Below are 57,671 nucleotides of genomic sequence, written 5' to 3' on the forward strand. Positions count from 1 at the left end.
ATCTTTCCATTGAATCCACCACCGATCCCGGAATTGGGTAACGCAACGGGCTTCACTTTCCGCTTACAAGACCGCGCTGGTTTAGGGCACGCCGCGTTGATCGCGGCCCGTAATCAATTGCTGGGTATGGCTGGGAAAAGTAAAATTCTGGCTGGTATTCGCCCTGAAGGTTTGGAAGATGCGCCACAGTTACAACTTGATATTGACCGCGACAAAGCGAATGCGCTGGGCGTGACATTCGATGCCATTAACAGCACGCTATCGGTGGCGCTAGGTTCGGCCTACGTGAACGACTTCCCAAATCAGGGACGCCAACAACGTGTGATCGTACAAGCTGATGCACCGCAACGTCTGCACCCCGAAGATCTGGCTAAACTGTACGTCAAAAATACAACTGGATCGATGGTGCCAATGTCAGCCTTTACCACCTCGCATTGGATCAGTGGACCGGTGCAACTGACGCGCTATAACGGCTATCCTGCAATGAAAATTTCGGGCGGCGCAGCACCAGGCCATAGTACTGGTGAAGCAATGGACGAAATGGAAGCGCTGACGGCCAAATTGCCCCCGGGCTTTGGCTTTGAGTGGACCGGGCAATCGTTGGAAGAAAAAACCTCCGGATCACAAGCGCCGATGCTGTATCTGTTGTCCCTGATTGCGGTATTCCTGGTATTGGCTGCGTTGTACGAAAGCACGTCTATTCCATTCGCCGTGATGTTAGTGGTGCCGTTGGGTATTTTGGGCGCATTGCTGGGTGTGACGTTGCGCGGCATGCCGAACGATGTGTACTTTAAAGTCGGGATGATTACCGTCATCGGTTTGTCTGCGAAAAATGCGATTCTGATTATTGAGTTTGCAAAAGACTTGCAGGCACAAGGCAAGGGATTGATCGAAGCAACACTCGAAGCAGTACATTTGCGGTTCCGACCGATTTTGATGACATCCATGGCGTTTATCCTCGGTGTATTGCCGTTAGCCATCAAGACCGGCGCGGGTTCAGGCAGTCAGCGTGCGATTGGTACCGGCGTGATGGGCGGGATGATTACGGCGACCGTTTTGGCGGTATTCCTGGTGCCAGTCTTCTTCGTTGTGGTCCGTAAATTCTTCAAGGGCAGCGAGCGTCAGAACAAAATGTATGCGGCCAACAAAAAAATTGATGTGGAGGACCAGCATGTTTAATTCTTTACCAAAACACCTGACCAGCGTTCTGCTGCTGGCAGGCGTGCTATCGGGTTGCAGCATGGCCCCAACTTACGAGCGACCAACAGCGCCAGTGGCGGGGACTTTCCCTGCCGAGGAGTTTGCAACAACGCAATCAAACGCTGATGCGGTTGCACTGGGCTGGCGTCAGTTCTTCCCCGACCAGCGCCTTCAAACGCTGATTGCGGCAGCACTCGTCAACAACCGTGATTTGCGAACGGCAGCGCTGAATATCGAAGCGGCAAGTGCGCAGTACAACATTACCGCTGCTGATGCATTGCCAAATTTTGAGGGCAATCTCAGCAAGACCCGCAGTCGCTCTGCCGCTAATCAATTGCTTCCCGGTCAAGCGCCGGTCGGCAATGCTTATTCAGTCGGATTAAATATGACTGCGTTTGAGCTGGATTTTTTTGGGCGTGTACGTAGCCTGAAAGATGCGGCACTGGCAAGTTATCTATCTACTGAAGAAGCGCGCCGATCAGTACAAATTACCCTCGTTGCGCAAGTCGCTCAAGCGTATCTGGCGGAACGGTCCTATGCGGAACAGCAAGAACTGGCGCAACAAACGTTGAACAGCCGATTGCAGGACTATAAGCTAGCAAAAATGCGATTTGAAGTAGGCGCATCATCAGCACTCGACTTACGCGTATCCGAAACACTAGTGCAGTCTGCTCGTGTTTCATTTGCCACATTGGCCCGTCAACGCGGTCAGGCAACCAACGCGCTGACATTATTGGTAGGCAAACCAATGACTGATCTTCCAGCGCCACAAACGCTGGAGTCTCAGCAAATCGTGACGGATATTCCTGCCGGTTTGCCGTCCGACTTACTGATCCGGCGTCCTGATATTCGCTCTGCCGAACAACAACTGCGTGCTGCCAACGCAAACATCGGCGCTGCCCGCGCTGCGTTCTTCCCACAAATATCTCTGACTGCTGGGATCGGTAATGCCAGTTCGTCACTCGGTAGTCTGTTTGAAGCGGGTAGTCGTACCTGGTCATTTATCCCGCAACTGACGCTGCCGATTTTTGAGGGCGGACGTAATCGCGCTAATCTGACGTTGTCGGAAGTACGTAAAAACATTGCCGTCGCCAACTACGAAAAAACCATCCAGACCGCGTTCAGTGAAGTCGCTGATGCCTTGGTTGCACGTGGTGCACTTGATGAGCAATTGGATGCACAACAAGCCTTTTTAGTCGCGCAGCAAGAGCGCGTTAAATTGACCGACCTGCGCTTTAAGAACGGCATTGCCAGCTCTAATGAAATGTTGGACGCAGACCGCGATCTGTTTTCTGCTCAGCAAGCATTGATCCAGACGCGTCAATTGCGCTTGAACAACGCGATTGACTTGTATCGATCATTGGGTGGCGGCTTGAACGAAACGACACAAGCGCCCATAGCGGTGGTCACGTCGAAGCAGACAGTAAAATAAAATCGTAAAGATATACATCTGTAAAGGGAAGAAATTCACTTAGAACAAAGCCCGCAACGGATTAATCCTTGCGGGCTTTTTTAATGACTCTATGGAATATCACTCGCGATAGATGACATCAATAGCGTAACCTGTACCACACGATACCGATCCATTCATGCAACGCATAATAACTGCGGCGAAGCCCTTCTCCGGTCGGCATAAAATCCAACAATGACTGTTGGCTACGACTAAAAAATACCGTCGGCGCAGGTATTCCGTCCAAACCACTTTGCTTGAAAATCATCCGCGCACGTGGCATATGAATCGCATCCGTCACTAACAAAATATGCTTCACTTTGTCCCGAGAGAGAATTGCGTAGGACAGAGAAGCATTTTGCGCCGTGTTATCGGAAGCGTCCTCGATCCATTTCACTGGCGTACCAAAATCCTGCTCCAGAGAGCGCGCCATCACCGCCGCCTCCGACTCTCCACCACCTTCTGGTTGTCCGCCAGTGACTAATATTGGCAAGCCAGTTTCTCGATGCAGTTTGGCCGCATAGCGCAGTCGGGCTAACGTCACGTAACTGGGACTATCAACATCGCCATATTCCGGAGAATTGGCTAACCGACCGCCACCAAGAACGACGATAGCTTGCGCGTCCCCGATTGATTTCATATTGAGAACAGGCGCCTGATTTTCTAACGGCGCGACAAACAATAAAGAACCTGCTTTAGTGCTGATCACTAGCAAAATAATCAGTGCACCAACACTGAGCGATAACCCGCAACGAGAGTAGCGGCGACGTAAAGCCAAGCCCAGAAAACAGACCAACATCAAACTCGTAGGTGGAAGCAAAAATGTACTGACAAGATTATTGATAATAAGAGCAATGTGCATTTTGTATTCTTCAATTCGCTCGAGATAGTTATGGCTTGCATGGATGCGCAAATGTGCGAGTTTGCGGGAAAGTCATTCGTGACTATTTCCCGAATCTGGCGAAAACCGACTAGTGCAGATTCTATCTATTGTAGCGACGACAGTAACAAAGCCAACAGCGCCAAAGTCCTGGCCGTCGCGCCACGATGCAGTCGCGCGAACTCGCTGCCGTGCCGCCCCATCGTCTCACGCTCTTGATCAGCGAGCAATAATCGACTCGCTACATCGAGCATGTCGCCCGCATCCGTTACCCGCACAGTCGCACCGGCAGCGATCGCTTGCTCCGTCACTGCGGCAAAATTAAAAGTATGAGGACCAATCAGGACGGGCCTACCAACCGCACATGCTTCGATCAAATTTTGTCCGCCTAACGGCATCAGACTTCCACCAATAAATGCGATATCCGAGGCGCCATAATATGCAAACATTTCCCCCATCGAGTCGCCGAGCAGCACCTTGATTTCCGGCTTAAGTTGGTCGTTTCCCAAGGCTGATCGTCTTGCCATTAGTAATTTATTCGCCGTGATCAAATTGGCAACCTCATCGAATCGCTGTGGATGACGTGGAACGATGATCAGCAACAGGTTTTCGATCGAAAGCGCCCTCTCCGCTTTGCACAACTCCGCAAGGATGAGTGCTTCCTCGCCCTCCCGCGTGCTAGCGCACAACAGCACTGGGCGTAACCCTATTTGATGACGCAGAGCAATACCGATGCGTACTAAATCCTCTGACGGTTCGACATCAAATTTAAGATTACCGGTAATCGTCACGCTGCTGGCACCGAGTTGCTGCAACCGCTGCGCATCTTCTTTCGTTTGCGCACCAACGCAAGAAATTCCATGCGCGGCTTCAGTCATCAGCGTCTCAAATTTTTTCCCGCGTCGCAATGACCGCTCCGATAACCGCGCATTGACCAACGCTACCGGAACCTTATAACGGGCGCATTGTGCAATCATGTTCGGCCAGACTTCGGTTTCCATCAGGACGCACAAGCGCGGCGAAAAATGACGTAAAAATCGACCCACCATCCAACCCGTGTCATAAGGCAGAAAACTTTGTACTACACGCGCTGAGGTACCAAACAGCGCCTGTCCGGTTGCACGACCGGTCGCGGTCATGTGCGTCAACAAGATCGTGTGTTGCGGGTAATCGGCGAGTAGCATATTCACCAGTGGTTCAGCCGCCCGTGTTTCTCCGACGGATACCGCATGCACCCATATATAGGAGGGCGTCGGGTATACAGCACCATTATTTAGCTTCGGATAAAATCCCAGGCGTTCCGGAATATACTGCCGATATCCCGGCTCCTTGCGACCACGCCACCAAAGGCGACACAGCGCCAGCGGAATGATTAACCACCACACAAAAGAATAAAGCAGGCGATACCAATGCGCCCGCATCAAATCAGACTGTGGCCGGTTAGCCGCGTCAAAATAGCTAATGGACTAGCGTTGGAATCATATTGATTTGCTGCGGGCAAGTGCAAGGTCTGCTCCATCATATATTGCCCAGACATCACCGCATGCGGCGTCTGATCAGAAAAACACACCCACACCGAACTGGCTGCAAAAGGCATCGTCACTTGCGGTCCACTGCGCTGATATTCCATATCCGACTTCATGCTGTCATGCAATTGCAGCATCAGATGATCATATTCACTGCGCAGAGATTTGGTCACATGGGCCGCTTTAAGCACACGCGCTTGCCAGCGAGAATAAGCCTTCACCTGCGGTAAAAATCGTTTTGCGACATCCTCAAACGGCTCGCCCACACGCCATACGCGTGGTACTCCGTCAGGATTCAGATTGGCAAATACACGCAAAATACGTTCGCCATAATTAGGGCGGGAAGGAAACGCATCAACATGCATCCGCTTGTCATCGGCACGCCACGACTGCGCACGTGTCTCGACTTGCATCGGTCGATAACTGGTCGGTGCTAATCGCACGATAGCGCTATACGCGGGTAATAAAGATTCAATTAACTGCCGCGCCTGAACTCGAAAACGTCCCACCATCGCAGCCATTGCTGCCTGATCAGCGGCATCCCCAAGAACGCCTTTGATAACACCATCAGCATTGAGACTGATATTGCGGCTTTTAGGATCAAGGATAGTTGGCGACAAAAATCGCCGTTCATCCTGCATCAAATCGAACGCAAGCCGAGGAAAATACAATACTTTCCCCGCTTCAAGTGCCGCGATCCAAGCGTTGTCGGGGGTGGCGACGTGCCAGTCTGCGCAGTCGATTTCGAGAATTTGTTGTTCCATCGCCGTATTATGCCGTGTTGTGTTAGCTGGGTGAACTGTTAAGGTCAATAATCGATGTGTGGTTTAGGCCAAAAGTCCAGAGGGTGCGTCCAAGTCATCCACCGACTTCAGTAGAGTGTCCAGGGCGGATATGACCTCATCAACCGTCGGCGATCGGCCCTCATCCCCTAAATTAACAATATTCTGGGACCAATTACCTTCCGTTTTCCAGCGTGGCGAATCACAGTACAACTCAATAGTCGGACGGTTAAAAGCCGCCGCAACATGCGTTAGTCCGGTGTCGACACCGATCACTAAAGATGCTCGCTGGGCCAGCATGACCGCTTCCATCAACGGTAATTTAGGAAGTACGTAGGCGTTAGGCATTTGTGCGGCCATCTTCTCAGCCGTTTGTTTTTCAGCCTCGCTGCCCCAAGGCAACAATATTGTCATCTTGTATTCTGATAATTTTTTAGCGATGCGTACCCAATTGGCAAACGCCCACTGTTTTTCGGCGCGTGCAGTGCCGTGAAAAAAAACAGCATAAGGAGCACCCGCCAACCACGTTGGCGACTGTTCAAGTGGGATGTCTGGCATCTTCAGATTGAAATCTGCCAGGCCGTCAACGCTATAACCCAACGCTTGGGCTGCAACCTGACGCGCACGCAAAACTGCATGCGTACGCAAATCAACCTTAACACTCATCGTATGAAAAATACGCGATATCGGTTCGTAGCCAGAACCCTCCGTCGCGTTTGCCAATCCAACCCGTTTGCCATTTTCTGCGATACGCGCCATTCGCATAACGATACTTGTTTTCAACAATCCCTGCGTATCAAAAACAACGTCATAAGCATCTTGCTTAAGCAAACGTCTAAAGTCGGACATTTCTCCCCGCGTCGCCACTGTTAGCAGGCTTTTGCGCCAGCGTCGCAACGCAAACGGAATGACTCTACGCACGTCTGAGTTAAGCCGTACCAAACTAGCGTAACCTTCCTCCACGACCCAATCAATATTGGCATCAGGAAAATGGCGTCGGATGTCAGACACCATGGGCATGTTATGCACTACGTCGCCTAGCGAGGAAACACGAACGATGAGGATGTTCAAGCAAATTTCAGTACAAAAATGTTAAAAAGGTAATATTGCATCGGGTTTAACTACTAGAATCACCCGCTTAAATTCTGCTTGTATGCGCGCTAGTGCATCTTCCGATTCGGCCTCAAAACGCATGACTGCCACCGGTGTGGTATTCGATGCCCGCACCAATCCAAAGCCATCCGGATATTCCACGCGTAAGCCATCAATCTTGATAATGTCATCCGCACCGGGAAACTCCGCTTGCTGCTGTAAAGCGGCAATCAGCGTAAAGTTCTCGCCCTCGGCCAAGGTCAATTGTAATTCCGGCGTGCTAGTCGATTGCGGTAGTGCGTTCAGCACCGCTGAAGGATCACTCTCCCGACTCAACAATTCCAGCAAGCGGACACCGGCATACAAGCCGTCGTCAAAACCATACCAACGGTCTTTGAAGAACACATGTCCACTCATCTCACCGCCCAACGGCGCACCGGTCTCGCGCATCTTCGCTTTCACCAGTGAATGGCCGGTTTTCCACATCAGCGGCTTGCCACCGTGCTGCGTAATCCATGGCGCCAGATGGCGCGTACATTTAACGTCGTACAAAATTTCCTGACCCGGATGACGGGTCAGCACATCAGCGGCAAACAGCATCAACTGGCGATCCGGATAAATGATCTGACCATCTTTGGTGACAACGCCCAGACGATCGCCATCGCCGTCGAACGCCAGGCCAATTTCTGCGTCAGAGGTTTGCAGCGCCCGAATGACATCCTGCAAATTCTCCGGATGCGCCGGATCGGGATGATGGTTCGGAAATGTTCCGTCCACCTCACAAAACAATTCTTGTACTTCGCAGCCGAGGGCGCGATACAGTTCACCAGCAAACGCACCCGCCACGCCATTGCCGCAATCGACAACGATCTTCATCGGCTTTGCCAACGTCACGTCGCTGAGGATGCGTTGCAGATAGGTGTCCTTGATATCGTGCGTGCTGTAATGCCCCACATTCTGCGTCTGCTCGACCGTGCGGCTAACCGCATCCGTCGCAATCGACTGATACAGTGCCTGAATGGTTTCGCCATAAATCGCCTCGCCCGCCAAAACCATTTTGAAGCCGTTGTAATCGGGAGGATTGTGGCTGCCAGTCACCATGACGCCGGATTGTGTGTCCAGCACATGGGTCGCAAAATACACCATGGGCGTGACGACGACACCGAGATCAATCACGTCGACGCCAACATCCTGTAACCCTGACGCCAGGGCCGCGGTCATTTCGGCGCCAGATAAACGGCCATCACGACCGATCACAACTGTCTTTTGCCCCTTAGCGATGGCCGCTAGGCCAAAAGCCTGACCGATATGACGCGCGATGCCAGCGTCAAGCGTTTTGCCAATAACACCGCGGATGTCGTAGGCTTTGAATATCGAATTTTGGAGTGGGAGCATAGATTTACTACGAAGGAATTAAAGTGAACGATGAGGAACAAACGATCGCAAGGAAGTTATTTCCAAGCTGCTGAAAGTTTTTTGCACTTGTAGTACGACAGCTCTCATCAATCTCCTTAAAAAGACACAACGGATTCTTGTCTATTCACATTTACAGAATAGATTCGCCATCTCAGACAAAGAAACAAAGACGGTAAAACTTTGAGCGTTAGTACTAATGAAGTGAGGTTGTACAAAGAATTAAATACAGCACATCTCAGGTCTTGATATCTGACGCTGGCACGCAGCATAGGCGATAGGACCCACCAGCCAGCTTACATGTACATCAATCTTTTAATACCGTCTTCTTAAGTTCATCAACTCAATAGGCAACCTATACCACCAGAATTTGGCTATCTGTTATTAACTCAAAAAGCGTGACTCTTAGAAGTACTTACCAATAAGGACTATACGTGCAGCGCATCCAGCGATTTGCCCGATGAAACCCACTCTTGTATCCACTTCGGTTGACGACCACGACCAGTCCATTGCAGGGATGCATCAGAAGGATTGCGGTAACGCACAGCGACTTTATTTTTCGTTGCCGTATTTTTGTTACGTGGCGGGGTACTTAGCAAATCCTTCAAGGAAATACCCGCACTTTGAGCGATTGCTAGAATTTGCTCACGCGCTTTCGTCATTTCTTCGTGCTCACGATCCTTCAAGCTCTGCTTAACCTGCTCTTGCAATACCCGTAACTGGGCAACCGTTAGGCCTGATAAATCCATAATTACTCCGTAATTTGAGGTTCATTGAAAACTGCACATGCGGTTAACTTATATAGTTTCGCAAAAATTCAACCAATCATTATATTGAAAATTACTGCGAATTTACTGATATCGAATGATGTACTATCAACGGATTGTAAAGGCTGAACACCAAAGTCGATTATGCTGAAAATACTAAAAATAATTTAGTAGTTTTCGATGCAAATAGCGAATCATGCAATAAATGTCGTTTTCGCCAATACGATATTCTATAAAAAAACCAAATTATCTATTCATTTCAAAATGTATATACTGGTTTATTAATACAATTTGAAGTCAGGCAGCGCGATCATTAGTTTCATGAATGCGCCAAATGAAATCTGCGATATCACATTGCGGCGTATATTCTGCTACCGTACGCAACAGTATAGTACGAACTTCTTCAAAATTAAACTGATCGCATGCAATATCCAACTTGGCTAATAACTCCTGCAATACGACCCAAGGAATCTCTAGTTCTTGAGCACGCATTATAAGTGGATGCTCGGTTCCCTCGACATTCTCCCCAATCAACAATTCTTCATATAACTTTTCACCGGGACGCAGGCCAACATGATTAATTTCGATAGTGCCGTCCGGCGTAGAGTCAGATAAAACCTCAAGCCCACTCAAATGCACCATGCGTTTAGCCAAATCAACAATCTTTACGGGGTCGCCCATATCCAAAACAAATACATCTCCCCCCTCACCCATTGCGCCAGCTTGTAAAACCAATTGTGCTGCTTCAGGCGTTGTCATGAAATAACGCATAATCTCTGGATGCGTTAATGTAATAGGCCCACCAGCAATAATTTGCTTGCGAAACAGAGGCACTACCGAGCCGGAAGAGCCCAAGACATTGCCAAAACGCACCATGCAAAAACGTGTACGTGACGGTGATTTAGCCTGGAGCCTTGAAAAGGCCTGCAATATCAATTCGGCGAAGCGCTTGGTAGAACCCATAACATTCGTAGGTCGCACCGCCTTGTCAGTAGAAATCAAAACAAACGATTTGACTCCCGCTGCCATCGCCGCCTTAGCCAAACTTAACGTTCCAAAAACATTGTTCCGGATACCCTCTATAGGGTTATGTTCGACCAACGGAACGTGCTTATAAGCGGCAGCATGATAAACCGTTTCAACAGAGAATGTACGCATAATACGCTCGCATTTTTGCGTATCAAGTACCGAACCAAGAAAAGGCAATAACTCCAGCTCAATTCCAAGATTCTGCTTTAGCTCCACCAACTCCTGCTCAATTGAATATAATCCAAACTCAGACATTTCAAGCAAAATCAAATGCGATGGGCGTTGGCGAATAATCTGGCGGCATAGTTCAGAACCAATTGATCCGCCCGCTCCGGTCACCATGACCGATTTATTCACTATACAAGCGGAAATCAGATCAGGGTCAGGATCAACCTGGTCGCGACCAAGCAAATCCTCAATCTCAATTTCGCGAATATCCTGCACGCGTAACTCGCCATTGATTAAACTCTTAATCGGCGGTGCTACTTTAATTTTTACTTTGAGTGGTTCCAGATGATCTAGGATACGCTTTTGCTGCGCCTTGGTCTGTGAAGGAATAGCGACTAATACTTCCTTGATGTCGTAACGCACAATCAGGTCACGCAGTTCACCAGCCGAAAATACCCTAATACCCGCAATAGTGGCGTTATGCAGCTCTTTGTTATCATCAACAAATGCCACTGGCAAATATTCATTACCGGTGCGCAAAGCGATCGCCAATTGCGAACCAGCCTGCCCTGCGCCATAAATAGCCACTCGCACCGCTCCACTATTTCTAATGAAACCGCTCAGTTGTAACAAATAAGCGCGTGCAATAAATCGACTCGCAGCCAGATACAAAATCGTACTTATCCAGTAGGTGCCAAATACCGCGCGTGAATATCCGCCTGTTTGTGTAAATGTCGCCAATGCTGCCAGCGTGATCACGGAAAGAGACACTCCGAACACCACAACGTAAACAATCTTGTGATCTATAAACCGAATGACCGCCCGATATAAACCCAATCGGATAAAAACAGGAATAGATATTATTGGCGTTGCGACGAGCAATAATTTATATTGAAGAAGCAAGGGAAGATTGAGATAATCATAACGCAGCCAAATTGCCAGACAGAATGTCAATGGCAGAAAGATAACATCTAATATTACCGCTATAAATTGCTTGTAAATTCGTGACAAATTTAGAAACCAAATCATATAAATAATTCAATCAAAGTATATAACATCAATAATAATCGGAGCTAACGTTCATCGAATCATTTTAATGTGTAACATTATCCCTACGCACAACTTTTAATAAAGTGAGAAAAATTATTCTAACATCAAAAAATATTGAACAATTTTGCATATATTCAATATCTAATTTCACTTTTTCTGGAATCGGCAATTCATCACGGCCATTAACCTGAGCCCAACCAGTTAAACCTGGTCTCATCTTATCAACATCATACTCAGTACGCAATGTAATCAGATCCTCTTGGTTAAATAATGCTGGACGAGGCCCGACAAAACTCATATCTCCAAGAAAAATACTCCACAATTGCGGCAATTCATCCAGACTGGACTTTCTTAGAAAAGAGCCGTTCGGTGTTAAATATTTATTTGCATCAATCAGTAAATGCGTAGCTACAGCTGGCGTATTTATTTTCATGGTACGAAATTTAGGCATGCGAAAAATTTTATTATTACGACCAATACGGTCTGACCAATACACAATCGGCCCTTTCGACGTGATAAAAATCCATAAAGCAATCAAAACTATAGGAATGCACAAAAGAATAGATGCCACTATAGCCAGAAATAGATCAAAAAGACGCTTCATAAAATGACCATATTTAAAATATACGCCTTACTGTTTCCTTTAAGCCATCATTTACAGATATCGGTGGTATCCATCCTAACCGCTCTTTGGATTTGCTTATATCAACCTGCAAGGAGCCTAAAAGACGTTGCGCCGTTGCACGCTTTCCAAACATACTAGCAAGTAACATTAATACAACAGGAGGTACAGAGAATAAAAGAGAGCGCTTACCAAGCGCTTTTGCGCAGGCGTTAAGTAATTCGGAAATTGATAAATCATCTCCATCGGATACAAAAAATATCTCGTTGGCCGCATCTGGATGTTCAATACAGCAGATAATTAAACTTATCAGGTTTCCAAGGTAGACAAAACTTCGTTTATTTTTCACTGCCCCAAATGGCAAAGGAACCCACGAGTAAACCCAACGCAGCATACTCGCGAAATTTGCCTTTACATCTGGGCCATATACTAAGGGCGGACGAATAATAATAACTTCTAATCCTGTGTCTTTGGCTATTTGAAATAGCCCTAATTCCGCCTCATATTTAGAGACTCCATAAGCATCTTGGGGGTTTGGAATATCTTTCTCTGTGAGTTTTACGCCGTTGATCGTTTCCTCTCCATTAACTTTGATCGAACTGAGAAATATAAATCGCTTTACGCCGGATTCCACAGCCTGCTTAGCAAGATTTAATGTGCCAGCACCGTTCACTCGTCTAAATTCAGCAAGAGGATCGCCGGAGACTTCTTGCATCACGTGAACGCGCGCTGCCACATGTATGACCGTATCAATTCCAGCCAGGCATCGCGACCAATCGGTTTTCTCGTTAATGTCTAGAATGACTTCCATTTGAGCGTCTGGCAAAGAAAAAGGCTCCCTGACAGCACAAATCAATTTTACTCCAAGCTCAATCAATCTTAAAGATAACGCGCGCCCAACAAATCCACTGGCGCCAGTGAGTAGAATCGCATGATCGATTTTTTTATTTTGCAATTCCAGACCGTGCTCCATAGATATGTATGGCTATTCGTTATAAAAATCTCGTTAGCCTATGTGACGTTTCCTTCTTACAGCGGAATTTTTCAAAGTTTAGATGACTTATCTACGATACGGTTCCAACTAATTTTCAAATAAGCGCTTGATAAAAAAAATTTAAAAGCACTGCTTAAATGCCATAACAAGTAGCGTATTTTGCGATGACTATCATGCTGCGCATCGTGAACAACCTTGGCATGTTTACTAACTAAAATTTTATACCCAGCCAAACGAGCCCTAGCACAAAAGTCTACATCTTCGTAGTACATATGATACTTTTCGTTTAATCCATGCAAACTAGCATAGATTTCGCGCGGAATTACCATAAACATTCCTGCCACCCAATCAGGCATGATTACATCTTCTGTATCAACGAGCGCCTCAGGTTTTAATGAAAAATGACAAAGTCGACTTAACAATTTTTTGCACAACAAAAAGGGGCTTGGAAAATGTCGAGCACTTGGCTCAACTTCATTTTTTTCATTAAGGACCAACGGTGCGCAGATGCTATTAGGTGATTCTTTAAGAAGAGCCAACAATATGTCGAAAGGATCTCGGAGCAATTTTATATCTGGATTGAGAATGACGAAGTTCTCCGCATTGCTAAAGTTAAAGGCAAAATTATGATTCTCGGCAAAGCCCTTTGGCGTGCTATTTTCGATCAATCGTAAAGGAAATGAAAGTCCATCATAATCAACATCAAATTTCTCATGTATATTACTAATCAGAATAATTTCGACATCATCCCTATTAATTTTTCTTATATTTTGAATCAGTTCTTCAATATATTTTTTATGACCATGACTCACTATTGATATTGAAAATATTTTTTGCATGAGGGTTGATGTAAACAATTAAATGGAACACGGCGCTCCTAAATATCAAGTGAAATTCTTGCTACTATAAGTTGACGCCATGGCGATAATTTACGAATACTTAACGATTCAGGCAGCTTTAATTTTGAGCATAAGGGATGACCGTTGCCCCCTTCGTCTGTTGCCAAACTTATTTCCTAATCTCAGCGAGTACGATTAGCAGCGAAACCTCTCTGCTCATCACAGCAAATTCACGCACCTTCGGCCGCAACAATTTGAAAAAACTGTGTCTGAAGAGACTGTCTGTAACATTATCTATTTGGCTCCGCGCGGTGAACCCAAGCACATAATCGCCCATGACATGGCAATCAGACGCGCATACAGCAAAGTCCTGATACTAGTCTCCGTAGCTAAGTTCTAGCATGCCAAGCACATTTATCCAATTTTTGAAAGTATCGGCGGACCGTGTCTCCCCACCCATTGGAAGACTGACCTTAACAAGGCCGCTGGTAAAGCTCTCCCATTAGAACATTAGTCAAACACCCATATGCTGTCCAACAAGGAACACGTCACCGCCAAGGCCGTTGTCGACAGCTTTTTCCGCATAACCCGATCCCGAGCCATCAGATAGCAGCAAGATTATGCCGTCGAACCAAGGTCGGGAAACGTACAGTTTCAAAGTTTGCAATGGGCGCATAGCTTACAGCGCTATTTTGTCGACCAACGTTACGCATTGCTAATGCGGACAAATGTAAAACGAATGCGCGCCACTAAACGCACCTTTCCGTCCTAGGTCGCACCAAACGCCGTCGCCTTATCGCGCAATACACTCCCTAGGGCAAGATTCGATTATTCACCACTACTCGTATACACTCGGCACATCAAAATACTCAAATATCCGGTGGATACAGGCATGAATTCAATATTTCGATTGCCGATCTAAACAGCCCGTCTTTAAGTAGATACGCATTTTTTTAAATTCCAGCATTTAATTTTATAGTAGAAATCGAGATGTCCATCCTTTTAAATAATAAACAAGATATCAGTCCAAAGAAAAATGATTTCGTAATCAAATTCTCTATGTGGTTGATATTGTTAATTACCATCGCTTCAATATTTGTTCCGCTTTCTCCAGCTATGCCATCCGGTGGTCTCGATCCGTCTTGGCAATTCGCGCTCAATCAAGCTGTGGCGCAAGGCTTCCAATTTGGCAAGCAAATTATTTATACTTTTGGGCCTTATGCATCTATCTATACCAAAGAATACCATCCTTCGACAGATTTCATAATGTTGATGGGAAGTTTGTACTTGGTAGCGTCATACGCATTTTGTTGCTCAATATTAATGCGTCGCCTTAAATGGCCATGGCAGCTTACTTTATTTACAGCTTTATTTGCATCAATATACTCCAGAGATGCCCTACTTTTCTCTTTACCGCTAATTGTCGGATTAGCGACGTTCATAATTATAACGACTAATAATGAACTACGAGATAATAAAAAATTAATCCCACTGTCTATTGCTATAATTTTTATGGGGTTGGGTTTTTTGCCATTAATAAAAGGAACTATGTTGGTGCTGTGCACGCTGACAACATTTATTTGTGCATTATATTGTTTTATTAAAAAACAAAAAATACTAGCGATAATCTGCACAATGTCACCCGCCATTTCGATGCCTCTATTTTGGGTAGCCGCGGGGCAACCCATAGATAATCTGGCAACATATTTCTCATCTATGCTCAATGTGATTTCCGGATATTCCGAAGCGCTGGCAGTGGATGGCGATATTAAAGAAATTATCGCTTACGGTGTCACTTCAATACTTATATTCTTAGCTATCTTTTTCCAAAATAAAATTGATCTTATTTCGAAGTTCTTCCTAGCTATAGTTTATTTTTTATTCTTATTCATTGCATTCAAGGGGGGATTCACTCGTCACGATACTCACACCATCATAGCTAGTACTTCTCTCCTAATTGGTGCATTGTTGCTACCAATTTTCTTAAATGGAAGAAGCATTTTCCCTGTAATAATCATTGCGTTTATTTCTTGGAACTACATAAACCATAGCTACTTTCGTACATCTATGGTGGATATCGGGAGAAACATTGGCTTAACGTATTTTTCAGCTTGGGAGGGCGCGAGACAAAGGATAATTAACCCAGATTGGCTGAACGTTCAATTTGATGCTGCCGTAAAGAAAATTCGCGTCGAGGCATCTTTTCCCCTTGTTCAAGGGACCTCAGATATTTATTCATATGACCAATCTTACTTAATTGCATCCGGGAATTTATGGTCTCCAAGACCAATATTTCAAAGCTACATGGCTTACAGCGCCAAATTTGCAGAACTAAATAAAGATTACTTATTGAGTTCGAAAGCCCCAGAAAACATCTTTTTTAAAGTAGATTTAATCGATGGTCGAATGCCCTCTCTTGATGATGGTGTTAGCTGGCCTGTTATTATTCAAAATTATCAACCACTGGAAATAAAAAATAATTTTTTGGTTTTTCGGAAAAAACCTATAACAAACAAACCTGAATTTATAAATGTCAAAAAAATGGAGCGGAGCTTCGGTGAGAAGATAAATCTGCCTAATTCTCCAAATCAATTATTTGCCAAATTGGAATTCGCACCGACCATCGCTGGAAGGTTAATGAGTATTCTCTTTAAACCCAGCCAATTATTTATCACTCTTAATTTAAAAAATGGTAGTAAAAAGGAGTTCCGAATTATATCTGACATGGCAAAGTCAGGATTTTTGATATCTCCCTTAATAGAAAATACACTAGAATTTGGAATGCTGTACGGAAAGCCAGAGTTTTTGAGTGAAAAGATGGTGGAATCTTTCTCAGTGTCATCGCATTATGACGGGATCAAGTCTTGGAGCGGAAAATATACGGCGACCTTGAGTGAAATTAAGCCGGTATCTAAAATTAATGTTTCAGAAATTTACAAATCCGAATTTAGTGATTTTGATGATGAGCTCTTGAACATTAACGTGCAGACCTCAGAGAAATGTAACGGTGTGATTGACATGGTGAACGACAAGCCTCCGAGGTCTGCGGGGATAGTGATCGCAAATTTATTGAGAGTTAAAGGTTGGCTTGCAGATTCGATTGAAAAGGCTACATTGCCGGAGGCAGTCTACATAACCTTGACAGACGAGAATGGGAAGCGTCGATATTTAAATACGCGCCGTATTCTGCGAGCTGACGTGGGTTCTCACTTTAAAGACTCCCGCCTTAATAATTCGGGCTACAGCATGGTCGCGAACGTATCCAGTTTACGAGGAAACTATAGCCTTGGTCTAGCTATCAAAACCCTTGGAAAGACTATGACATGTCCACAGTTTCACCTGCCAGTGACTTTTTCCCGATAAGCTTTCTTAACAAAATTAATTTTTCTAAAAGCTCTACATCTCATCGAGTAGGCGCTATGGGCGCCCTTCCGAATGCAACTTGTCAGGGCATCAAGTTAGCATGTCCTGTTTTTAATATCCGCAGATTCAATTCAAGAATTCGGCAAATTCGATTGTGATCTTGATGTTACGCAAATAAATTAGGACCCGCAACGTCCATTTCGCTGGCTGGCCGTGAAAAATTCGGCCAATCGGCGAGCAACGAACTTCTGCGCAGAGAGTATTTCAGCGAAATAGCAGCAGTCATACCTATATTTCGCCTTTCGGTTTAAAGGTAAGCGTTCCCTCAGTACCCTCTACCCATAAACACCAAATTTCTGCATGATTTGAATGGGAAGGCACAAATTAATTGTGCCCACAAATTCACATTATGGACACAAATATTGGGACGGTTTCGCGAGCAAAGCGCGGCGCTTATCGCCAGCATTCAACGGAATTTAAACGCAGGGTCGCCGAAGAATCTCTGGTGCCAGGAACTTCGGTATCGCGGGTGGCGCGTGCGCATGACCTCAATGCCAATCAGGTTTTTGCATGGCGCAAGCTATTTCATGTGGGAGCCTTTGAAACTGCCTCGGGCCCGCAGAGTACATTATTGCCGGTTGTGCTCAGCGATCCCCTGCCGGTAGATACACAACCGGTCTTTACCAGTACCGCTGTTTCCCCCGGGGTCATTATTCTGGAAGTAGGCAAAGCCCGGCTTCGACTCGAAGGCGTCGTCGACTCTGCCATGCTTGCCCTTGTTCTGGAACGGTTGCTCGCATGATTGGTCTGCCGGCAGGCACACGTATCTGGATGGCAGCGGGTATGACCGATATGCGCTGTGGTTTTAATGGCCTGGCAGCCAAGGTGCAGACGGCATTGGGCGAAGATCCGTTCAGCGGTCATGTCTTCGTCTTTCGGGGACGGCGTGGAGATATCCTGAAAATTCTGTGGTAGACCGGCGATGGCCTGTGCCTGCTGGCCAAGCGCCTCGAACGCGGCCGTTTCATCTGGCCGCAGGCAACGGAAGGATCGGTGTCGCTCTCGCAAGCGCAGTTGTCGATGCTATTGGAAGGGATCGACTGGCGGCGTCCGGAACGCACGAATCGGCCCTCATCAGGCTTGTAAACATCGCCACACATGCGTAAACTGGCACCATGCCAACGCACACCACTCTTCCTGACGATATCGCGACCTTGCAGGCCATGATCCTGGAGCGTGACGTCGCCCTTGCCGCGCAAAGTGAAACGCTGGCGCAGTTGCGGGAAGAGCTTTCCACGCGCGGGATCGAAATCGAACACCTCAAGCTTCTTATCGCCAAGCTCAGACGCATGCAGTTCGGCCGCAAATCCGAGAAGCTCGATCACCAGATCGAACAACTTGAACTGCGACTGGAAGATTTGCAGGCCGATGAGAGTGCTGTTGCCATGGAAGAACCTCCGACCAGAAAGCCACGCCAGAGTGCACCGCGCAAACCGCTGCCCCTTCATTTACCCCGTGATGAGAAGATTTATTTGCCCGAACAAAATGCCTGTCCGGATTGCGGTGGTGGCCTGCGGCAACTGGGCGAAGACGTTGCTGAACAACTCGAATTCATTCCCGCCAGCTTCAGAGTCATCCGACACATTCGTCCGAAGCTGGCCTGCAAGTGCTGCGATACCATCCTGCAAGCTGCCGCGCCCAGTCGTCCGATTACACGCGGTCTGGCAGGTCCCGGATTACTGGCCCATGTACTGGTCAGTAAATATGCCGATCACCTGCCGCTCTATCGGCAATCTGTCATGTATGCCCGTGAAGGTGTCGAACTGGATCGGGGATTATTGGCTGACTGGGTCGGTGCTGCCAGCAGTTTGCTGCGACCACTGGTGGACGCGATTCGACGCCATGTGCTGGCTGCCACGAAACTGCATGCCGACGACACACCCATACCCGTTCTGGCACCGGGTAATGGCAAGACCAAGACAGCGCGACTATGGACCTATGTGCGGGATGACCGTCCTTCCGGATCTGTTGAACCAGCAGCAGTCTGGTTTGCCTATACTCCGGACCGTAAAGGCATCCATCCACAAACACATCTGGCCTCTTTTAGTGGCGTGTTGCAAGCGGATGCCTACGCTGGATTTAACGCCATTTATGAAAGCGGCCAGGTCGTGGAAGCCGCTTGCTGGGCGCATGCACGCCGTAAATTTTATGATTTGCATGTGGCCCGACCATCTGCGGTCACCACTGAAGCCTTGCGCCGGATCGGCGAACTGTATGTGATTGAAGCTGAGATTCGCGGCCAACCACCGGACCAACGTCGCGCAGCCCGACAAGCACAATCGCTCGCGCTTATCGATGACTTCGAATTCTGGTTACGGGCGACGCTTCTGCTGCTATCGCGCAAGTCAGACACGACCGCTGCCATCATGTATAGCCTCAATCTATGGCCTGCGCTAAAACGTTATTGTGACGATGGCTATATTGAAATCGATAATTCCGCAGCGGAGCGCTCCTTGCGTGGCGTCGCTATCGGACGTCATAATTATCTCTTCGCGGGTGCCGACAGCGGTGGAGAGCGGGCTGCCGCTGTTTATTCACTGATCGGCACAGCGAAATTAAACGGTATTGATCCTGAAGCCTGGCTACGCCACGTTCTCACCCATATCGCCGACCACCCGGTCAATCAGGTCCATGACTTCCTGCCGTGGAACTTCACATCTACGATGGCGATAGCCCGCTAATTCTTGCCGATTGAATTTCTCTGCCGGAATTTATCGAGACGGCCGTGGGAATACGCTTACGTTTAAAGCGTACAAGGAGCACGTCTAAGTTCGAATTAAACAAGACACACCATTTTTTATAAAGCACATCATATAAATACGTCTTTGCTTGAACTTCTGGGCTAAAACTCTTACCATTTATACAATGCTAAGCAACGCTCCGCATGAATGGCAAAAAACGCAGAGTTCGGACAACTGCAAACGATATGCCGAGTGCTGCAACAGTAGAAATTAGTGGTCCTGTCCAAGGCTTCCTATAGTGGGCGGCACTCCCCAGTTTGCTGTTAGTTGACCAACTATCAGTACATGAATTCCATAAATCCCGAGTGAGCAGCTGCTGAGAGACTGTATTGGTATGTCAAGTAACTGAGGCAATTTCTTAACTCGAAGAACGAGTGAGAATACCGCCGCTGATAACAATATAATGTTTGGAGATAAATTCGAGTAAAACAGTTGTGAGGGTGCACCAATTAAATGCGAATAATAATAGGTTGATAAGGTAGTCACGGCGAACGCTACAATAAATACCACCCCCCAAGACATCCGACCTAATCGGGAAAACAAGCGATCATCGTACAAACAAGCACCGAGAAGTAGGTATCCTGTATTTCCGTAGAATTGCCAAAGATGCCAACCCTCTAATAAACTCTGTAAACTGGCAGGTAACGCTACCTTAAAAGTCATGTAAGTAGAGGTAATGGCCCACCCGCCGAGATAGAGGGCAATTTCGCCATTTGTTCCGCTCTGATATAAGCGACGCAACAGCGGAATGAAGGCATATATTCCAATTAGTGAGTATAGATACCATAAATGGAACGCAGCCTGTCCATTAATAAATTTAATTGGCCAATCGTCTGAACGCATCCAGTAATAAGACCAGGCTATATAAATAGCAGACCAAAACAAGATTGGTGGTCCTATTCTTATCACTCGTTTAGAGAAAAATTCGCCTAAGGGCTCAACTTTACCAAGCAATGTCGCCCCAGCAATCATAAAGAATATGGGGACGCATACGCGTGAAATTGCTGCATATATATTCGCAGCAGCCCACCGATCGGAAAAGGCCCCGAACTCCTCGCCACTGACATGGAGTAAAACAACTAATATACAAGCCAAGGCGCGCAGGTACGAAATACGAAAATTCAATTTAACCTCAGAAATTGTAATATACAGGCTTGAACGTATAAAAGAAGGCGCGTAATGGTTTGGCGTGTATTACGGATAAATATATTAGTAATTTAAAATTGAAATTTATCCTGCCGCTCTTTTAGACATATGAACTTACAGGCTGAAATAATCTTAAATAACTTTTTACATCAAGTAAGTATAGGTTCAGCGCTTCATTACACACAAGTTACTACGTATCAGTTCAAACTCACATTAGAATCGCAATATATCTTTCGCGGTTAAAAGTCAAATATGCATGACATTAACCGATCACGTCCCTAAGCAGCGGCTTAATGATAACACCTTGCCCGTAGCGGATATGCTTACATTTATCTTGATCGTTAATATATCCATATTCATAAGTAAAAGGCGGCGATTATGACTTAAGTATGAGAATGTAAGCGTTTAATAAACGGCCTTACTTAACGACATATTCATACACTAAGACACCCCTAAATTTTTGGCCAGCAATCTTCACCATACCTGAACAACGATCAAGTTCTTGGAAGAGAGGCGTTTGATCCTGGTGTTGAAATACAAAGAAACTCCGTCCTTTTTTCTGATCGGAAGCACAAATTTTCTTTACGTCATCATAGTTTGCAACAGGTTTATATGTGTATTTAAGGCCCGTTTTGGGTAACAACTTGTCTAAATAATGACGGTAATACGCTTCATTTGCCGGCCAATTTAGAAGAATTACAGAATCGTCCTTTATATTATTTGCAATAAAATCCGCGCCTTCCCTATATTCTTCTTTGTAAGAGTTATCTTTATAAAAATAATTAAATATACCAATCAAACTTAATATTGAAATTATTATTGTTAATATAATTGAGAGTAATTCTTTTAGCTTTGACGCAGAAAATAACAATGAAAATGAACAATAGATGACCGGCAACGCGACTAAAAAATAGCGAGGATGCCACATTTTTGATGTAAAGGCGTTATATACAGAATATAAGAATAAAAATAAAATAGTAGCTATCAATAAAATCGCTAAAATAATTTTTTTATCAAAAATCCGTTCTCTTATATGCTTGAGTGAAAAAATCCAATTTTGTTTTTCAGAGTAACCAGTCAAGCATGTCATAAGAAAAACAGCCCAGACTACACTAAATCCGACTCCATAACCTGGCAGCAAGAAATTTAACGTCCCGGGAATCATTTGGGTAATTATTTGAGAGAGATGATACTCCCCCCAAGCATAACCTCCATGACTACTAAATATGAATGCTTTTTTGCTCAGCAACATCCACGGAAAAATAGCAAGAGGAACAATTAAAAATTTTGTGATTTCAAAATATCTGCGACTCGGAAATATGACAAAAAGAGTGTAAATTCCAGCAAAAAGACCGGCCATAAATAAACCAGTGTAATGGGAGTAAGCCATCAATACGTATATGGCTAGGCGGTTTCAAATACCAAGCGCAACACTGGGTTAATTAACAGTGTCAGTCGGATGTTGTAGCAACGCGATGTGCTGAGTATAAACGACGAGTGGCGACTCATAATCGAGCCTTGCTCTTGGACGCGTATTGAGCGACAAGGCGATGGCGTCGAGTTCGTCCTGAGAGTAGATCGACAGGTCCGAACCCTTGGGCATGTATTGGCGCAACAAGCCGTTGGTATTTTCATTTGACCCGCGCTGCCAAGGGCTGTGCGGGTCGGCGAAATAGATCTGAACACCGGTGCGCTCGGTGAGGATTTTGTGGCCGTGCATCTCGCGCCCTTGGTCGTAAGTCATGGTCTTGCGCATCGCTGCCGGCTCGCGGTTGAGCACCGCCGAGAAGCTGTCGACGACCGCTTTGGTGGTTGCGTTGTCCATCTTGGCGAGCACCACAAAGCCGGTCGTGCGCTCGACCAGCGTGCCCACCGATGAGCGGTTGCCGGCACCCTTGATCAAGTCCCCTTCCCAATGGCCGGGAATGAGGCGGTCCTCGACCTCTGGAGGCCGGATGTGGATGCTCTGCATATCTGGGATCTGACCCCGGCGATCGGTGCCACGGCTGCGTGGCTTACGGACCTGGTTGTGGTGACGCAGGCAGGCAATCAGCTCACGCTTGAGTTCGCCGCGTGGGTGCAAGTAGATGGCGTTGTAGATGGTCTCGTGGGACACAGATTTCTCAGAATTGTCGGGCCAAAGGGCCCTGAGTTTGCGCGCTATTTGCTGCGGCGACCAGAGGAGTTTTAGCTGATGCCGGACGACCTGGAACAAGGCCCCGTCCGCGTGCAGTTTGGGAAGACGTCGCGGCAGGACACGACGCGCCTGGCATTGTGCGTGGGCCAGATTGGCATCGTAGACGCCGGCACCGCTGGTGCGTTTGAGTTCGCGGCTAATCGTGCTGGCTGAACGGCAAAGGCGTTTAGCAATGGATCGGGTGGAGCACAGGTCGTCGCGCATGGTCATGACGACGGCGCGTTCCTGAGTAGTTAAATGTTTGTAAATTTTCGCCATGGCGGCACCTTACAGCAGAAGGTGTTGCACTTGGTCTTTGAGAACGCCCTACATCTACCCATATACTTGATGTCCATTTTTTATCGGTCGGAAAATTTGATGCTTGTAATATATGATTAGTAACTCTAACAGTTGCTATCGTGCATAACAATAAAGTTAATGTGTAACTACGTACTTCCTGCGAATAAATGATTGCAGAAGGAGAAAGTGCCAATAAAGTGACACCTAAAAATGCCGACAAATAGCCGACATTTTTTTTCAACCCATAGAAAAATATAAATGGAGAGAGCGCCCCTAAGAAAGCCGATAAAGACCTCAGTACGAAATCCGAACTACCAAAACATTTAGCCCAAAGGATAACTAATAAGTCAAATAACGGAGGAGTATTATCAGCTGCCTTCCAAGTAATAAAGGAATCATTAAAATTTAACTCAGGTATAACTTTGGGAGTGAAATTTAGCCATGATGATCCATGCCCCACGTCCAAAGCGGCAGCTACGGTGAACAATTCGTCTGACCACAATCCGACCTTGTCCAGATGATAGAATCTCAAAAAGACACCGAAACACATAACAATCCAAGCTAATATAAAATATTTTTTGTCCTCTTTCTGGAGATTAAAAAAATAATTTCTAATGGTCTTGAAGTTAATTAAATTAAAAAAATTTGAATTCGGACTTAAATCCGTATCCTTATGCAAATTTGCTGAGTGTTCATTTTTAAAGACAAATACTTTAACCATGAAAAAATTCACTATTAAACCCGCACCAATCCCAAGTAACTGAGAATAGACAATCATAGGGAACCAAGACAACGTTATCCGAAGTATTAATATGTTGACCACCAAGCCACCCAAGGATCCCACAAGGTACATTTGCCAAAGCCTTATGCTGGGGCCAACGTCCCTTTTGAAGGTCCAATAGTGATTAAGAATATAATTCTGGGTTGATGCAAGTATGTAACACAGTACAGCGATGGGCAGAGCGGGGCCACGAAGGCAGTCCACCAACAAGAAAAACAGAAGTAAGTTGGTAAGGGTTCCGAGCCCTCCAATGACGGCAAATTTTAGAAAGCCATTCAAAAGTGGTCTATGACGTTCCCAGGATGCCGCCGTCATCTATTGAAAACCTTAGCTACCGTTTCCAGGGACCGAAATAAAGTTTCTGTCCCAAGGTTTCTCATTTCCAAAGATACCCAGCCGGTGTAGCCCCCATCCTCCAAACGTCGAGCGAGTTCCTGGTGTTCGTACCGGTCAATAACAGCCGCCAAGGATGGTTCACTGATGTGAACATGACTGATATGAGGGATTAAGGTCTCAAGTGTGCTCAAATTTTCCTCGTTTTCCAACATCGTCCCTAGATCAAGGTTTAACTTAAAAAAAGGAGAATTAATAGCTTGAACCAACTCCAATGCCTCGGGCGTAGTGTTTAGATAGTTGGTTCCGTAAGAGGACGGGTTCGCCTCAATGCCGATAGTGACGGACTTGGACTCTGCATAGGCGGCACAGGCAGCGAAAAACTCCTCCCCTACCGGTCTCTGCTCAGGATGCTCGATGATCCGGTTTCGGGGGCTTCCAAAAACCACATGCGGGCAGCCAACGGCTGCGGCGAAATCCAGTGCCGAACATGTGTATTGCAATAAAAATGCCCTTTCCTCTGGAGTGCCAAAAATTCGCTCAGTCAGGCCGTACCAAAGAGACTGCATAGAGCAGATACCAAAGCCCCAACTATTTTGAATCTCTGCAGCCAGGGAAGCGGCCACAATAATATTTTCGGGCTGATAAGGCTTCTGCGGTACTAGCCGGGTCGGAGCAATTTCGAGCGCGGAAAAGCCTTCAGCCTTCATCTTTGAATAAACCTCTTGATCGTCTTCGAGGCCCCATGCGATATTCGATGCTGAAATTTTCATATTTTATCTACCTCAAACGCATCAACCTCAACCCAAAAATCATCAGGGATTTCGCTATCTAAGGCGCCCACGTTCTCCTTCAGTTGTGTGGGACTACTTGCACCCAAGACCGGTAGAACGCCACGACGTAAAACCCACTGAATAGCGGCATGGGATCCCTTGACCTCATGTTCAACGCATACCCTGGAAAAATGATCGATCCTAGCCTTGTTTTGCTCGTATATTTTCTGTGTTTTGTCGTACCCAAGCTGGCCACTTTTTGCGATCCGGGACTCTGGAGGAATAGATTCGCGATACTTTCCGGTAAGGAGACCTTGAGCTAAGGGAGCAAAGCCTAACATTCCAACGCCTTCCGCCTGACAGAAAGCGCGGACACCATTAATATCGGCTTTATTAATTGCATACGAATAAATGAATTGGTCAAGGATAGGCTTTTCGAGCCCTAGTCGATTGCAAACCTCGTGGCATTCAACTAAAGCTGCGAGAGGCCATTCTGAGGTGGCCCAATATAGAATTCGGCCGGAGTTGATCAGCCGGTTGAAGGTGCGTACAACCTCCTCCATAGGGGTTTCTGGATCGTAACGGTGGGCATAATAAACATCCACATATTCCATTCCCAACCTTTTCATGGACTCGTCGAAAGCCCAGAGAATATGCTTTCTTCCCAAACCCTGATGATAGGTGTGTGAACCAATTGGCCATGAACCCTTGGTGGCCAAGACAAACTCTTCCCTAGGGTATTTCTTCAGCGCATGCCCTAAAAGTGTTTCCGCCATCCCCATCCCATAATTGTTCGAGGTATCGAAGGATCTGATACCCAGGTCCCAGGCGCCGTCGATCATCATCTGAGCAAATGCCTTGCCAGAATCTTCGGTCCCAATGGTCAGAGCACTTCCAAAGGTGATTTGGGACAACTTAAGGCCGGACATACCGACCCTTTTAAAGGGTTTCATGAGTTACCTTTTTAAGGGCAGAATTGCTAGGCTCAAAATCATACACGAGTGAAGTCGGGCGACCCTTGACCTCGGTGCAGACTTGACCCAGATATTCGGCAATCACTGAAAGTACAACAAAAAGAAGGGAAAATAACAGGGACATTACAGCGCAAACTAAAAATGATGGCTGCCATTGGCCAGGACCAAAGCACATACCAGCTAACGATAGGAGCATCAAAACGAATGAGGCCACAGCAGCAGAAGGGATTTTTCTTAAGGGCTCAATAGAAATTCCCGTAAGACTATCCAGCGCATACCTGATCATTGACTTCAAACGATATTTTGTTTCTCCTGCAAATCGCTTGTCCCTGTCGTACGAAACTACCGCTGTCTTCATACCTAAAAAGGGAACTATTACCCGAAATACTCCGTTGACTTCGGGGAGTGCCAAAAGAGTCGCCACAGCTTTTCTATCCAGCAAACGAAAATTGGCAGCATCTTTTTCTAAACAAATTCTGCCCGATAGCGAATTCAAAGTGCTATAAAACAAATGGGCACTCAGGCGCTTAAAAACGCTGTCATTGGGCCGACCTGCCCGAGATCCGACGACGACATTGGCTCCCTCTTCCCATTCCTTCACCATTTGCAGAATTATGCCAGGGGGATCTTGAAGGTCAGCGTCCATTACAATTACCGCATCTCCCGCCGCTATGCGGAGACCGGCATGTATAGCGCCCTCCAGACCAAAATTTCGAGATAGTTGCACTAAAGTGACAGTTTCCGGGAAGCGCTCACGAAGCTGTCGCATTTGGACTAGCGTTCCATCCTTAGAGCCATCATCTACCAACACTATTTCAAGTTCATAACGGTCTGTAATCGGCTCCAGAGCTGTCAAAATTTCCTCGCAAAACGTGGAAACAAGCTCCTCTTCATTGTACATTGGACCAATTACGGAGATCAATTTTTTCATCAAAATCAGTTCCTATTTATTTCCAAATATCGGCATCGCTTAGTAGCTGCTAAAAGACTCTGTTTCAAGCTTTTCAAGCACATCATAAATATTGTCTATTTTTCCACCTAGGACGGAGTAACACCCCGGTAATTCTGGATGCTTTTCGAACAAAATCGGCCTACCGTCATCCCCCTCATTCTTTACCAGAACGGTTTTGATTTCAAATAACGAGTCGACATACTTGGCATCAAAAACGGCAGGGAGATAACGACCTACATCCCTGATCATGCGGTCAACACGCGTTGCACGCTCATATTCACTAAGTTTTTGGTAAGGATTAATGCCCTGATCGTCATTCCAGTGCATATGTGTGATCGGCGACCCGAAAGTGCCTAGCTTCCGGCAACTTGAAAGTGCCTAATAGTTGCCACATCCACCATTATTTTATTCTTTATTTTCTTCCTGATTTTTCACTCCAAACTGTCTTTTCTTCGCACTTAGTCTTGTTCTGCCTTCGATTTATTGGTTTTTAACCATTTTATGCGGCGCATCATAGGGTCATGGAGGATTCCTCATGAGACCCACAAAACGTCGCCTCTGCCGGTGCTGTAAGCATTCGTTCGATGCCGACCACCGCAACACCCGCCACCAACAATATTGCAATGCACCCGCGTGCCGAAAAGCATCAAAAGCGGCGAGTCAACGCGCATGGACCAATAAGCCAGAGAACCGAGATTATTTCAGCGGACCTGAAGCGGTGGACCGGGTATGTTCTTGGCAAAAGGATCACCCTGAATACCGTGAGCAGCAAAAAGTTAAACGGGCCACTGCGTTACAAGATCACTGCCATGCGCAACCTATTGATATCAAACAGAAAAATGAGGCCGATAAAAATCCAGCAAAGATGGCTGAACCTGCGTTACAAGATGTCATCGGCCCGCAATCGCTGGTGTTTATTGGCTTTCTGGCCCATTTCTTCAATTTAACGTTACAAGATGACATAGCGTCCACCACTCGGAAACTGCAACAATTAGGCGCCGATATTACCAACAGAGGATTGCCAGATGACGTCATCAAAACAGTTGATTTGTTCACAGCGCCGGCGCGAGGTGCCAGCACAGTTCAGTTGGATCGATCAGCGCCTGGTGCGTGAGCACTACCTCGATCAATTGGATGCCTATGCGATGGCGCTCTATCTGTTCCTGGTCACGGTGGCCGATGCTCAGGGACTAAGCTGGTATGGGGATGGAGCAATCGCACGGATTTTATCAATGGATACTGAGCGTTTGCACCGCAGCCGCACAGGCTTGATTCAGGCACAGCTACTGGCATACGTCCCACCGGTCTACCAGATCCTTGCGTTAGACAAGCCGCTCCCACCTAAAGCCGCACCACACCCCACGATGGTGCCAGCACCGACATCCACGCTGACAACCACTGACATATCGGCGAGTACGACAGTGCAAGCGCATCTGAAGGCACTTCATGATGCACTCGGTAAGCGCCCATGATTACCTATGAACTCTGGTGCCAGATTCGAGATTGCCGTGATCGGCAGCATATGAGTTTGAGCCAGATCGCCGCAGCACTTCATTTACACCACCGCACGGTAGCGAGCTGGGTTGATATATGCTGCATTACGAACCCAGAAAAAAAGTACCCCGGCCGAGCGTATTGGACCCCTTCAAAGGAGAAGTCACTCGGCTGCTCGATACACACCCGTTCAGTGCCCAGCAGATCTTCCAGCGGCTGCGTGAAAACAACTACGCCGGTGGCTACAGCACGGTTAAAAAATATGTCCGTCTCATACGGCCCAAACATCGATCTGCGTTCCTCACGTTGGTGTTCGCACCGGGCGAAGCGGCGCAGGTTGACTGGGGCAGTTGGGGCACGATTGGCGTGGGTCAAACACGTCGGCAACTGAGCTTCTTCGTCATGGTGTTGTGCCATAGCCGGCGCATGTATTTGGAGTTCTTTGTCGCGCAGACGATGGAGCATTTCCTGGTAGCGCATGAACATGCCTTTGCAGCTTTCAATGCGGTACCGAGTCGGATCATGATCGACAATTTAAAAACTGGCGTACTCAGTCATTTAGCGGGTTGTGCGCCGATATTTAATCAACGCTATCTGGATTACGCCCGTCACTGTGGCTTCACGATTACGGCCTGTAATGTAGCTTCAGGGTGGGAAAAAGGCCGAGTTGAAAATGGTGTCGGCTATGTCAAAAAGAACTTCCTCAACGGTCTGGAATTGGGCGATTTCAATGCAGTCAATCCAGCCGCACAATTGTGGTTGGACACGGTTGCCAATGTCCGCATTCACGCCAAAACGCATCAGCGTCCGATCGACATGTTTGAACAAGAACGGGCACATCTGCAGCCCTGCAATCCGGCCCCCTATGATATTGGCCGCATCAGCACGGCACGGGTGTCCAAGCAATTTCGTGTGGCCTTTGATGCTAATCGTTACTCCGTACCGGTGCACTACGTAGGCATCATCGTGATCCTCAAAGCTTATCCGGAGCGCGTTTGCATTTACTACGCCGATCAACTCATCGCCTGGCATCTGCGCAGTTACGAGCGCGGTCAAGATATTGAAAACCCGGATCATCCGAAGGTGCTTGTTGAGCAGCGCAAAAATGCTCAGGCGCAGCGCCTGCTGTTGCGCTTCCTGTCTCTGACCCCACAAGCCGGAAAATACCACGAAGGACTGATGGTGCGCCGAGCTAACTGGCGCAATCATGTCGCCAAGATCAATGCCCTTGCAGAAATTTACGGGGTTGCTGAAACAGGCCGTGCCATTGAAGATGCGCTGGTGTTTGATGCCTTCAGTGGCGAATACATTACCAACTTGCTTGAAGCTCGTGCCCGCGAACTACCACAAGCAAGTCCCTTGCAATTGACACGGCGGCAGGACCTACTCGACATGACGATTGCCGAGCCCGATCTCTCCCTATATGAACTGAGCCATCATGAAAACAAAAGCTGACATCGCCAAACCTGACCTCGGATGTGATATGGCCGTATTACATGAGCAACTGCTGGCTATGCACATGCCGTATATGAATGAACACTTTGAATCGTTAGGACAGAAGGCGGCTTTAGATCAGTCGCCGCATGTAGATTACCTGGCTGAATTGATCGATGGCGAAAGCAATCAGCGCAACGACCGCACAACATTACGACGCATTGTAGCTGCACGATTGCCGGTATTAAAAACGATTGACCAGTTTGACTGGAGCTGGCCGAGCAACATCAATCAATTACAGGTCCGGCATTTATTTCGTCTTGGCTTTCTAAAGGATAAGGCGAATATTATCTTTGTTGGCAGTGTTGGTTTAGGAAAGAGTCACTTGGCAACTGCACTGGTTCATACTGCCTGCTTGCAGGGTCATTCGGCGTTATTTACTTCGGCCGCCGAGATCATCAACTCACTCTCGGCTTCGCAAGCAGCTGGCGGATTCAAGCGTGAAATGAACAAATATCTGAAGCCATCTGTGCTCGCTATTGACGAGCTTGGATACCTTCCGATCGATAAATTTGGTGCTGACTGTCTGTTCCAAATTATTAGTGCGCGTTATGAACGTAGCTCTACTATCGTGACCTCTAACCGGGCATTCAAACACTGGGCTGAAATCTTTAACAACGACAGTACGCTGACATCAGCCTTGCTTGATCGACTTCTGCACCATGCTGAAACCATCCTCATTGAGGGGAAAAGTTACCGCATGAAGGATCAGATTGAAAATTTGAAGCCTTAATCAAAAGAAGGCATGGCATGCTGGCTGCGCCAGCGTGCCATGCCTGACCTCGCCGACAATCTGCCTGCATCACTCTCTCAACAGTATTCAATTGGTCTCGGATTCGTCATGACATAAGGATGAATAACGAAGTCGCGCTCTTCGGGAGAATTATGTTGAGCTGAAAATACGAAAATATAAAATCAGATCACCCAATTGCACTAGGCACTTTCAAGTTGCCCAAAGCTAGGCATATTCACGCTGCCGCGCACAAAGCCCGGTGGTACCCACATTTGACGCTTATTTTCAGCCGATAAGACCACGCCGACCCAACGACCAAATGTAGGAGAACTTTTGCGGATATCGACGGCAACGTCAAATACTTCGCCGGCTACGACGCGGACCAATTTACCTTGTGGTTGCTGGATTTGATAATGCAAACCGCGCAGCACATTCTTAGCCGATTTGGAGTGATTATCCTGCACGAAAGTGGTCGTGACACCGGTCAGTTCTTGAAAGGTGCGCTCGTTAAAACTCTCGTAAAAGAATCCTCGATCGTCACCGAATACTTTGGGTTCGATGATGAGTACGTCGGGAATATCGGTTGTTTGAATGTGCATCTTTAATAAACCTTATCTGTCAGTAATCGCAGCAAATATTGACCGTAGCCATTTTTCTTTAATGGTTGCGCAAGCGCTTCGAGATGTTCGGCGCTGATATACCCTTTGCGGAAAGCGATTTCTTCTGGGCAAGCGACTTTCAAACCTTGACGATTTTCGATAGTCGCAATGAATTGACCTGCTTCCAGCAAAGATTCATGCGTGCCAGTATCCAGCCAAGCCATACCGCGGCCCATTAGTTCCACATTAAGCTGATTAGTTTCAAGATAAACCCGATTAACGTCCGTAATCTCTAATTCACCACGTGCGGAGGGTTTTATACTGGCTGCGATATCACAGACCTGTTGATCGTAGAAATACAAACCGGTAACGGCATAGTTAGACTTCGGATGCGCTGGCTTTTCTTCAATGCTGACTGCACGGCGTTCACCGTCAAACTCGACTACACCGTATCGCTCCGGATCCTGCACGTGATAGGCAAACACGGTCGAACCCGTGGCCCGAGCAGACGCATCCCGCAATTGCGTTTCGAAATCATGACCGTAATAGATGTTATCGCCGAGGATCAAAGCTGATGGCGCATCACCAACGAATTCGCGTCCGATAATAAAAGCCTGCGCCAGTCCGTCGGGTGTGGGTTGTACTGCATAGGTTAAAGCGAGACCCCATTGACTACCATCACCAAGCAGTTCCTTGAAGCGCGGGGTGTCTTGCGGTGTCGATATGATCAGGATTTCGCGAATACCCGCCAACATCAACGTGGTCAGCGGATAGTAAATCATCGGTTTGTCATAGACCGGCAGTAACTGCTTGGAAACCGCCATGGTGACTGGATATAAACGGGTGCCTGACCCACCTGCGAGAATAATTCCTTTACGTGCTAACGTCATTACTTGATCTCCTCGCTGGCTTTACGTTGGCTATAGTTTTGCTCAACCCATTTCAGATAATCGCCTGACTGAACATTGTTCACCCAAGGCTGATTATCAAGATACCACTGGACCGTCTTGCGAATGCCTGTTTCGAAAGTCTCAGCTGGCTTCCAGTCTAGCTCTCGAGCAATTTTTCCTGCATCAATTGCGTAACGGCGATCATGCCCGGGACGGTCAGTTACGTAAGTAATTTGATCGCGGTAGCTGCCATTCGTTTTTGGATCGAGGGCATCCAGGATGTCGCATAAAACATGGACCACATCCAGGTTGGCTTTCTCGTTCCAGCCGCCGATGTTATAGACTTCGCCTGGCCGTCCTGCCTCTAAAACACGACGAATTGCGGCGCAATGATCGCTGACATAGAGCCAGTCACGCACTTGCTGACCGTCGCCATAAATGGGTAACGGCTTCCCTGCACGGGCGTTGGTAATAATGAGCGGGATGAGCTTCTCGGGGAAATGATACGGCCCGTAATTATTCGAGCAATTGGTGGTTAGCGTCGGCAAGCCATATGTATGGTGATAGGCGCGCACCAGGTGATCTGATGCGGCTTTCGAGGCTGAGTAAGGGCTATTCGGGGCGTATGCTGTCGTTTCTGTGAACGGCGCATCGTCTGCGCCCAGCGTGCCGTATACCTCATCGGTCGACACGTGCAGAAAACGGAAAGCGGCCTTATCGGTTTCAGGCAAAACTGACCAATGGGCGCGCACTGCTTCCAATAGACCAAAAGTGCCATTAACGTTGGTTTCGATAAACGCAGCAGGTCCGTGTATTGAGCGGTCAACATGACTTTCTGCGGCGAAGTGAACAACGGCACGTGGTTTATATTGGGCCAGCAGTGCGGCAACTTGTGCGGTATCACCGATATCCCCATGCACAAAAATATGTCGTTGATCCTCATTAACGGTGGCGAGGTTATTAATATTGCCCGCGTAAGTTAGCTTATCGAGATTAATTACCGATTCATCACTTTGTGCCAACCAGTCGAGTACAAAATTAGAGCCGATAAAACCGGCGCCGCCAGTAATGAGAATCATGTGGGTATCCTGAATGCGTTTAAAAATGATAGCGATCTACCCGACTAAAAATGAATGTCGTACAGGGAAATACACCAATTTGCCACTAGCCCATAATTATCCACTATTATCGCGGTCATTAAGTTACCAAAACAGCACTTTATATTTCGTTTTCCCTGAGAAAAGACACCTGAAGTAACACTTTGTTGCAAAGTATCATTCTATTGTGATGCCACAATTGCCATTTAGATACCTTCTGAAATGAATTAAAGCAAAAAAAGTGGAGACCGATAAAATGCTGGTTCTCGGCTAATTTTTTAGCAATCAACCCTCTAGGAATCAACCATTAACCACGTTCAAAATACCAATGCGTGGATTAATGCAGTTTTACCTGCGACATATCAGGACCAACCTGAAACATAAAATGAATGCCCTACAATAAGGCATTCATTTATCAGCCATCCAATCAAACCATGACAACTAACAATACCCATACTTACGCCATCGGCGATCTGCAAGGCTGCTATCAAAGTCTGGTCGAATTGCTTGCGCAAATTGACGCTGCGACACCAGACGCGAAATTATTTTTTGTTGGTGACCTGGTCAATAGGGGGCCGGACTCAGTGGCTACTTTACGATTAATACGTTCCCTTGGGGATCGCGCGCAGGCAGTGCTTGGCAACCATGATTTGCATTTATTAGCGGCGGCGCATGGGATTCGCAAATTGCATCGACAGGATACCCTGGCGCAAGTGTTGGATGCACCGGACTGCGACGAACTGCTGGACTGGTTACGACGACGACCAATGGCTTTGTTTGAAAATGGTCATTTGTTACTGCATGCGGGCGTTTTGCCACAATGGTCGACAACCCAGACCTTAGCACTTGCACGAGAGGTTGAGGCGGTGTTGCAGAGTCCGGATTGGGTTAATTTTTTACGTGAAATGTATGGTAACGAACCGACGCGCTGGGACGATACATTGCAAGGTAACGCGCGTTTACGCTGCATCGTAAATGCTTTGACCCGACTGCGATTTTGTACCGAGGATGGAACGATGGAATTTGCGGCAAAGGAAAGCGCGGGAACAGCGTTGCCCGGTTATCTGCCGTGGTTTGACGTAGCCCAGCGCCAGACAAAAGACGTTACCGTTGTATTCGGACATTGGTCGACTTTGGGTCTCACCTTGAGACCGAACTTAATTGGTCTTGATACCGGTTGCGTGTGGGGTGGGAAGTTGACTGCTGTACGGCTTGAAGACCGTGCTTTGTTTCAGGTTAGCTGTCCAGAATCACAAAAACCGAGTTAATTTTGGGTCTTTTTTTTACTAAGCGTCTGTTGAGCACCGTACTTGTGCAGAATGCACTATTCTGCACTTTTCCAATATCGCTCTAATTTCCAACACTGGCCATACTGACAACTTGCTCTTCTGGTCGCCTTTGCCCTAACGCTTCCGCAATGGCGACGTGAGCAATCGCCGCCAGATCGCGTCGATGTATTCCTGCTGTTTCAATTGATTTCAGCTGAATCAACTCTGCCTTCATAGGTGCTGCTTTCATGATTGCAATCATGCTTTGAGCAAAGCTCATGTCTCCGATAAAATCTGCAGCCGGATGCAATTGACCGGCTGCATCGACATAACGTAACGCGTAGGGCTGAATCGGCACGTGCGCATCAACCGCCGCCTCAAACAAATTTGCATGAAATGGCAATATTGCGCCTTGTGCAGCAGTTGTGCCTTCAGGGAAAAAGGCGACGCGCTCGCCGGCATGGATACTGCTGACGAGGCCCTGAAAAATCCGACGCACATCGCGCTGCTTGCCACGCGCAATAAAAATTGTATCGGCCTGCGCGCACAGCCAGCCGATTAACGGCCAGTCACGGATATCTGATTTTGCGACAAAGCGACAAGGTTCTGTTGAGTTGATCACAAAGATATCTAGCCACGAGACATGATTGGCGATGATCAACGCTGGCGATGCAATGTCACGTTGATACGGATTACTGACTTCGACGGTTACGCGGCAAATAGCTAATACCTTGATTGACCAACGACGAATGCGCCAATGACGACCGGCAGCATCGGTAAACGGAAACACCAACGCGCAGGTCAAAAGACCGGCGAACAGATGCGCGATTATCCTGAACAGCCGATAGGCGATCATGCGCGTTTAGGTACGCCATCAACGCCATCAAGTAAGCGTTCGTAAGCAATGTGGCCAGCAACGATCGTCGCTTTTACCTGGCCGGTTAACTCGTAACCCAAAAATGGGGTGTGTTTGCCCTGACTCGCCAGTGATTTAGCATCCACCGTCCAACGTACCGACGGATCAAAAAGGCAGATGTCGGCAATACTGCCCACATTCAGTTGACCGGCTGACAAACCGGCTACGCGGGCCGCATCGTTGGTAATTTTTGCTAATGCACGGCTGAGTGGTTGCTCAGAAGGTGCCACGTGTTCTTCGGCCCACTTGAGCGCCAGCGATAACAGCAGTTCAAGTCCCGTAGCGCCTGGCGTTGCTTCTCCAAACGGCAGCAATTTTTCATCGTCATCAACTGGCGTGTGGTCTGAGCAGATAGCATCGATGGTGCCATCCAGCAAACCTTGACGAATTCCGTCACGGTCCCGTTGCGAACGGAACGGTGGCGTCATACGCGCATTCGAATCAAAGAAGCCAATATCCACTTCAGTCATATGAATATGATGCGCGCCGACGTCACACGTGATCGGCAGACCTTCTTTTTTCGCCAACCGTACCAAATCAACACCGGCTCCCGAAGAAATTCGGCATAAATGCACGCGTGCGCCGGTTGCCCGTACCAATTCAAAAATGGTGTACAACCGGATAGTCTCGGCCATGACAGGAACGCCGGACAATCCCAAACGCGACGCTACCGCCCCGCTGTTGGCGATACCATCGTGCCCAAGATACGGATCCTGCGGGCGCAACCATACGGTGTAATTGAACGTCTGCGCATATTGCAGCGAGCGCAATAGTACGGTTGTATCTAAAATCGGTTCATCGGCCTGAGAAAATCCAATACACCCGGCGTCGGTCAACTCAGACATTTCAGTCAACTCTCGCCCTTTCAAGCCAACCGTCAACGCACCGAGCGGGTAGACGTGTGCCTGATTTAACGACTTGGCGCGATGTTTTAACATCTCTACCAGACCAGGTTCATCCAGCACTGGATCGGTGTCTGGCGGGCAAACCAGACTAGTCACTCCGCCTTGCATGGCTGCTTGCATTTCCGATTCAAGCGTCGCCTTATATTCGTAACCCGGCTCACGCAAACGCGCACTCAGATCGACCAGGCCAGGAGCGACTATCAACCCACTGGCATCAATCGTTTTATCCGCAACAAAATCGGCGGGAGGCTGGCCGATAGCGATTACCTTACCATCGGCTATATACAGATCTTGCTTGGCATCGATACCGTTTGCAGGATCAATCAGGTGACCGTTTTTAATGTGCAGTTTCATGTATAAATTTTTTCTTAGCGAGTTTTTTAATGACACAAAATCGTTGGTCAAGTCTTTAGTAAGTTGCTAAGTAAGCCAATAAGTTAGTTACTTATTGGCTTACTTAGCAAACCAGCGATTATGTTGATCCGTATGCCCGGCGGTAGTGTATAAATCGGCGCATGAATATTCATGCGTCCTCATCGACCGGCGAGCATTATTTTCCGCACATTTAATTTCCTGCCAAAATGCTCATCACCGCCATCCTTACTGCAATCCCAAAAGTCACTTGTGGCAAAATCACCGCTTGCGCGCCATCAGCCACGGCAGAATCAATTTCGACACCACGGTTCATTGGCCCAGGGTGCATCACAATGGCGTCCGGTTTTGCCAGCGCCAGGCGCTCTGGCGTGAGGCCGTAGCTCTTGAAAAATTCCTGCGCCGACGGCAACAGCGCTCCGGTCATACGCTCGTTTTGAAGGCGTAACATAATGATGACATCGACGCCTTTCAAACCTTCATTCATATCGGTGAAAACCCGCACGCCCATTTGCTCCAAGCCACTCGGCAATAGCGTGCGCGGGCCGATTGCGCGCACTTCCGGCACGCCCAATGTTGTCAACCCATGAATGTCGGAACGCGCGACGCGGCTATGCAAAATATCGCCAACGATCGCAACGGTCAGATTGGTAAAATCTTTTTTATAATGACGAATCGTGTACATGTCGAGCAAGCCCTGTGTCGGGTGCGCATGACGTCCGTCACCGGCATTGACAACGTGTACGTGGGACTGTTTAGTATCCGTCAGATGTTTAGCGATCAGATAAGGCGCGCCCGATTGCGAATGGCGTACCACGAACATGTCGGCGTGCATGGCGGCCAGATTGTCGATGGTATCCAACAATGACTCGCCCTTGCTTGCGCTGGAGGCAGAAATGTTCAGGTTGATCACATCTGCCGATAAGCGCTTCGATGCAATTTCAAAAGTGGTACGCGTACGGGTGGAGTTTTCGAAGAATAGATTGAATACGCTTTTGCCGCGCATTAACGGTACTTTTTTAACGTCGCGGTCGCTGATACCCACAAACGATGATGCAGTGTCGAGAATGTGCGTAACGACTGAGGTCGGCAGTCCTTCGATGGTCAGCAAATGTTGTAGTTCGCCGTTTTTATTCAGTTGGGGATTAAGCATTGTGATGCACAGTCAAAGAGAGTTCGCCATTTTCGGCGCGATGAAGTTCTAATGATTCGCCAGCCAGCAACGTGATAGTTTCGGCCACAAAATCAGCCGAAATCGGTAATTCACGCCCACCGCGATCAATCAATGCCGCCAGCATGATTTTTGCCGGACGACCGTAGTCAAATAATTCATTGATGGCTGCTCGCGTAGTGCGGCCTGTGTAAAGCACGTCGTCCACCAGCAAAATGGTAGCACCGTTGACGTCGAACGAAATATGGGTCGGCTTGATGTCGGCACGCAGCCCTTTTTCGGCAAAATCATCACGATAAAAGGAGACATCGATAAACCCCAGGCGATCTTTGTCAGACAGGTTCAATGCGGCCACCAACCGTTCAGCAAGCCACGCACCGCCGGAATAGATGCCGACCACCGCAATTTTATCGGCGTTGGCTAAACCGGCGATTACCTGCGCTTCCAATATCCGATATAACGCTTCAGCATCATAGGATGAATCTGGTGAGTGAGTTATTGTCATGAAAATTTATCTTTTTTATAAGTAATCAGTCTGGTTAAGTTTTTTTTAAGTTTTTTTATTAAAGTTTATTATTAAATTAGTTTTATTAAATAAATCTCATTAAGGTTCGCCGCCATTGAGTGTGGGATGCGCGCCCCGATTCAACCTTGCGCGCACAGCTCATTCACTCAACTCATCAAAGTATTGTTGCAAGATGATCGCCGCTGCGCGATCGTCAATCAACTCGCCGCGCTGGTGCGCAATCACGGCCGACGAATAACGCTCGTCGACTAGTACGATGGCGACGCCATAGCGCCCGTGTAACTGGTTGGCAAACCGGCGGCAGCGCACAGTCATCTCATGATCTGCGCCGTCTGGGTGCAAAGGCAATCCGACAATGCAACGGGCCGGTTGCCACTCGCGCATTAAAACAGCTATTTCTTCAAACTTGCCATCGTTGCTGATAGCGCTGATGATGGATAACGGTTGCGCCTGCTTCATCATGGTATTACCAACTGCTACGCCAACGCGTTTAAGACCAAAATCAAAGCCCAGGATCGTTTCCACTAGCGCACCGCCGCGGTCATTGCAACCTTAAATCCAGGTCGAAATGCAATATTCAGCCGGCCTGACATCAACTCAAGCACGGCCAGATTCCCCTGTCAGCATATGAGGATCGATACCAAGTAGTTTCAGGGCTGCCAAAAACCGCTGTTCAATCGGTAAATCAAAAATAATAGTAGGATCTGCCGCGACGGTCAGCCAGCCATTGCGCGCAATTTCCTCTTCAAGTTGGCCAGCTTCCCAACCAGAGCAACCCAGGCTGACCAGGATTTGTGCAGGACCGTTGCCATGCGCAACCGCTTCCAGTACGTCTTTGGAGGTCGTCATCGCAATCTGATCGGTGACTTTGAGCGTCGAAGAATAGGTATTGAGCGGAGAGTGCAGCACAAAGCCACGCTCAACTTGTACCGGACCGCCAAACATGACTGGGCAAGTAGACATGCTGTCGCCAAACTTGCTAATGCTATCGGAGTACGCAACGGCATGCGTATGCTGCGGCGCGATTTCGAGCGTCAGTTCGATTCGGTCAAACAATACGTCCATTGTCATATCGGTGGGCTTGTTAATCACCACCCCAAGTGCGCCGTTGGCGTTATGCTCGCACAGGTAGACGACACTGCCGCCAAACACGGGATCTTGCATCGTGGGCATGGCAATCAAAAAATGATTAGTCAGGTCAAGCGCCGTTGCTTCCTCAGAGGAAGAAGTTACCGCGTGGTCGGGCTGCCAGAATGTTTCGTAGGGGTTTAGTAGCTTAGCCATAATCTGCATTTTATCATTTTTAAATGTGACTATCCTGCTTTGAATAGCTGCTGACCTCGCGTAAAGTAGTCTCATTTGCCCAGAATCTGACTTGCTAAGATAATTTTCTCGAAATAATGACTTTTAGCAATGGTTCGATGTCCACCCGTTTCTTTTCCCATCACCCATCAATATGCCCCAATTTGACAAGTCCCTAGTCTGGTTTCGTCGCGATTTGCGCGTATTCGACAATGCCGCGTTGCATCATGCATTAAAGAATAGTCGCGCCGTCTTTTGTGTATTTGTATTTGACACCGATATTCTGCAACCGCTACGCGAGGCAGGGCTGACCGCCGACCGCCGGGTTGAATTTATTCATGCCAGTATCATGGCTTTAGACACAGCGTTACGAAAATTGGGTGGTGGTTTGATCGTCCGACATGGCTCGGCATTGCCAGAAATTTCGTCTTTAGCAAGCGAACTTGACGTCAACGCAGTATTCACCAATCGTGATTATGAGCCACAGGCGGTTACGCGCGACAACGCAGTTAAAGCCACTTTGGCCAAAAATGGTTGCATCTGGCACAGTTACAAAGATCAGGTGATTTTTGAAACCGATGAAATATTGTCGCTCTCCGCCAAACCTTTTTCGGTATTTACACCGTACAAAAATGCATGGATGAAACGACTTGCCGCGGCGGACGGTGAGTTCTTCCTCAAGCCCTATCCGATTTCGTCCTATGCATCCCGATTGGCAACCATACCGCCAGAGAATGCAGTACCGATCCCTTCGTTGTCAGAATTGGGCTTTACTCAGACCAATTTAAGTGAGCTGAAAATTCCTACCGGCATCGCCGGCGCAGAAGAATTGCTCGAAGACTTCATGCCGCGCATTGGCGGATATGACACGACGCGCAACTTTCCGGCTGTGAAGGGGCCGTCCTATTTATCCGTCCATTTACGATTTGGGACCATTTCTATCCGCACACTGGCTCGGAATGCCTATCAGGCGATGCGACAAGGAATCGAAGGAAGCGGTGCTTCGGTATGGCTATCGGAGTTGGTGTGGCGCGACTTTTATTTTATGATCCTGCATCACCATCCGCATGTCGCCCAACGCGCCTTCAAACCGGATTACGATGCGATTCAATGGGAGACCGGCGCTCCTGCGGAGGCCGCTTTTCAGGCATGGTGCGATGGCCGCACTGGCTATCCCTTGGTTGATGCCGCCATGCTGCAAATCAATCAAACGGGTTATATGCACAACCGTCTGCGAATGGTAGTGGCGTCATTTTTAATCAAAGACCTTGGTATCGACTGGCGTTGGGGCGAGGCGTACTTTGCTGCGCAACTAAATGACTTCGATCTGTCGGCCAACAATGGCGGCTGGCAATGGGCAGCATCATCGGGCTGTGACGCCCAACCTTATTTCCGCATATTTAATCCGATTACCCAATCGGAAAAATTTGATAGTGAAGGCAAGTTTATCCGCCGCTATCTTCCCCAATTGGCCAAACTCAGCAACAAAGCCATCCATGCTCCATGGCTGGCCGACGCTGACACGCTGGCCGACGCAGGAATTAAGCTGGGCGTCGACTACCCAAGACCTTTGATCCAACATGATGAAGCACGTAAACAGACACTGGCGCGTTACGCAGTGGTCAAGAAGGTCACGGAAGAATAAACATGACCTGGCTTCATTCGCGTTTCGGCACGCCATCCGATACGAATCAGGAAGTTCCATCAACACGCGCTAACGTAGATTTTTAGCGCTAACCAATACTTAGACAAGTGAAATTGCGTGACAACCTGGAAGGACTCCTGAGTCCTGGAACTATAAGGCGGGCGTCCCTTGCCGGACACCCCCAACTTGACGCTCCGGTTGTCAGCTTGATCTGCTATCACAGCAAACCACACCAAATCACACCAAATCACATTATTGCTATTTCTTTTTTTACAAATGCACTAATCGCAGCCAACAACGCGTCCTCCTGAAATGGTTTTCCGAAGTATTCATTGACACCTAATTCCATTGCGTAAGTTCGATGTTTTGCGGCTGTGCGCGACGTAATCATGATGATGGGAATATGGCGAGTCCGATCATCGTTGCGGATGTTACGTGTCAGATCAAAGCCATCCATATGTGGCATTTCAATATCTACGAGCATGACGTCGGGCGTGACTGCCTGTAATTGTTGCAGGGCATCGATACCGTCTTTTGCTAATACCACCTGATACCCTTCGCGCGATAACAAGCGCTGCGTGACGCGACGTACGGTTAGCGAATCGTCGACTACCATAACAATTTTTTGCGTTCGGAGACCCTGCACAGGTACGGCCGGTTGATTGGGTGCGACGATGCTGGCGACCGCACCAATCACCTGACCAGGATTGACTAACTCTTCATTAACGTATTGGCTAATCTCCGCCATATTTGACTCGTTACTTTTTACTTTAAGCGGTGAGCGCAATTGCTGGGCCAACCGCAACGCCACTGGCACAGGGTTCAAAATTAATACAATGTCACCTGACCCGAGAACCGTCGCACCGACGATACCGATCATGCGCGACAATTGCGGACCGATATTTTTGACGACCACTTCTCGGTTACCAATGATAGCGTCCACGTGGATTGCCACCCGATCGTTACCGCTGCGCAAAAGAATAATTGGCGAGTATTGCTGGGTTATCGGCGTCACCTGATGCTCCCCCAACAACGCCGACAAGTAATGTAGCGGAACGTATTGGTCCTGCCACAATACTGTGCCGTCATTGTAGGCACTCGCCAACGCTGTTGCTTTCAAGTGTTGCACTTGCTCTACCAAGGCCGACGGTACTGCATAAGTATTGCTGCCGGTCGAAAAAATGACTACTTGCGTCACAGCAAGCGTAAGCGGTAAATGAATCGTAAAATGCGTTCCCTTGCCGGCTTCACTGGAGACTGCAACACGGCCACCGAGCGCTGCGGCTTCAGAGCGCACAACATCCATACCAATTCCACGACCTGCAAGTTTAGTCACTTCAGTAACGGTAGAAAATCCTGACCGGAAAATAAAATCATTTAACTCACCGTCAGAGAGTTGCTGCCCGCTGTCCAACAAGCCAAGTGCCTCAGCCTTGTCGCGGATGTGGCCTAATTGCAAACCTTGGCCGTCATCAGACAGCTGAATCAATATCTCGTTACCATTCTGACGAATTTCAATTTTCAATTGGCCAACATCGTTCTTACCGGCGGCGCGACGACCTTCACGTGATTCAATGCCGTGAACGATCGCATTACGCAGCAAATGCTCAAAAGGTCCGACCATTTTTTCTAGAACGCTACGATCAATTTCCACCGTGCTACCGCGAATATCCAAATTCACACGTTTGTCGATTTCTTTCGATACCTGGCGCGTCAATCGATATAATCGCTCGGCGACACTGGCAAACTGCACCATCCGCACATGCATCAAATCTTGTTGCAAATCACGCGTCAGACGTGCCTGCATAATAAGGTCTGCATTAGTGCTTTCTACCGTCTTGGTCAGGCTTTTTTGTAGAGACGACACATCATTGACGCTCTCGGCCATCATCCTGGTTAATTCTTGCAGACGCGTAAAGCGATCAAACTCGAGCGGATCAAATTCGCGCTCACCTGCCAATGTCATCCGCGACGAGATCTGCGTTTCTGCTTGCATTTCAATTTCACGTAACTGATTGCGCAAGCGGTCGACATTTTCGGTCAACTCCACCAAGGATTGTTGGAGCGAACCCACGCCAGATTCCATCCGAGAGCGGGCAATCGACACTTCACCAGCCTGATTCACCAAGCGGTCTAACACGTCGGCATTGACGCGCACCTGCGTCCCTGCGGCAACGCCAGGAACCGTTGCTAGCCATGGCGCTGGTGCGCTACCGTGAACAGCATTCGCCGACGTTAGGTTCGTGGCACCAACCGACGTTGACATCACATCCGTCGGATTGAATGCCTTCGCGTCGTCCAATACACTTCCACTTATCGCCTGTGTTGTCGCTTGTTGTAGAGTTTGTTGGGGAGCTTGTTGAGCAGAAGAAATTGGGCTTGGACGTTGCAAGTCTTCGAACATCTGGACGCCGTGATCATAGTGCGCCAGTAATTCATCGATCACATGCGGCGATGGGGTGGGGCTGTGTAACGTTGCCTCAATATGACTTTCCATCTCGTGCATGTGCTGACCGAGCACCATCGCGCCTGCCATGCGGGCGCTGCCTTTAATGGTGTGCAAGTGCCGCAAAATAGCTTGCACGGTTTCTACCGGAATGGCAGTGAGAGCGTGGCTATGAATGCCGCTATTACGATCAGAATTTCCATCGTCGCCATGCAGAGCAGCACTCTGCCAACTTCGTAATGCACTTTCTATTTGCGGAAGAATATCGCGCCCTTCTTCCAAAAATACAGGCAGCAAATCAACATCAATCTCGTCACGTAAAATCAAAGAGGGATCAACGTCGGGCTCGGCATCGATCGCCTGTAACGGCGCAGATATGGGCGGTCGTCGGTTAATCATTGGCGATTGTTGATGTGGCCTGACGATAGCTGCGCTTTCTGAAGAGTGAAGTCGCTGATACTCGGAATAAACATCCGGTTGAATAATCGTCTCATCAGCGAGATCGTCAATCTGCACTTGCGGCCCATGACGTAAAGCCTCAAGCGCGCTTACCAAGGCAGGTTCGTAATACGGCATTTCGCTTTGTGCAAATTGCTGCAACATCCATTTGGCACGCGTGATCGTCAATTCAATAATGTCGAATTCTTGCTCGCGCACGAGGCTTGGCTGCAAGGCCATCCTCTGCAAAACCATTTCTAGCGCATGCGCAACGTTATGTAATGGTTTAAAGCCAACGGTCGCAGAGCTTCCCGCCAACGAATGCGCGGCGTAGATGGATTGCACAGCCACTGGCCGTTCTGGTTCGTGACGCCATTCAGAAAAGTCGTGCGCTAACAGGCGCACCAACTGGTCCGTCTCCGACAAGTAAATGTTATACAGTGGAAGACTGATCGACAACTCGCCAATTTTTTTAATGCTGTCATCTTGTCGCGTCTCGGGCAAACCCGGAAAACTAAAGATCTCTGCTCCGGAATCGTGAAAATCGGAATGAATACTCGACACGGTTCCGCGGGAGAGTTTGCTCTGGTCAATCGGTTCAACCTGTCTCGACTGATATGTTGCCTCGTGTGTTTCTGATTCAGTATTAAAGCTATCAAAAGAAAAGGGTACCGTCTCTGCATTATCAGTTAAAGCAATATTCTCCAGACCCGACGAAAGTGATAAATCAATGTCTCGGAATACCGCGTTGCCTGATTTAATTGGCGTCGTAGCCGACTCGACCAACAAAAATGTTTTTCCATCGCGTACTTGTTGTGCATATTCGATGAGTATTTGTGAGGTACGGGTTGAGCCTCCATCTGCGTAAACTTCTTTTACCCAGTCGTCGAGGAAGACTACCGCATGGTCAAGCAACGCATATAAATCGGGCGTACCGGATCTTGCTTCGGTGAGCCATAAATTCAGCACTTGCTCAACACCCCACGATGCATCCCCAAATGCATTCATGCCAATCATCCGGCTGCTGCCCTTTAATGTGTGAAAAGCCCGCCGCAATACGATGAGGTATTCTTGCGTAACAGGTGCTGAGCGTGCTAGCGGAATAGTCTGCTGAACGGTATCCAGCACTTCCTCTGCTTCTGATAGAAAAATATCGAGAAGCTCGGCGTCGGCCTCTTCTTCACTGATCTGAGACGGCGCATCCAAATCCATTTCTGGAAAATTTTCGACATTATGATGTGGCACAATCACAGCAATAATCTCAGTAAGCGACTGCTGTGATGCGGGAAAATATTGGTCGTTGAGAATCTTAATCGCAGCTTGAGCTCGTTCGACAGCCGCATGATCGTCACTTAGGGCTGCGTCGACCCGCAATTGCACTAACGCGTCTTTTAGCTGCCCGTGCAGAGCGGCATTCTCTGGGTTTGCCGCCAGTGACCGCGCCAACTCTACAGATTGGGTCTGATGTTGCAACAACTCGACTTCTACAGTCGGCACATCAAGAAAAGACAACGATGGTAGCGCTTCCAAGAATGACGACGATATTGACTGACTGCTGTCGCCAGATTTTTCCGTAAAAACATCGGTCTGTTCTAATTTCTCAAACGAGGTTTCTATAGGCGATATTGTAATGGTGGAGATCGAGGCAACTGAATGCGGCATCGCTCCACTCTGTGGCAAGTGCACCGCAGTGTGGCGCTCTAATAAATTCACGCGAAATACACTGCGTTGCGGATCGAAACTTAAGCGTATAGTTTGCGAACCGAAGGCATCCGTGAAGTCAGACTTATCGGCTTGGTGCTGCACTGCCTCAAGATAGAAACTGAGCGCGCCGATGTTTTGTGCAATGCGCTCAAACTCCTCCTGTGCTGGCTCAGCCACATCCTCTCCCGCGTCAAAAAGCTGTTGAAGTGCGACGCGCGTATGCGCAACCACGGCTGCCGCCTCTGACTTCTCTTGTATAGCAAGCGCCCCTTCGATCTGATGTAAGACATAGTCGATCTGAGTTAATACTTCGCGCTTGGTTGGCATTACAAAATATTCGTCGAGTAACTTTTCGACATGGCGCAAGCTAACTAGCATCTCGCCAACTAGCACCTTGACTATTTTTTTTTGTTGCGCGTCCCGATAGATATCATCCAACCAAGGCATCGGTTCAGCGGGTGGCTCATCTGACATCACTGATAATAAGTGTGCCGTCATGGCATCGGCACTTTCCGAAAAATTCACCGGCAAACGGTTAATACAGCTAAGGGAGTATTCGATAAATAGTAAACTCGTCGCTATCTCCAAACCGATTGGATCACCCTGTCTGGCCAAGGTGGCATGACGCGCAATACCGCTTAACTCTCGCAATAACTTAGCGAGAGATGGCGCGTTTAACTTACTGCCAACAGCGCTCAACCCAAGCATTTCTTGCTCAAACTCCTGGTGAAGATCGGGCTCACCAGCGGCGAGACAATCCCACATTTGTTTAGCCCGCGTTAAATGTTCTTTGGCCGCACGCAAAGCTGCCAAATCAACCTGACCATACCGATGCAAAGAAAAATCCGATGGAACGAGTCCATCCAGCCGATAAGTGCTACGAATCTGTGCGTTTAGTGCTGATGGAGCATCTATTCTGGAGATAAAAAATAATGCATCGCGTAAAAGACGTTCCGAGATACTTGATGAGCCCTGACTTAAACGACGTAGCTGTAAATTGATGCGGGCAAATAACTGCTTAACGAACAACTCGTTTGCAATTTGCGCATTCGCCACGCCATCGGCAAACCCTTGCAATACCCACCAGAAAGCCCTTACCTGATGATTTTTTTGCACAAGAGAAATATCAGCAATAACAGCCTGCATAATCGCCGCATTGGTACACTCAACGGTGCTATCGGCACTTTTTAAAAATGGCAAGAGGGCCATTTCAAAACGTTTGCGCAATGGGCTGTAGTCGACCGACTGGTCGATCACCTGATCGCTCAATTGTCCAAGCAACGGGCTCGCTCCGAAGCTGGTAGAACTCTCGATCATGTCGAACTGCGGACGAGTCGTCAAATCAGGGAAAAACAAGTCTGCAGGATGAATCCGATCAGCGCCGCGAATTTCTAGTAGTGCTTTGTAATAGGGGAACAATTTCACAGGCTGGTGCATCGCCCCAGCCAATAGTTCTTCCAGATATTCGATCAATGCCTGATAAGCAGATTGAATACTCTGCACGTTTTCAACGGTTAGCGCTGTCCGACCAATACATTGCTCAGTTTGCGCATATTCAAGTAGATTTTCAACGGCGTCAGTAATCACTGTGACACCGTCTATATCCACCATTTGCAACGCACCGTGCGCCTGATGCAAATATGTCTTGGCATATTGCAGCGCAGTAGTTTGATCGTACGGGGGCACAACGCCACCCACAACTGGTGTCTCAACAACGTCGGTTGCCGAAAGGTCATCACTTACCGCCAATGAGTACTGTAAAGCCTGGAGTGATTGTCCAAGTGCTACGCGAATTTCGCTCATCACCCAAGACAACGGGCCGGTATCTAATTGCATTGGTTGCATTGGCTGTATTTGTGACACTGTAGCGGGCCCGTGAAAATCTGTGCTCATGACTGCCTCATCAGTTCTAAGGAATCAATACGGTCATCCCACGGGTTGACCTGATTCAGGTGACTTGATCTTATTGAACGTAAAAAGTGTGAGTGATATTTTTTCAAATTTTGCAATTTAACATTCAGACTATAGAGACTAACTTTATCGCCAGTCTCTCAATTCCGTTACCAGGAAAGATAGCCACGCTGCAATCGAATCAATAAAGGTGTTGTTAGTTGGTGACGCGGAAGCGCGATACCGAACTTTTCAAATCTTCTGCAAGTTTAGACAACTCACGAATAGACGACGCAGTCTGACTAGTTCCTTCCCGTGTTTTTTCGGTCACCGTAAGAATATTCTGAATGTTGGAAGCGACACCATTTGCCGAGTTTGCCTGCTGCTCAGTTGCCAACGAAATATTTTGAATCAATTCGGCCAACAGGTTCGACACGCCACGAATGTCTGACAGTGCAGCGCCAGCGGCATCGGATAGCTTTGCTCCTTCGACCACGCCCTGTGTCGACTTTTCCATCGCGACCACGGCATCGTGCGTATCGGTTTGAATGGTGCGTACCAGCGCGCCAATCTGCTTGGTTGCCGCACCGGAGCGCTCTGCCAGGCGCTGGACTTCTTCAGCCACCACCGAAAAGCCACGACCCGCCTCACCAGCGGATGCAGCCTGAATCGCTGCATTCAATGCCAGCACATTGGTCTGCTCCGTAATATCAGCGATAAGCTCAGTGATTTCACCAATCTCTTGTGAAGATTCTCCAAGACGCTTAATCCGCTTTGAGGTTTCCTGAATCTGCTCACGAATTTCATTCATGCCGGTAATGGCGTTTTCAACGGCTTTTGAACCCTCTTCTGCCGCACTTACCGATTGCCGTGCCACATCAACGGACGCGCTCGCGGATTTGGATACATCCGTAATCTGTGTTGCCATTGCCAACACCGCTAGCGTAGCTTCCTTGATCTCGCGCGCCTGTGTTTGGGATGCCTCTAACAATTCGGTCGAAATGCTTTGCGCCTGATCTGACGCTGTCGTTACTTGTCGTGCAGTCGCGGTGACACGACCAACCAGTCCGCGCAACTCTTCAACTGTGTAGTTCACGGAATCCGCAATAGCCCCGGTTATGTCTTCAGAGACTGTCGCTTGCACCGTCAAATCACCGTCCGCTACCTCTTGCAACTCGTTCATTAAACGTAAAATAGCTGCCTGATTCTGGTCGTTCAAGTTGCTGGTATCCAGTTCATGCTGAATAGCCATTAAGCGCTGATCTTCGGCTTCAAGTCGACGCATGTCTGCGTCGTGCGTTCGACGGTGTCCGTCCTGTAATTGGACCCACGCGATTCCGGCCGCAGCCAATAGGGCGAGCAACGCCGATGCCAGCATCAGCCAAAATGGAAGGCTAAGTTCATCCTGTGCATTACGATAACTATCTTGCAAGGTACTCAGGCGCTGCTTTAACAGTTCGTTTTCGGTAAAGATCAATTCTTCGGATTGCTTAGTCGATACAAAGTTCTGTATGTTCGCCAAAATAGCGGTGACGGCGACCTGGTATTCAGCAAAGCTGTTTTCTAACTCAGCTAATTTTTGGCGCTCTTCTTCATTTTTGGAAGCGGGCAAACGCAATATGGCGCTACCATTCAAAAACCCACTAACGATGTCGCGAAAGGTGTTGGTATCCTTGCCAAGCAAAAATGCAGTTTCAGGATTAACCCCCTGAGAAGTCAGAAATTCATTGGCGCTGCGCCCTAGACGCTGCGTCAGCATTACCAGTTGTGAGGCTGCGGAAATTTCGCGCGGTGTTGCTCTGCCTTCCGTCTTCATCGCGGCAATTTGCTCCGACAAATCCAGCAATACAGGCGAAATCCCGTTTAGCTTTTGTAAGATTACGCCAAAGCCTGACAATTCTTTTTGGTGCTTTAAGATAGTCTCAGCTGCCTTATCGGTGTTCAACCAAACTTTCTCCACATCCGCGGCTGCAGAAGCCATTCGTGGGCTCGGCGCAGGAATTTCGCTTCCTTTGTACACCCCACCGGTAGTCAGTAAAACCAAATCTTGATTAAGTTCTTTGCGGCTATCGGACAACTGCTTAAACGCTTCTGTATTACCCTGAATAGCATTCGGCGTCGCTTTACCAATCCGCTGGGAATGCATCAACGCATCGCCTGCAATTTGGGTCTGCGTCGCAATTAGCGTGTCACTTCTGGTACTCAACCACAGGAAGACAATCGTCAGCACGAGGCCGGCACCCATTATGGCCAATAGGGTACGAACTTGCTGCTGTTGCGGCAACTTGCCGATCAGTGGTAATGGCTTGTCTTGATACGATCTGAAGGGCTGACTTGCTGCACCAGATGCACCAGATGACTCCACTGAACTAGTTGCGTCTATAAATTCCGATGATGGAAATACTGCCGAGGCGTTGAGCGATGATGCTTCATGGCCCCGCATCATCAGGGGTGCCTGGCTTTTGTTCGACGTTGCGCCATGCTCGCCGACTGCGGCAAGCGATGCTATCCCTGCGGGTCCCGACTCTTGTCGAAAAAAATTGCCGCCATTAATCTGTTCTTCTTTCGCCGTCTTGAATAGGAACGGTAGTTTAAATGCCATTGCTGAATCTCCTAATTGCCAATTCGATGCTGCCCGATGTCACCACTATTACGTCAACTGCTGACGTCGATAAACTGGCCTCTATTTCCCTGATTTCATCTACCAATGTGTAAAAATCGTGGGCTACTTAGTACCTGCGTCAATTTGAGTTCAGTCCAGAGCTGCGACTCACTATCCAAATACTGTGCGGCACTTGCCTTCACACTATTAACTGGATCAGCCCTACCGGCGGCTTCAACTCCAATCCCGTCGACATCCTGGGAAATCGGTTGCAAGACCATTTCATCGATATTGCGTAAGCCGAGAACTCGACTTACCAATAAACCGCTGTTAAATGCTAGTGCATTGGCAAATGCGACAATCCTCGTATCTTTGTCGATGACCGTGATGGCCTGCCCTTGATAGCGTGCAAAATCGATAACGCTTATTAAGGTACCGCGGATATTTGTCAGACCGAGATACCAATCCTGCGTCAACGGTACTTTGGTGATGCGGTCAACAGCGACAATTTCACCCGCTTCTTCCAGGCTAAGTAGCCAGCGTTGTTGCCCGATTAATAAACCTAATTGGTTATGGTGGACCTTGACACCGCTGCGTGCAGCTTCCATCCGTTCGAGTAAATGCGATTGAAATTCACGTAGACGACTACGCCGCGCATCCGCGTCAGTGCCGAATTTGCGCGGAGGAGGGACAGCCAAATACGGTATATGCGGATCAGCTTCTGATTGGCTCATTGAATAGCGCCTGGAATTAGCCGAGTGCTGCGATTTTAGCCAGCAACTCCTGCGGATTAATCGGCTTCACCAGATAATCACGCGCACCTTGGCGCAAGCCCCAAATCCGATCTGTCTCCAGGCCCTTACTGCTACAGATGATGATGGGAATATCTTGCAACTCCGGATCGCGTGAAATGGAACGTGTGACCTGAAATCCGTTTTGACCGGGCATCACAATATCCATCAAAATCAAGTCCGGTTTGTCGGCCTTGATTTTGCTGATAACGCCGTCGCCACTCTCAGAGGTCGAGACGGAGTAACCGCCTCTTGCCAGAATATCTGTCAAAAAATAACGCTCTGTAGGAGAGTCGTCAACAACCAAAACCTTTTGAATGGCCATGCTCAACCTTTACTTCAATTATGTCGGAATAGGTACCAGCGCTGTTTCAGCTGGCATAACAGGGGACGTCGTAGAAGCGAATGCCTGATTCGCTTCCTGAAGATGCTGTGTGTAGTGGTGGACAGTCTTTAGCAGACTATCTTTGGTGAAAGGCTTGGTCAGATACTCGTCGGCACCCACCATCGCGCCTCTGGCACGATCGAATAAGCCGTCTTTTGAAGACAACATCACCACTGGCGTTGCATGAAATCTGGCACTCTTTTTGATAAGCGCACAGGTTTGATACCCATCCAGTCGGGGCATCAAAATATCACAAAAAATAAGGGCGGGCTTATGGTCGTTAATTTTGGCAAGGGCATCAAAACCATCCTCTGCGAGGATCACTTGATAACCCGCCAAATTTAAAAAAATCTCGGCGGAACGACGAATAGTGCTGCTATCGTCAATCACCATAACCTTCAGGCTTGCGATGCCAATGGGTTGTGTCATGAAGTTTTTGTCCAGATCAATTTGATTTACCAAATCACTGTAACAAAGTTCAAGAAACTTTAGAACAACATTTCGACGCACCGCCAAATTTGACGGTTTTTTTTGAGTTTACTACAGAAAAATCTGTCACTTTTGATCATTGAGTTGCGATTAATCTGCTATTTACACAGATTAATTACGCGGTTTAATCTGCATGACATTTCATTCAGATGGGATCAAATTGCAACTAACAACTAAATTGCTAAAATTACATTGCTACCATTTCAAAATCTTCCTTTCGCGCACCACATTCCGGACAAGTCCAGTTCATAGGCACGTCATCCCACAGCGTTCCGGCAGCGATTCCCTCTTCCGGCAATCCCTGCTCTTCGTCGTAAATCCAGCCGCAAATCAGACACATCCAGGTTTTATATGCTGGTTTTGACGCTTCGTTCGATGTTTCGTTGGTATTGCTCACGGCGGAAACCCTTCAATCAAGTAAAATGTAAAGTCGGATATCTTAATCTAACAGCCGTGCAAAACCAAACTTCTCCTCTTATATTGACATTCGGTGTTGCTGATCCAGTCGGCGCCGCTGGAATTCAGGCAGATCTTGCCACATTTTCTTCCATGGGTTGCCATGGATTATCGGTTATTACCTCGATTTTAATCGGTGACACTGCACGTATCGAAGATACGCAGCAGATTGACGCCGATTGGGTCGCTGATCAAGCCCGCGTTTTACTCGAAGATATGCCGGTGGCCGCCTTTAAGGTTGGCGCAATCGGCAGTATTGAAAGTGTCTCCGTGATCGCAGAGATCGTCTCCGATTACCCTGACATTCCTTTAATTCTCGATCCGTTCCTGACGGCGATGCCTGATCAAGGTCAGGATAGCGAAGATCTTCTGACCGCGATGCGCGAACTATTGATCCCGCAAAGCACGGTAATGGTCTTGTCGGCCGTCGAATTATCGCGACTAGCCGAAACCTGGCGCGAACCGTCGACACAGGATCTATCGACTGTCGATGCAATGCACATCATCGAACTGGGATGCGAATACCTGTTCGTCACCGGAACACCCGGGACAGCAGCAGAAATCAGCAATACGCTGTTTAACGATACCGGGATACTGCGGCAAGATAGCTGGCCGCGCGTCTCTGGCTCGTTTAGCGGTGCTGGCACTACGCTCTCCGCTGCCATTGCTGCAATGCTGGCAAACGGGCTTGATGTTCCCGAAGCGGTCTCCGAAGCACAAGAGTTCACCCTCGCTGCGGTCATGGCCGGCCAACGACTCGGTATGGGAAAATTGGTCCCCGACCGTTTTTTCTGGGCCCGAGAAGATGTTTTGGATGGACTTGCGGAAGAGGAAAGCCAACAAAGCGACGAGAAAGAACAAAATCCACCAATAGTCTCTTGATGTAGTTGGGCTGCATTGCCTGACTGTTCATTTTTTTGCCCTTAATATGAAGGGCGCGCACCCTATTCTAATGATCCTTACGACATGACATCCAATAACGATACGCTATTTTCCCGTGCGCAATTAACGACTCCTGGCGGTGTTAATTCGCCAGTGCGCGCTTTTCGCTCGGTAGGCGGGACACCACGTTTTATCACGCGTGCTGAAGGACCTTATTTCTGGGATGCGGATGATCGTCGCTACATTGATTACATTGGGTCGTGGGGTCCCGCGATCGTTGGTCACGCTCATCCAACCGTGGTTAAAGCAGTTCAGGACGCCGCCGCCCGCGGACTAAGCTTTGGAGCGCCAACCGAAGGCGAAATCCTGATTGCCGAAGAAATCTGCAAACTGATGCCATCAATTGAGCAACTGCGTCTGGTTTCGAGCGGCACAGAAGCCACCATGAGCGCCCTGCGCCTGGCACGCGGTGCCACCGGACGCGACAAAATCGTCAAGTTTGAAGGTTGCTATCACGGTCATGCTGACTCGTTACTGGTTAAAGCTGGTAGTGGTTTGCTAACCTTTGGCAACCCTACTTCGTCTGGCGTTCCAGCCGATTTCGTCAAGCACACACTGGTACTTGACTACAATAATGTTTCCCAGCTGGAAGAAGCGTTTGTAAACATGGGTGACGAAATCGCCTGTGTGATCGTCGAACCGGTTGCTGGCAACATGAATTTGATTCGCGCCACGCCGGAATTCTTACAAGCTATGCGTAGTTTGTGTACAAAATATGGTGCTGTGCTCATTTTTGATGAAGTCATGTGTGGCTTCCGCGTGGCACTTGGCGGTGCGCAAGCGTTGTATCAGGTTGTCCCGGATATTACCGCGCTCGGCAAAGTCATTGGTGGCGGCTTGCCGGTGGCCGCATTCGGCGGTCGCGCTGACCTGATGCAGCACATGGCACCACTCGGCGGCGTCTACCAAGCCGGTACACTATCCGGCAATCCAGTCGCAGTCGCAGCCGGCATGACGACACTGAAGTTGATTCAGGAGCCTGGTTTCTACCAACACCTCAGCGCGCAAACCCTGAGGCTGACACAAGGCCTGACTAAAGCTGCGGCTGACGCCGGAGTTGCTTTTTGTGCTGACGCTATCGGTGGCATGTTCGGTCTCTACTTCTCAGAAAAAGTACCGAATACTTTTGCTGAAATGATGGCTACCGATAAAGAGCAGTTCAACGTATTTTTCCATGCAATGCTGGATGCGGGCGTGTATTTGGCACCGTCTGCCTTTGAGGCTGGCTTCGTGTCCGCACAACATGATGATGCAGTGATAGAGGCGACGCTTGAGGCGGCGTGTGGGGCTTTTGCAAAGTTACGCGCAACCTCGTAAATTATCCGACTAGTCATCCAATACCGCTAAAGTGTGATGGACTAACAATAAAACCGCTGGTAAAGCACGTTGCTTTACCAGCGGTTTTATTTTTATAAAGCCAATATTTTATTGGCTGCTTACGGCAACTCGGCCGATCCCATGCGCCGCAAAATCAAACCAGTGCGCCTCGACAAATAAGCTGATCCGCGATTTTTGTCATAAAAACGCGGACGTGGCAGCATGACCGCCAACCGCGCAGCCTGACTAGCACCAAGATTAGCCGCTGATGAACGGTAATAATGTTGGGCTGCTGCTTCAGCGCCGTAGACGCCGCTTCCCCATTCCACAACGTTCAGATAGATCTCGTAAATCCGCTCTTTATCCATGAGAAATTCAAGCATGTACGTGATAACGAATTCCTGACCTTTGCGAATATAACTGCGCTCCCCCGATAAAAAGAGATTTTTGGCTAATTGCTGGGTGATGGTTGAACCACCAAGCATGATTTTGCCTTTTTTATTATTTCGCGCGTACGCTTTTTCCAGTGCATCCCAGTCAATTCCTTCATGCTCTGAAAAATTAGCATCTTCCGAAGCAATGATGGCACGCTTTAAGTTAGTCGAAATACGGTTATACGGTACCCATGTGTATTGCAACTGAACAGTCGGATTCGTTTCGCGCAGGACTGACAATTGATGTCGCATGAAGCTGGTGGAACTAGGGTTGTGATCGACCCACCACCAAATTTGAACGAAAAAATAAAGTTGCAACGCTAATATTGCGACAATGACAATCAGGAACAAACGCCACACCAGTTTACTGACAGATTTCATCATTATTTCCCGTCAGAATTAAAGCTGCGCACGCAATGCGGCAAACACGTCGCTAGTGTTCGGTCGGACGGAGCGCCAAACAAAAAACGACTCTGCCGCTTGCTCCACCAACATTCCTAAACCATCGCGCACCGTTGCACCATGGGCACTGGCAAACTGCATAAACACGGTAGCTTGTTTGCCATACATCATGTCATAGGCCAAGGTCTGCGGTCCAAAAACGTTTGCTGAGATTGGCGGCACGTCGGCTTGTAAACTGGCAGACGTCGCGTTGATGATCAAGTCAAACGGACCATGCACATCCGCAAACCCGCAAGCAATGATGGTATTTTCCTGAGGAAATTTTTGTGCAAACTGGTCCACTAATTCTTGCGCTTTAGCCACTGTCCGGTTAGCCAAAACCAGTTGCGCTGGACGCGCCAGCAATAGTGGCAATAGCGCCCCACGCGCCGCACCACCAGCTCCCAATAACAAGACGCGCTTTCCAGCGATTGGCGACCCTGCATTACGCACGATATCTGTCACCAAACCGATACCGTCGGTATTATCGCCAATTATCTGTTCATCTCTGAAAGCGAGGGTGTTGACTGCCCCTGCGGCTTCGGCGCGTGCGGTCAACGTTGTTGCCAATGCGTAGGCAGCAAGTTTAAATGGCACGGTAACATTCGCGCCTTTACCGCCTTGCAAGATAAATTCCCGTACCGCATTCGCAAAACCATCCAGCGGCGCAAGCAAGCGCGCATAGTCGATAGACTGTCCGGTTTCAGCAGCAAAACGCGCATGAATATCGGGGGACTTGCTATGCGCTATCGGATTGCCAATGACGACATAGCGATCTGGCATGGAAGAAGATTGCACGGAAGCTAATATTGCGTTTGATAAATCGCATGAGTTTGAAGCAGGTGCAGACATAATGTTGGCAATTTTTTATGTTATTTTTTGGAACACCACACATCGATGTTCTATCGATAAAGACTGATATTGAAAGCTTTATGAAAATTTTTTATTAATATTTATATTGATACAAACAAGACAAAGATCGCCGGATATGAAAAACCAATCTTATAGATTCACATTCACCCATACTTGCCCAAAAGAAGCGACGACAGCTTTGCTTAATGATTATCAACACTCCGCAATTTGGTCTCAAGTTGACCTTCGCGAGAAAAATCCAAGGTTACAATCACTTCCCACACTTCATCCGCAGTGCCAGAGCGCATATTATGCGGAAAACGGTTAAACGGCGCTGCTCTTTCGATTATTTTCAGCGCGGCGGCATCAAGGCCAGGAACGTTCGAACTTCTCTCCACTTCCAGGCCGCCGTCTTTTGTATAAATACTCCCGTCCTGAAAGATCGGGACCGACACTACTAATTTACCGTACAATTTTCTCCCATTTTTACGAGGAAAATTCAACGTTCCCAAGCGCTCCACTCTGTCCGCAAAAGCTTTGTAATACATCGCGTACCGCACGCCACGCGTACTGGGCGTTATCACAGTTTTCCGCGGCCGCTTGTTATAGTCTTCGATACTCTTGGCAATTTCGGCCTGTTCGCGACGCAGTGCTTTGGTAT

Annotated in this window: 48 protein-coding genes and 2 pseudogenes (2 of these 50 running past the window's edge); 14 read left to right on the plus strand and 36 right to left on the minus strand. The window is 48.1% G+C overall.

What is annotated here, in order from left to right:
* Both RGU75_RS03680 and RGU75_RS03685 read left to right on the plus strand, forming a co-directional pair.
* On the plus strand, positions 1-1,179 hold the end of the coding sequence (locus tag RGU75_RS03680) for an efflux RND transporter permease subunit (protein WP_322233116.1). Its footprint begins 1,974 nt before the window's first position; 1,179 of the gene's 3,153 nt are visible here — the last part of the coding sequence; its start codon lies off the left edge, out of view; its stop codon occupies positions 1,177-1,179.
* A complete protein-coding gene (locus RGU75_RS03685; RefSeq protein WP_322233118.1) occupies positions 1,172-2,632 on the plus strand; it encodes an efflux transporter outer membrane subunit in 1,461 nt (486 codons plus the stop codon). Before RGU75_RS03680 ends, RGU75_RS03685 begins: the two co-directional genes overlap by 8 nt.
* A 118-nt stretch (positions 2,633-2,750) precedes the next feature.
* On the opposite strand, the gene RGU75_RS03690 is transcribed toward RGU75_RS03685, so the two are convergent.
* From RGU75_RS03690 to RGU75_RS03735, 10 genes are all read right to left on the minus strand, one after another.
* On the minus strand, positions 2,751-3,512 hold the full coding sequence (locus tag RGU75_RS03690; protein WP_322233120.1) for a YdcF family protein: 762 nt from the start codon (positions 3,510-3,512) through the stop codon (positions 2,751-2,753).
* Positions 3,513-3,637: 125 nt separating this feature from the next.
* A complete protein-coding gene (gene waaA, locus RGU75_RS03695) occupies positions 3,638-4,951 on the minus strand; it encodes a lipid IV(A) 3-deoxy-D-manno-octulosonic acid transferase (RefSeq protein ID WP_322233122.1) in 1,314 nt (437 codons plus the stop codon).
* On the minus strand, positions 4,951-5,820 hold the full coding sequence (locus tag RGU75_RS03700) for a Kdo hydroxylase family protein (protein WP_322233125.1): 870 nt from the start codon (positions 5,818-5,820) through the stop codon (positions 4,951-4,953). Before RGU75_RS03700 ends, waaA begins: the two co-directional genes overlap by 1 nt.
* A gap of 63 nt (positions 5,821-5,883) precedes the next feature.
* Positions 5,884-6,909, minus strand: coding sequence for a lipopolysaccharide heptosyltransferase I (gene waaC, locus RGU75_RS03705; protein WP_322233127.1), 1,026 nt, complete (start codon positions 6,907-6,909; stop codon positions 5,884-5,886).
* Positions 6,910-6,930: 21 nt separating this feature from the next.
* The gene (locus tag RGU75_RS03710) at positions 6,931-8,325 is read right to left on the minus strand and encodes a phosphomannomutase/phosphoglucomutase (protein ID WP_322233129.1); all 1,395 of its coding nucleotides are present in this window, start codon (positions 8,323-8,325) and stop codon (positions 6,931-6,933) included.
* 446 nt (positions 8,326-8,771) lie between these two features.
* Positions 8,772-9,092, minus strand: coding sequence for an H-NS histone family protein (locus tag RGU75_RS03715; RefSeq protein ID WP_322233131.1), 321 nt, complete (start codon positions 9,090-9,092; stop codon positions 8,772-8,774).
* 315 nt (positions 9,093-9,407) lie between these two features.
* Complete coding sequence (locus RGU75_RS03720; protein WP_322233133.1) at positions 9,408-11,336, minus strand: nucleoside-diphosphate sugar epimerase/dehydratase; 1,929 nt, start codon at positions 11,334-11,336, stop codon at positions 9,408-9,410.
* Between the two features lie 64 nt (positions 11,337-11,400).
* Positions 11,401-11,961 (minus strand): sugar transferase, encoded by a 561-nt coding sequence (locus RGU75_RS03725; RefSeq protein WP_322233135.1) that lies wholly within the window; start codon positions 11,959-11,961, stop codon positions 11,401-11,403.
* Between the two features lie 13 nt (positions 11,962-11,974).
* Positions 11,975-12,934: an SDR family oxidoreductase gene (locus tag RGU75_RS03730; RefSeq protein ID WP_322233137.1), complete on the minus strand. Its 960-nt coding sequence runs from the start codon at positions 12,932-12,934 to the stop codon at positions 11,975-11,977.
* Positions 12,935-13,023: 89 nt separating this feature from the next.
* Positions 13,024-13,812 carry a hypothetical protein gene (locus RGU75_RS03735; protein WP_322233139.1) on the minus strand — a complete coding sequence of 263 codons (789 nt, stop codon included), beginning with the start codon at positions 13,810-13,812 and terminating at the stop codon, positions 13,024-13,026.
* A gap of 990 nt (positions 13,813-14,802) precedes the next feature.
* Between RGU75_RS03735 and RGU75_RS03740 the strand changes: the two genes are divergently transcribed.
* The 4 genes and pseudogenes from RGU75_RS03740 (at position 14,803) to tnpC (ending at position 19,916) form a co-directional block, all read left to right on the plus strand.
* Complete coding sequence (locus tag RGU75_RS03740) at positions 14,803-17,175, plus strand: hypothetical protein (protein ID WP_322233141.1); 2,373 nt, start codon at positions 14,803-14,805, stop codon at positions 17,173-17,175.
* Between the two features lie 409 nt (positions 17,176-17,584).
* Entirely contained in the window at positions 17,585-17,977 is a 393-nt protein-coding gene (tnpA, locus tag RGU75_RS23935) for an IS66-like element accessory protein TnpA (RefSeq protein ID WP_416186780.1), read from the plus strand.
* Positions 17,978-18,006: 29 nt separating this feature from the next.
* A pseudogene (gene tnpB, locus RGU75_RS03750) lies at positions 18,007-18,321 on the plus strand (IS66 family insertion sequence element accessory protein TnpB).
* 29 nt (positions 18,322-18,350) lie between these two features.
* The gene (tnpC, locus tag RGU75_RS03755; RefSeq protein ID WP_322233143.1) at positions 18,351-19,916 is read left to right on the plus strand and encodes an IS66 family transposase; all 1,566 of its coding nucleotides are present in this window, start codon (positions 18,351-18,353) and stop codon (positions 19,914-19,916) included.
* 270 nt (positions 19,917-20,186) lie between these two features.
* Here tnpC and RGU75_RS03760 read toward each other — a convergent pair whose 3' ends face one another.
* The 8 genes from RGU75_RS03760 to RGU75_RS03795 all read right to left on the minus strand — a co-directional run bounded on the left by RGU75_RS03760 (position 20,187) and on the right by RGU75_RS03795 (position 27,738).
* Positions 20,187-21,101: an acyltransferase gene (locus tag RGU75_RS03760; protein WP_322233145.1), complete on the minus strand. Its 915-nt coding sequence runs from the start codon at positions 21,099-21,101 to the stop codon at positions 20,187-20,189.
* A gap of 439 nt (positions 21,102-21,540) precedes the next feature.
* Complete coding sequence (locus RGU75_RS03765; protein ID WP_322233147.1) at positions 21,541-22,482, minus strand: hypothetical protein; 942 nt, start codon at positions 22,480-22,482, stop codon at positions 21,541-21,543.
* 78 nt (positions 22,483-22,560) lie between these two features.
* The gene (locus RGU75_RS03770; protein ID WP_322234666.1) at positions 22,561-23,577 is read right to left on the minus strand and encodes an IS30 family transposase; all 1,017 of its coding nucleotides are present in this window, start codon (positions 23,575-23,577) and stop codon (positions 22,561-22,563) included.
* Positions 23,486-24,694, minus strand: a complete 1,209-nt coding sequence (locus RGU75_RS03775) for a GtrA family protein (RefSeq protein ID WP_322233149.1) — start codon at positions 24,692-24,694, stop codon at positions 23,486-23,488. Before RGU75_RS03775 ends, RGU75_RS03770 begins: the two co-directional genes overlap by 92 nt.
* The gene (locus RGU75_RS03780; protein WP_322233151.1) at positions 24,691-25,485 is read right to left on the minus strand and encodes a sugar phosphate isomerase/epimerase family protein; all 795 of its coding nucleotides are present in this window, start codon (positions 25,483-25,485) and stop codon (positions 24,691-24,693) included. Before RGU75_RS03780 ends, RGU75_RS03775 begins: the two co-directional genes overlap by 4 nt.
* Positions 25,482-26,438: an aldo/keto reductase gene (locus RGU75_RS03785; RefSeq protein ID WP_322233153.1), complete on the minus strand. Its 957-nt coding sequence runs from the start codon at positions 26,436-26,438 to the stop codon at positions 25,482-25,484. Before RGU75_RS03785 ends, RGU75_RS03780 begins: the two co-directional genes overlap by 4 nt.
* The gene (locus tag RGU75_RS03790) at positions 26,425-27,390 is read right to left on the minus strand and encodes a glycosyltransferase family 2 protein (RefSeq protein ID WP_322233154.1); all 966 of its coding nucleotides are present in this window, start codon (positions 27,388-27,390) and stop codon (positions 26,425-26,427) included. Before RGU75_RS03790 ends, RGU75_RS03785 begins: the two co-directional genes overlap by 14 nt.
* A 39-nt stretch (positions 27,391-27,429) precedes the next feature.
* Positions 27,430-27,738, minus strand: coding sequence for a hypothetical protein (locus RGU75_RS03795; protein WP_322233156.1), 309 nt, complete (start codon positions 27,736-27,738; stop codon positions 27,430-27,432).
* A 208-nt stretch (positions 27,739-27,946) separates the two neighbouring features.
* Here RGU75_RS03795 and RGU75_RS03800 point away from each other — a divergent pair, with 208 nt between their 5' ends.
* The 4 genes from RGU75_RS03800 (at position 27,947) to istB (ending at position 31,132) form a co-directional block, all read left to right on the plus strand.
* A complete protein-coding gene (locus RGU75_RS03800) occupies positions 27,947-28,525 on the plus strand; it encodes a hypothetical protein (RefSeq protein ID WP_322233158.1) in 579 nt (192 codons plus the stop codon).
* Positions 28,482-28,883, plus strand: coding sequence for a hypothetical protein (locus tag RGU75_RS03805; RefSeq protein WP_322233160.1), 402 nt, complete (start codon positions 28,482-28,484; stop codon positions 28,881-28,883). The genes RGU75_RS03800 and RGU75_RS03805 overlap by 44 nt, the downstream gene beginning before the upstream one ends.
* Positions 28,884-29,001: 118 nt before the next feature.
* Entirely contained in the window at positions 29,002-30,360 is a 1,359-nt protein-coding gene (gene istA, locus RGU75_RS03810; RefSeq protein ID WP_322232605.1) for an IS21 family transposase, read from the plus strand.
* Positions 30,344-31,132, plus strand: a complete 789-nt coding sequence (gene istB, locus RGU75_RS03815) for an IS21-like element helper ATPase IstB (protein ID WP_322232604.1) — start codon at positions 30,344-30,346, stop codon at positions 31,130-31,132. The genes istA and istB overlap by 17 nt, the downstream gene beginning before the upstream one ends.
* A gap of 236 nt (positions 31,133-31,368) precedes the next feature.
* Here the strand turns inward: istB and rfbC are convergent.
* From rfbC to rfbB, 3 genes and pseudogenes are all read right to left on the minus strand, one after another.
* Positions 31,369-31,731 (minus strand): annotated as a pseudogene (gene rfbC, locus RGU75_RS03820) (dTDP-4-dehydrorhamnose 3,5-epimerase); the annotation flags it as partial.
* A 2-nt stretch (positions 31,732-31,733) separates the two neighbouring features.
* Positions 31,734-32,621: a glucose-1-phosphate thymidylyltransferase RfbA gene (rfbA, locus tag RGU75_RS03825; RefSeq protein WP_322233164.1), complete on the minus strand. Its 888-nt coding sequence runs from the start codon at positions 32,619-32,621 to the stop codon at positions 31,734-31,736.
* A complete protein-coding gene (gene rfbB / locus RGU75_RS03830) occupies positions 32,621-33,700 on the minus strand; it encodes a dTDP-glucose 4,6-dehydratase (RefSeq protein ID WP_322233166.1) in 1,080 nt (359 codons plus the stop codon). The genes rfbA and rfbB overlap by 1 nt, the downstream gene beginning before the upstream one ends.
* A 452-nt stretch (positions 33,701-34,152) precedes the next feature.
* On the opposite strand from rfbB, the gene RGU75_RS03835 reads away from it, so the two are divergent.
* Positions 34,153-34,986 (plus strand): symmetrical bis(5'-nucleosyl)-tetraphosphatase, encoded by an 834-nt coding sequence (locus RGU75_RS03835; RefSeq protein WP_322233168.1) that lies wholly within the window; start codon positions 34,153-34,155, stop codon positions 34,984-34,986.
* A gap of 82 nt (positions 34,987-35,068) precedes the next feature.
* On the opposite strand, the gene RGU75_RS03840 is transcribed toward RGU75_RS03835, so the two are convergent.
* The 6 genes from RGU75_RS03840 to RGU75_RS03865 all read right to left on the minus strand — a co-directional run bounded on the left by RGU75_RS03840 (position 35,069) and on the right by RGU75_RS03865 (position 40,049).
* The gene (locus RGU75_RS03840) at positions 35,069-35,842 is read right to left on the minus strand and encodes a lysophospholipid acyltransferase family protein (protein ID WP_322233170.1); all 774 of its coding nucleotides are present in this window, start codon (positions 35,840-35,842) and stop codon (positions 35,069-35,071) included.
* Positions 35,839-37,161, minus strand: coding sequence for a dihydroorotase (locus tag RGU75_RS03845; RefSeq protein WP_322233173.1), 1,323 nt, complete (start codon positions 37,159-37,161; stop codon positions 35,839-35,841). Before RGU75_RS03845 ends, RGU75_RS03840 begins: the two co-directional genes overlap by 4 nt.
* A gap of 211 nt (positions 37,162-37,372) precedes the next feature.
* Positions 37,373-38,332: an aspartate carbamoyltransferase catalytic subunit gene (locus RGU75_RS03850; RefSeq protein ID WP_322233175.1), complete on the minus strand. Its 960-nt coding sequence runs from the start codon at positions 38,330-38,332 to the stop codon at positions 37,373-37,375.
* Entirely contained in the window at positions 38,325-38,855 is a 531-nt protein-coding gene (pyrR, locus tag RGU75_RS03855; RefSeq protein WP_322233177.1) for a bifunctional pyr operon transcriptional regulator/uracil phosphoribosyltransferase PyrR, read from the minus strand. Before pyrR ends, RGU75_RS03850 begins: the two co-directional genes overlap by 8 nt.
* A gap of 159 nt (positions 38,856-39,014) precedes the next feature.
* On the minus strand, positions 39,015-39,401 hold the full coding sequence (ruvX, locus tag RGU75_RS03860; RefSeq protein WP_322233179.1) for a Holliday junction resolvase RuvX: 387 nt from the start codon (positions 39,399-39,401) through the stop codon (positions 39,015-39,017).
* Positions 39,402-39,473: 72 nt separating this feature from the next.
* A complete protein-coding gene (locus RGU75_RS03865; RefSeq protein ID WP_416186848.1) occupies positions 39,474-40,049 on the minus strand; it encodes a YqgE/AlgH family protein in 576 nt (191 codons plus the stop codon).
* A gap of 283 nt (positions 40,050-40,332) precedes the next feature.
* Between RGU75_RS03865 and RGU75_RS03870 the strand changes: the two genes are divergently transcribed.
* Positions 40,333-41,823 (plus strand): deoxyribodipyrimidine photo-lyase, encoded by a 1,491-nt coding sequence (locus tag RGU75_RS03870; RefSeq protein ID WP_322233183.1) that lies wholly within the window; start codon positions 40,333-40,335, stop codon positions 41,821-41,823.
* A gap of 247 nt (positions 41,824-42,070) precedes the next feature.
* On the opposite strand, the gene RGU75_RS03875 is transcribed toward RGU75_RS03870, so the two are convergent.
* The 6 genes from RGU75_RS03875 to RGU75_RS03900 form a co-directional block, all read right to left on the minus strand.
* Positions 42,071-48,304 (minus strand): Hpt domain-containing protein, encoded by a 6,234-nt coding sequence (locus RGU75_RS03875; RefSeq protein WP_322233185.1) that lies wholly within the window; start codon positions 48,302-48,304, stop codon positions 42,071-42,073.
* A 214-nt stretch (positions 48,305-48,518) separates the two neighbouring features.
* Positions 48,519-50,903, minus strand: a complete 2,385-nt coding sequence (locus RGU75_RS03880) for a methyl-accepting chemotaxis protein (protein WP_322233187.1) — start codon at positions 50,901-50,903, stop codon at positions 48,519-48,521.
* 95 nt (positions 50,904-50,998) lie between these two features.
* A complete protein-coding gene (locus tag RGU75_RS03885; RefSeq protein ID WP_322233189.1) occupies positions 50,999-51,637 on the minus strand; it encodes a chemotaxis protein CheW in 639 nt (212 codons plus the stop codon).
* Positions 51,638-51,653: 16 nt separating this feature from the next.
* A complete protein-coding gene (locus RGU75_RS03890; RefSeq protein ID WP_322233191.1) occupies positions 51,654-52,019 on the minus strand; it encodes a response regulator transcription factor in 366 nt (121 codons plus the stop codon).
* 18 nt (positions 52,020-52,037) lie between these two features.
* Positions 52,038-52,508: a response regulator gene (locus RGU75_RS03895; protein ID WP_322233193.1), complete on the minus strand. Its 471-nt coding sequence runs from the start codon at positions 52,506-52,508 to the stop codon at positions 52,038-52,040.
* Positions 52,509-52,755: 247 nt separating this feature from the next.
* On the minus strand, positions 52,756-52,908 hold the full coding sequence (locus RGU75_RS03900; RefSeq protein WP_322240208.1) for a rubredoxin: 153 nt from the start codon (positions 52,906-52,908) through the stop codon (positions 52,756-52,758).
* A gap of 113 nt (positions 52,909-53,021) precedes the next feature.
* On the opposite strand from RGU75_RS03900, the gene RGU75_RS03905 reads away from it, so the two are divergent.
* Together RGU75_RS03905 and hemL are read left to right on the plus strand one after the other, a co-directional pair.
* The gene (locus tag RGU75_RS03905; RefSeq protein ID WP_322233195.1) at positions 53,022-53,906 is read left to right on the plus strand and encodes a hydroxymethylpyrimidine/phosphomethylpyrimidine kinase; all 885 of its coding nucleotides are present in this window, start codon (positions 53,022-53,024) and stop codon (positions 53,904-53,906) included.
* A gap of 84 nt (positions 53,907-53,990) precedes the next feature.
* The gene (gene hemL, locus RGU75_RS03910; protein ID WP_322233198.1) at positions 53,991-55,283 is read left to right on the plus strand and encodes a glutamate-1-semialdehyde 2,1-aminomutase; all 1,293 of its coding nucleotides are present in this window, start codon (positions 53,991-53,993) and stop codon (positions 55,281-55,283) included.
* 119 nt (positions 55,284-55,402) lie between these two features.
* Here hemL and mtgA read toward each other — a convergent pair whose 3' ends face one another.
* The 3 genes from mtgA to RGU75_RS03925 all read right to left on the minus strand — a co-directional run.
* Positions 55,403-56,098, minus strand: a complete 696-nt coding sequence (mtgA, locus tag RGU75_RS03915) for a monofunctional biosynthetic peptidoglycan transglycosylase (RefSeq protein WP_322240210.1) — start codon at positions 56,096-56,098, stop codon at positions 55,403-55,405.
* An 18-nt stretch (positions 56,099-56,116) separates the two neighbouring features.
* Positions 56,117-56,941 (minus strand): shikimate dehydrogenase, encoded by an 825-nt coding sequence (aroE, locus tag RGU75_RS03920; RefSeq protein WP_322240212.1) that lies wholly within the window; start codon positions 56,939-56,941, stop codon positions 56,117-56,119.
* A gap of 272 nt (positions 56,942-57,213) precedes the next feature.
* Positions 57,214-57,671, minus strand: partial view of an energy transducer TonB gene (locus RGU75_RS03925; RefSeq protein ID WP_322240214.1) — the 3' portion only. It continues 442 nt past the right edge of the window; the window shows 458 of its 900 coding nt (coding positions 443-900); the start codon falls outside the window, past its right edge — the gene reads right to left on this strand; its stop codon occupies positions 57,214-57,216.

Origin of the sequence: Glaciimonas sp. CA11.2 (assembly GCF_034314045.1) — a bacterium.
GTDB lineage: Bacteria > Pseudomonadota > Gammaproteobacteria > Burkholderiales > Burkholderiaceae_D > Glaciimonas.

What these genes read in the sequence shown, in the direction of transcription:
- RGU75_RS03800 (WP_322233158.1), top strand. Translation starts at nt 27,947, where the DNA reads ATGAGACCCACAAAACGTCGCCTCTGCCGGTGCTGTAAGCATTCGTTC.
- RGU75_RS03690 (WP_322233120.1), bottom strand. Translation starts at nt 3,512, where the DNA reads ATGCACATTGCTCTTATTATCAATAATCTTGTCAGTACATTTTTGCTT.
- tnpC (WP_322233143.1), top strand. Translation starts at nt 18,351, where the DNA reads ATGCCAACGCACACCACTCTTCCTGACGATATCGCGACCTTGCAGGCC.
- RGU75_RS03780 (WP_322233151.1), bottom strand. Translation starts at nt 25,485, where the DNA reads ATGAAAATTTCAGCATCGAATATCGCATGGGGCCTCGAAGACGATCAA.
- RGU75_RS03895 (WP_322233193.1), bottom strand. Translation starts at nt 52,508, where the DNA reads ATGACACAACCCATTGGCATCGCAAGCCTGAAGGTTATGGTGATTGAC.
- RGU75_RS03850 (WP_322233175.1), bottom strand. Translation starts at nt 38,332, where the DNA reads ATGCTTAATCCCCAACTGAATAAAAACGGCGAACTACAACATTTGCTG.
- RGU75_RS03845 (WP_322233173.1), bottom strand. Translation starts at nt 37,161, where the DNA reads ATGAAACTGCACATTAAAAACGGTCACCTGATTGATCCTGCAAACGGT.
- RGU75_RS03715 (WP_322233131.1), bottom strand. Translation starts at nt 9,092, where the DNA reads ATGGATTTATCAGGCCTAACGGTTGCCCAGTTACGGGTATTGCAAGAG.
- waaA (WP_322233122.1), bottom strand. Translation starts at nt 4,951, where the DNA reads ATGCGGGCGCATTGGTATCGCCTGCTTTATTCTTTTGTGTGGTGGTTA.
- RGU75_RS03880 (WP_322233187.1), bottom strand. Translation starts at nt 50,903, where the DNA reads ATGGCATTTAAACTACCGTTCCTATTCAAGACGGCGAAAGAAGAACAG.
- RGU75_RS03875 (WP_322233185.1), bottom strand. Translation starts at nt 48,304, where the DNA reads ATGAGCACAGATTTTCACGGGCCCGCTACAGTGTCACAAATACAGCCA.
- tnpA (WP_416186780.1), top strand. Translation starts at nt 17,585, where the DNA reads ATGGACACAAATATTGGGACGGTTTCGCGAGCAAAGCGCGGCGCTTAT.
- RGU75_RS03740 (WP_322233141.1), top strand. Translation starts at nt 14,803, where the DNA reads ATGTCCATCCTTTTAAATAATAAACAAGATATCAGTCCAAAGAAAAAT.
- pyrR (WP_322233177.1), bottom strand. Translation starts at nt 38,855, where the DNA reads ATGACAATAACTCACTCACCAGATTCATCCTATGATGCTGAAGCGTTA.
- RGU75_RS03720 (WP_322233133.1), bottom strand. Translation starts at nt 11,336, where the DNA reads ATGATTTGGTTTCTAAATTTGTCACGAATTTACAAGCAATTTATAGCG.
- RGU75_RS03840 (WP_322233170.1), bottom strand. Translation starts at nt 35,842, where the DNA reads ATGATCGCCTATCGGCTGTTCAGGATAATCGCGCATCTGTTCGCCGGT.
- rfbA (WP_322233164.1), bottom strand. Translation starts at nt 32,621, where the DNA reads ATGACGTTAGCACGTAAAGGAATTATTCTCGCAGGTGGGTCAGGCACC.
- RGU75_RS03770 (WP_322234666.1), bottom strand. Translation starts at nt 23,577, where the DNA reads ATGGCGAAAATTTACAAACATTTAACTACTCAGGAACGCGCCGTCGTC.
- rfbB (WP_322233166.1), bottom strand. Translation starts at nt 33,700, where the DNA reads ATGATTCTCATTACTGGCGGCGCCGGTTTTATCGGCTCTAATTTTGTA.
- RGU75_RS03865 (WP_416186848.1), bottom strand. Translation starts at nt 40,049, where the DNA reads ATGCCCACGATGCAAGATCCCGTGTTTGGCGGCAGTGTCGTCTACCTG.
- RGU75_RS03870 (WP_322233183.1), top strand. Translation starts at nt 40,333, where the DNA reads ATGCCCCAATTTGACAAGTCCCTAGTCTGGTTTCGTCGCGATTTGCGC.
- RGU75_RS03785 (WP_322233153.1), bottom strand. Translation starts at nt 26,438, where the DNA reads ATGAAACCCTTTAAAAGGGTCGGTATGTCCGGCCTTAAGTTGTCCCAA.
- RGU75_RS03890 (WP_322233191.1), bottom strand. Translation starts at nt 52,019, where the DNA reads ATGGCCATTCAAAAGGTTTTGGTTGTTGACGACTCTCCTACAGAGCGT.
- RGU75_RS03685 (WP_322233118.1), top strand. Translation starts at nt 1,172, where the DNA reads ATGTTTAATTCTTTACCAAAACACCTGACCAGCGTTCTGCTGCTGGCA.
- RGU75_RS03735 (WP_322233139.1), bottom strand. Translation starts at nt 13,812, where the DNA reads ATGCAAAAAATATTTTCAATATCAATAGTGAGTCATGGTCATAAAAAA.
- RGU75_RS03835 (WP_322233168.1), top strand. Translation starts at nt 34,153, where the DNA reads ATGACAACTAACAATACCCATACTTACGCCATCGGCGATCTGCAAGGC.
- istA (WP_322232605.1), top strand. Translation starts at nt 29,002, where the DNA reads ATGCTGCATTACGAACCCAGAAAAAAAGTACCCCGGCCGAGCGTATTG.
- RGU75_RS03795 (WP_322233156.1), bottom strand. Translation starts at nt 27,738, where the DNA reads ATGCACTGGAATGACGATCAGGGCATTAATCCTTACCAAAAACTTAGT.
- hemL (WP_322233198.1), top strand. Translation starts at nt 53,991, where the DNA reads ATGACATCCAATAACGATACGCTATTTTCCCGTGCGCAATTAACGACT.
- RGU75_RS03700 (WP_322233125.1), bottom strand. Translation starts at nt 5,820, where the DNA reads ATGGAACAACAAATTCTCGAAATCGACTGCGCAGACTGGCACGTCGCC.
- RGU75_RS03725 (WP_322233135.1), bottom strand. Translation starts at nt 11,961, where the DNA reads ATGAAGCGTCTTTTTGATCTATTTCTGGCTATAGTGGCATCTATTCTT.
- RGU75_RS03900 (WP_322240208.1), bottom strand. Translation starts at nt 52,908, where the DNA reads ATGTGTCTGATTTGCGGCTGGATTTACGACGAAGAGCAGGGATTGCCG.
- mtgA (WP_322240210.1), bottom strand. Translation starts at nt 56,098, where the DNA reads ATGAAATCTGTCAGTAAACTGGTGTGGCGTTTGTTCCTGATTGTCATT.
- RGU75_RS03775 (WP_322233149.1), bottom strand. Translation starts at nt 24,694, where the DNA reads ATGACGGCGGCATCCTGGGAACGTCATAGACCACTTTTGAATGGCTTT.
- RGU75_RS03885 (WP_322233189.1), bottom strand. Translation starts at nt 51,637, where the DNA reads ATGAGCCAATCAGAAGCTGATCCGCATATACCGTATTTGGCTGTCCCT.
- aroE (WP_322240212.1), bottom strand. Translation starts at nt 56,941, where the DNA reads ATGCCAGATCGCTATGTCGTCATTGGCAATCCGATAGCGCATAGCAAG.
- RGU75_RS03765 (WP_322233147.1), bottom strand. Translation starts at nt 22,482, where the DNA reads ATGGCCGGTCTTTTTGCTGGAATTTACACTCTTTTTGTCATATTTCCG.
- istB (WP_322232604.1), top strand. Translation starts at nt 30,344, where the DNA reads ATGAAAACAAAAGCTGACATCGCCAAACCTGACCTCGGATGTGATATG.
- RGU75_RS03710 (WP_322233129.1), bottom strand. Translation starts at nt 8,325, where the DNA reads ATGCTCCCACTCCAAAATTCGATATTCAAAGCCTACGACATCCGCGGT.
- RGU75_RS03790 (WP_322233154.1), bottom strand. Translation starts at nt 27,390, where the DNA reads ATGAAAAAATTGATCTCCGTAATTGGTCCAATGTACAATGAAGAGGAG.